At 61.9% G+C, this 57,387-nt stretch carries 53 protein-coding genes (1 of these 53 running past the window's edge); 26 read left to right on the forward strand and 27 right to left on the reverse strand.

Features of this window, described 5'->3' with window-relative positions:
* Positions 1 to 635, forward strand: partial view of a putative bifunctional diguanylate cyclase/phosphodiesterase gene (locus tag V6617_RS06445; RefSeq protein ID WP_338609822.1) — the 3' portion only. It extends 1,657 nt beyond the left edge of the window; 635 of the gene's 2,292 nt are visible here — the last part of the coding sequence; its start codon lies off the left edge, out of view; it ends in the stop codon at positions 633 to 635.
* Positions 636 to 649: 14 nt separating this feature from the next.
* On the opposite strand, the gene V6617_RS06450 is transcribed toward V6617_RS06445, so the two are convergent.
* The 15 genes from V6617_RS06450 to V6617_RS06520 form a co-directional block, all read right to left on the reverse strand.
* The gene (locus tag V6617_RS06450; protein WP_338607403.1) at positions 650 to 1,585 is read right to left on the reverse strand and encodes an IS110 family transposase; all 936 of its coding nucleotides are present in this window, start codon (positions 1,583 to 1,585) and stop codon (positions 650 to 652) included.
* A gap of 396 nt (positions 1,586 to 1,981) precedes the next feature.
* Positions 1,982 to 2,827: a substrate-binding periplasmic protein gene (locus V6617_RS06455; protein ID WP_338609824.1), complete on the reverse strand. Its 846-nt coding sequence runs from the start codon at positions 2,825 to 2,827 to the stop codon at positions 1,982 to 1,984.
* Positions 2,827 to 3,639 (reverse strand): ABC transporter permease, encoded by an 813-nt coding sequence (locus V6617_RS06460; protein WP_338609825.1) that lies wholly within the window; start codon positions 3,637 to 3,639, stop codon positions 2,827 to 2,829. Before V6617_RS06460 ends, V6617_RS06455 begins: the two co-directional genes overlap by 1 nt.
* 9 nt (positions 3,640 to 3,648) lie before the next feature.
* Positions 3,649 to 4,473 (reverse strand): ABC transporter ATP-binding protein, encoded by an 825-nt coding sequence (locus tag V6617_RS06465; RefSeq protein ID WP_338609827.1) that lies wholly within the window; start codon positions 4,471 to 4,473, stop codon positions 3,649 to 3,651.
* Between the two features lie 29 nt (positions 4,474 to 4,502).
* On the reverse strand, positions 4,503 to 5,537 hold the full coding sequence (locus V6617_RS06470; protein WP_338609829.1) for an ABC transporter substrate-binding protein: 1,035 nt from the start codon (positions 5,535 to 5,537) through the stop codon (positions 4,503 to 4,505).
* Between the two features lie 21 nt (positions 5,538 to 5,558).
* Entirely contained in the window at positions 5,559 to 6,353 is a 795-nt protein-coding gene (locus tag V6617_RS06475; RefSeq protein WP_338609831.1) for an ABC transporter permease, read from the reverse strand.
* Complete coding sequence (locus V6617_RS06480; RefSeq protein ID WP_338609832.1) at positions 6,350 to 7,318, reverse strand: ABC transporter ATP-binding protein; 969 nt, start codon at positions 7,316 to 7,318, stop codon at positions 6,350 to 6,352. Before V6617_RS06480 ends, V6617_RS06475 begins: the two co-directional genes overlap by 4 nt.
* Complete coding sequence (locus V6617_RS06485; protein ID WP_338609833.1) at positions 7,315 to 8,190, reverse strand: DUF58 domain-containing protein; 876 nt, start codon at positions 8,188 to 8,190, stop codon at positions 7,315 to 7,317. The genes V6617_RS06480 and V6617_RS06485 overlap by 4 nt, the downstream gene beginning before the upstream one ends.
* A complete protein-coding gene (locus V6617_RS06490; protein ID WP_338609834.1) occupies positions 8,190 to 9,206 on the reverse strand; it encodes a MoxR family ATPase in 1,017 nt (338 codons plus the stop codon). Before V6617_RS06490 ends, V6617_RS06485 begins: the two co-directional genes overlap by 1 nt.
* The gene (locus tag V6617_RS06495; RefSeq protein WP_338609835.1) at positions 9,203 to 13,420 is read right to left on the reverse strand and encodes a VWA domain-containing protein; all 4,218 of its coding nucleotides are present in this window, start codon (positions 13,418 to 13,420) and stop codon (positions 9,203 to 9,205) included. The genes V6617_RS06490 and V6617_RS06495 overlap by 4 nt, the downstream gene beginning before the upstream one ends.
* A gap of 16 nt (positions 13,421 to 13,436) precedes the next feature.
* On the reverse strand, positions 13,437 to 14,837 hold the full coding sequence (locus V6617_RS06500; RefSeq protein WP_338609837.1) for a hypothetical protein: 1,401 nt from the start codon (positions 14,835 to 14,837) through the stop codon (positions 13,437 to 13,439).
* A 3-nt stretch (positions 14,838 to 14,840) separates the two neighbouring features.
* Entirely contained in the window at positions 14,841 to 15,449 is a 609-nt protein-coding gene (locus V6617_RS06505; RefSeq protein ID WP_338609839.1) for a hypothetical protein, read from the reverse strand.
* 50 nt (positions 15,450 to 15,499) lie between these two features.
* Positions 15,500 to 16,354 (reverse strand): transporter substrate-binding domain-containing protein, encoded by an 855-nt coding sequence (locus tag V6617_RS06510; RefSeq protein ID WP_338609841.1) that lies wholly within the window; start codon positions 16,352 to 16,354, stop codon positions 15,500 to 15,502.
* A gap of 110 nt (positions 16,355 to 16,464) precedes the next feature.
* Positions 16,465 to 18,231 carry a pyrroloquinoline quinone-dependent dehydrogenase gene (locus V6617_RS06515; protein WP_338609843.1) on the reverse strand — a complete coding sequence of 589 codons (1,767 nt, stop codon included), beginning with the start codon at positions 18,229 to 18,231 and terminating at the stop codon, positions 16,465 to 16,467.
* A gap of 87 nt (positions 18,232 to 18,318) precedes the next feature.
* Positions 18,319 to 18,855: a c-type cytochrome gene (locus V6617_RS06520; protein WP_338609845.1), complete on the reverse strand. Its 537-nt coding sequence runs from the start codon at positions 18,853 to 18,855 to the stop codon at positions 18,319 to 18,321.
* A 396-nt stretch (positions 18,856 to 19,251) separates the two neighbouring features.
* Between V6617_RS06520 and V6617_RS06525 the strand changes: the two genes are divergently transcribed.
* The 7 genes from V6617_RS06525 to V6617_RS06555 all read left to right on the forward strand — a co-directional run bounded on the left by V6617_RS06525 (position 19,252) and on the right by V6617_RS06555 (position 26,516).
* The gene (locus tag V6617_RS06525; RefSeq protein WP_338609846.1) at positions 19,252 to 20,025 is read left to right on the forward strand and encodes a helix-turn-helix domain-containing protein; all 774 of its coding nucleotides are present in this window, start codon (positions 19,252 to 19,254) and stop codon (positions 20,023 to 20,025) included.
* 17 nt (positions 20,026 to 20,042) lie between these two features.
* Positions 20,043 to 20,981 (forward strand): Kelch repeat-containing protein, encoded by a 939-nt coding sequence (locus V6617_RS06530; RefSeq protein ID WP_338609847.1) that lies wholly within the window; start codon positions 20,043 to 20,045, stop codon positions 20,979 to 20,981.
* Positions 20,982 to 21,026: 45 nt separating this feature from the next.
* Complete coding sequence (locus tag V6617_RS06535) at positions 21,027 to 21,629, forward strand: 5'-methylthioadenosine/S-adenosylhomocysteine nucleosidase (protein WP_338609848.1); 603 nt, start codon at positions 21,027 to 21,029, stop codon at positions 21,627 to 21,629.
* A 57-nt stretch (positions 21,630 to 21,686) separates the two neighbouring features.
* Entirely contained in the window at positions 21,687 to 22,412 is a 726-nt protein-coding gene (locus V6617_RS06540) for an endonuclease/exonuclease/phosphatase family protein (RefSeq protein ID WP_338609850.1), read from the forward strand.
* Positions 22,413 to 22,492: 80 nt separating this feature from the next.
* Positions 22,493 to 24,298, forward strand: a complete 1,806-nt coding sequence (locus tag V6617_RS06545) for an ABC-F family ATP-binding cassette domain-containing protein (RefSeq protein WP_338609852.1) — start codon at positions 22,493 to 22,495, stop codon at positions 24,296 to 24,298.
* Positions 24,299 to 24,591: 293 nt separating this feature from the next.
* On the forward strand, positions 24,592 to 25,266 hold the full coding sequence (locus V6617_RS06550) for a L,D-transpeptidase (protein ID WP_338609854.1): 675 nt from the start codon (positions 24,592 to 24,594) through the stop codon (positions 25,264 to 25,266).
* Positions 25,267 to 25,337: 71 nt separating this feature from the next.
* Positions 25,338 to 26,516 (forward strand): NAD(P)/FAD-dependent oxidoreductase, encoded by a 1,179-nt coding sequence (locus V6617_RS06555; RefSeq protein WP_338609856.1) that lies wholly within the window; start codon positions 25,338 to 25,340, stop codon positions 26,514 to 26,516.
* Here the strand turns inward: V6617_RS06555 and V6617_RS06560 are convergent.
* Positions 26,513 to 26,731 (reverse strand): hypothetical protein, encoded by a 219-nt coding sequence (locus tag V6617_RS06560; RefSeq protein ID WP_338609858.1) that lies wholly within the window; start codon positions 26,729 to 26,731, stop codon positions 26,513 to 26,515. The genes V6617_RS06555 and V6617_RS06560 overlap by 4 nt on opposite strands.
* Positions 26,732 to 27,051: 320 nt before the next feature.
* On the opposite strand from V6617_RS06560, the gene V6617_RS06565 reads away from it, so the two are divergent.
* Complete coding sequence (locus V6617_RS06565) at positions 27,052 to 28,206, forward strand: PRC-barrel domain-containing protein (protein ID WP_338609859.1); 1,155 nt, start codon at positions 27,052 to 27,054, stop codon at positions 28,204 to 28,206.
* A 431-nt stretch (positions 28,207 to 28,637) separates the two neighbouring features.
* Here the strand turns inward: V6617_RS06565 and V6617_RS06570 are convergent, their stop codons facing one another.
* The 4 genes from V6617_RS06570 to V6617_RS06585 all read right to left on the reverse strand — a co-directional run bounded on the left by V6617_RS06570 (position 28,638) and on the right by V6617_RS06585 (position 30,280).
* Positions 28,638 to 29,069: a phage holin family protein gene (locus V6617_RS06570; protein ID WP_338609861.1), complete on the reverse strand. Its 432-nt coding sequence runs from the start codon at positions 29,067 to 29,069 to the stop codon at positions 28,638 to 28,640.
* Positions 29,070 to 29,080: 11 nt separating this feature from the next.
* Positions 29,081 to 29,413 (reverse strand): hypothetical protein, encoded by a 333-nt coding sequence (locus tag V6617_RS06575; protein ID WP_338609862.1) that lies wholly within the window; start codon positions 29,411 to 29,413, stop codon positions 29,081 to 29,083.
* 108 nt (positions 29,414 to 29,521) lie between these two features.
* Entirely contained in the window at positions 29,522 to 30,079 is a 558-nt protein-coding gene (locus V6617_RS06580; RefSeq protein WP_338609864.1) for a sigma-70 family RNA polymerase sigma factor, read from the reverse strand.
* Between the two features lie 9 nt (positions 30,080 to 30,088).
* Complete coding sequence (locus V6617_RS06585; protein WP_338609865.1) at positions 30,089 to 30,280, reverse strand: NepR family anti-sigma factor; 192 nt, start codon at positions 30,278 to 30,280, stop codon at positions 30,089 to 30,091.
* Positions 30,281 to 30,458: 178 nt separating this feature from the next.
* Here V6617_RS06585 and V6617_RS06590 point away from each other — a divergent pair, with 178 nt between their 5' ends.
* The 11 genes from V6617_RS06590 (at position 30,459) to V6617_RS06640 (ending at position 45,836) form a co-directional block, all read left to right on the forward strand.
* Positions 30,459 to 31,256, forward strand: a complete 798-nt coding sequence (locus tag V6617_RS06590) for a response regulator (RefSeq protein ID WP_338609866.1) — start codon at positions 30,459 to 30,461, stop codon at positions 31,254 to 31,256.
* A 74-nt stretch (positions 31,257 to 31,330) separates the two neighbouring features.
* A complete protein-coding gene (locus tag V6617_RS06595) occupies positions 31,331 to 31,498 on the forward strand; it encodes a DUF1328 domain-containing protein (RefSeq protein ID WP_338609868.1) in 168 nt (55 codons plus the stop codon).
* Positions 31,499 to 31,657: 159 nt separating this feature from the next.
* Complete coding sequence (locus V6617_RS06600) at positions 31,658 to 32,596, forward strand: sensor histidine kinase (protein ID WP_338609869.1); 939 nt, start codon at positions 31,658 to 31,660, stop codon at positions 32,594 to 32,596.
* Positions 32,597 to 32,995: 399 nt separating this feature from the next.
* Complete coding sequence (locus V6617_RS06605; RefSeq protein WP_338609871.1) at positions 32,996 to 35,464, forward strand: glycogen/starch/alpha-glucan phosphorylase; 2,469 nt, start codon at positions 32,996 to 32,998, stop codon at positions 35,462 to 35,464.
* 92 nt (positions 35,465 to 35,556) lie between these two features.
* Positions 35,557 to 37,758 carry a 1,4-alpha-glucan branching protein GlgB gene (glgB, locus tag V6617_RS06610; RefSeq protein ID WP_338609873.1) on the forward strand — a complete coding sequence of 734 codons (2,202 nt, stop codon included), beginning with the start codon at positions 35,557 to 35,559 and terminating at the stop codon, positions 37,756 to 37,758.
* A 61-nt stretch (positions 37,759 to 37,819) separates the two neighbouring features.
* Positions 37,820 to 39,091, forward strand: a complete 1,272-nt coding sequence (glgC, locus tag V6617_RS06615; protein ID WP_338609875.1) for a glucose-1-phosphate adenylyltransferase — start codon at positions 37,820 to 37,822, stop codon at positions 39,089 to 39,091.
* The gene (gene glgA, locus V6617_RS06620) at positions 39,091 to 40,533 is read left to right on the forward strand and encodes a glycogen synthase GlgA (RefSeq protein WP_338610647.1); all 1,443 of its coding nucleotides are present in this window, start codon (positions 39,091 to 39,093) and stop codon (positions 40,531 to 40,533) included. Before glgC ends, glgA begins: the two co-directional genes overlap by 1 nt.
* Entirely contained in the window at positions 40,530 to 42,161 is a 1,632-nt protein-coding gene (locus V6617_RS06625) for an alpha-D-glucose phosphate-specific phosphoglucomutase (protein WP_338609876.1), read from the forward strand. The genes glgA and V6617_RS06625 overlap by 4 nt, the downstream gene beginning before the upstream one ends.
* 14 nt (positions 42,162 to 42,175) lie before the next feature.
* Positions 42,176 to 44,194 (forward strand): glycogen debranching protein GlgX, encoded by a 2,019-nt coding sequence (gene glgX / locus V6617_RS06630; RefSeq protein ID WP_338609878.1) that lies wholly within the window; start codon positions 42,176 to 42,178, stop codon positions 44,192 to 44,194.
* Positions 44,195 to 44,533: 339 nt separating this feature from the next.
* The gene (locus tag V6617_RS06635) at positions 44,534 to 45,133 is read left to right on the forward strand and encodes a hypothetical protein (protein ID WP_338609879.1); all 600 of its coding nucleotides are present in this window, start codon (positions 44,534 to 44,536) and stop codon (positions 45,131 to 45,133) included.
* A 73-nt stretch (positions 45,134 to 45,206) separates the two neighbouring features.
* Positions 45,207 to 45,836 (forward strand): hypothetical protein, encoded by a 630-nt coding sequence (locus V6617_RS06640; protein ID WP_338609881.1) that lies wholly within the window; start codon positions 45,207 to 45,209, stop codon positions 45,834 to 45,836.
* Between the two features lie 13 nt (positions 45,837 to 45,849).
* Here V6617_RS06640 and ald read toward each other — a convergent pair whose 3' ends face one another.
* Positions 45,850 to 46,968 (reverse strand): alanine dehydrogenase, encoded by a 1,119-nt coding sequence (gene ald, locus V6617_RS06645; protein ID WP_338609882.1) that lies wholly within the window; start codon positions 46,966 to 46,968, stop codon positions 45,850 to 45,852.
* Positions 46,969 to 47,091: 123 nt separating this feature from the next.
* On the opposite strand from ald, the gene V6617_RS06650 reads away from it, so the two are divergent.
* From V6617_RS06650 to V6617_RS06665, 4 genes are all read left to right on the forward strand, one after another.
* Positions 47,092 to 47,556, forward strand: a complete 465-nt coding sequence (locus V6617_RS06650; protein WP_338609884.1) for an Lrp/AsnC family transcriptional regulator — start codon at positions 47,092 to 47,094, stop codon at positions 47,554 to 47,556.
* A 156-nt stretch (positions 47,557 to 47,712) separates the two neighbouring features.
* Entirely contained in the window at positions 47,713 to 48,744 is a 1,032-nt protein-coding gene (locus V6617_RS06655; protein WP_338609886.1) for an ABC transporter substrate-binding protein, read from the forward strand.
* 51 nt (positions 48,745 to 48,795) lie between these two features.
* Positions 48,796 to 49,587, forward strand: a complete 792-nt coding sequence (locus V6617_RS06660) for an ABC transporter ATP-binding protein (protein WP_338609887.1) — start codon at positions 48,796 to 48,798, stop codon at positions 49,585 to 49,587.
* 71 nt (positions 49,588 to 49,658) lie between these two features.
* The gene (locus tag V6617_RS06665) at positions 49,659 to 50,402 is read left to right on the forward strand and encodes an ABC transporter permease (RefSeq protein WP_422394824.1); all 744 of its coding nucleotides are present in this window, start codon (positions 49,659 to 49,661) and stop codon (positions 50,400 to 50,402) included.
* A gap of 3 nt (positions 50,403 to 50,405) precedes the next feature.
* On the opposite strand, the gene V6617_RS06670 is transcribed toward V6617_RS06665, so the two are convergent.
* From V6617_RS06670 to V6617_RS06680, 3 genes are read right to left on the reverse strand one after another with little or no spacing between them, the layout of a single operon-like run.
* On the reverse strand, positions 50,406 to 51,410 hold the full coding sequence (locus tag V6617_RS06670) for an NAD(P)-dependent alcohol dehydrogenase (RefSeq protein WP_338609889.1): 1,005 nt from the start codon (positions 51,408 to 51,410) through the stop codon (positions 50,406 to 50,408).
* Positions 51,407 to 51,634, reverse strand: coding sequence for a helix-turn-helix transcriptional regulator (locus V6617_RS06675; protein ID WP_422394812.1), 228 nt, complete (start codon positions 51,632 to 51,634; stop codon positions 51,407 to 51,409). The genes V6617_RS06670 and V6617_RS06675 overlap by 4 nt, the downstream gene beginning before the upstream one ends.
* 5 nt (positions 51,635 to 51,639) lie before the next feature.
* On the reverse strand, positions 51,640 to 52,068 hold the full coding sequence (locus V6617_RS06680) for a hypothetical protein (protein WP_338609891.1): 429 nt from the start codon (positions 52,066 to 52,068) through the stop codon (positions 51,640 to 51,642).
* 252 nt (positions 52,069 to 52,320) lie between these two features.
* On the opposite strand from V6617_RS06680, the gene V6617_RS06685 reads away from it, so the two are divergent.
* Positions 52,321 to 52,980: a glutathione S-transferase family protein gene (locus V6617_RS06685; protein WP_338609893.1), complete on the forward strand. Its 660-nt coding sequence runs from the start codon at positions 52,321 to 52,323 to the stop codon at positions 52,978 to 52,980.
* Here the strand turns inward: V6617_RS06685 and V6617_RS06690 are convergent.
* The 3 genes from V6617_RS06690 to V6617_RS06700 all read right to left on the reverse strand — a co-directional run bounded on the left by V6617_RS06690 (position 52,961) and on the right by V6617_RS06700 (position 54,423).
* Positions 52,961 to 53,233 carry a hypothetical protein gene (locus tag V6617_RS06690; RefSeq protein WP_338609895.1) on the reverse strand — a complete coding sequence of 91 codons (273 nt, stop codon included), beginning with the start codon at positions 53,231 to 53,233 and terminating at the stop codon, positions 52,961 to 52,963. The two genes, V6617_RS06685 and V6617_RS06690, sit on opposite strands and share 20 nt — an antisense overlap.
* A 277-nt stretch (positions 53,234 to 53,510) precedes the next feature.
* Entirely contained in the window at positions 53,511 to 53,933 is a 423-nt protein-coding gene (locus V6617_RS06695; RefSeq protein ID WP_338609896.1) for a DMT family transporter, read from the reverse strand.
* Positions 53,934 to 53,937: 4 nt separating this feature from the next.
* Positions 53,938 to 54,423: a DMT family transporter gene (locus V6617_RS06700; RefSeq protein WP_338609897.1), complete on the reverse strand. Its 486-nt coding sequence runs from the start codon at positions 54,421 to 54,423 to the stop codon at positions 53,938 to 53,940.
* A 158-nt stretch (positions 54,424 to 54,581) separates the two neighbouring features.
* On the opposite strand from V6617_RS06700, the gene V6617_RS06705 reads away from it, so the two are divergent.
* On the forward strand, positions 54,582 to 56,768 hold the full coding sequence (locus V6617_RS06705; RefSeq protein ID WP_338609898.1) for an FdhF/YdeP family oxidoreductase: 2,187 nt from the start codon (positions 54,582 to 54,584) through the stop codon (positions 56,766 to 56,768).
* Positions 56,769 to 57,387 lie beyond the last annotated feature (619 nt).

Below are 57,387 nucleotides of genomic sequence, written 5' to 3' on the forward strand. Positions count from 1 at the left end.
TCTCGCCCGACGCGTTCATTCCCGTCGCCGAGGAAACCAACCTGATCATCGAACTGGGCGATTTCATCCTGCACGAGGCTTGCCGCCAGTGCGTGACCTGGCCGGGCAATGTGCATGTCGCCGTCAACATTTCGCCGGTTCAGTTCCGGCGGGGGGACGTCATCACCTCGGTGGTTTCCGCGCTCGATCGCTCCGGGCTGCCGGCCCATCGGCTCGAGATCGAGATCACTGAATCTCTCCTGCTCGAAAATACCGCCGCTATCCGCACCACACTGGAAAACCTGCGCAGCCTTGGCGTGCGCGTTTCGCTCGACGATTTCGGCACGGGCTATGCGAGCTTGAGCTATCTGCACCACTTCCCGCTCGACAAGGTCAAGATCGACCGGTCATTCCTCCAGGACGTCGAAGTCAGCAGCCGGTCGCGTCGTCTGCTGGCCGGGGTTGCAAGCCTGAGCTCCGAACTGGGCATGTCGGTGGTTGTCGAAGGGGTAGAAACTCCCAGGCAGCTTGCCCTGCTCAAGGAGTTGCCTGGCGTCGATGAAGTTCAGGGATTTCTGTTCTCACCGCCGATCCCGGCGTGTGAAATTTCCAGCTTTCTGGCCGCCGGCAGTTTCGATTTCGAAAAAGTTGCTTAGAGTATCCGTCTTGATCAAGCGCTTTTTGGCTGCCAGTTGCGGTCCTGTTTGATGAGAGCGTTTGCGAGTTCGATGAGCTTTCGCATCAGGGCAGTCAGGGCGAGTTTTGGGGGTTTTCCTGCACCGATCATGGCGTTGTATTTTTGTTTGAGGTCGGGATTGTATCGGGCTGCGACCAGAGCTGGCATATAGAGGGCGTCCCGCAGGATCTTGCGTCCACCCTGAATGAAGGCCTTTCCGCGCCATTGTCCCGACTGCCGTGTCATGGGGGCGAGACCTGCGAGGCTTGCGGCCTGTTTTGAGGTCATGGTTCCGACTTCGGGGCATTCGACCAGGATGGCAGCCGCGGTGATCGGCCCCACTCCGGGAATGGACCGCACGATATCGAAGGCCCGGGCCCGGTTGGGGCACTGGCGCACGAGCCGTAGCACCTCACCGTCCAACTCGGCGAGTTGCCGCTTGATCTGATCGAGCCTTGACTTGGTCTGGCGCCTGGTCAGGGCCAAGGTCTGTGTCTTTTGCCGGTTCAACAGGCGTGTACGGTCCTTGATAAGCGCCATGCGCGCGATCTGCAATTCTTTGAGAACGTGTTGATTTTCAGGCTGGGGTCCATTGGGGATAAGATCGAATGCGACGCCCATGGCAGCCAGCATACGCGCATCGACGGCATCGGTCTTGGCCCGGGTTCCCCGTGCCTGGGCAAATCGGCGTGCCTGCAGGGGATTGACCTTGACCAGGGGCAGGCTTGCGGCCAATGCGCGCTCGAAGACTGCGTGATAGGGACCGGACGCTTCATAGACGATCAGATCGGGGCGTTGTGCCCCAATCCAATTGCGCAGGGCGCGCAGACCGGTGGGGGAATTGGCAAACCGGGCCGTCTCACCGGTCTTGGCGCGATGGGCGTCGAGATTGGCTTTCGAGATATCAATGCCGATGCTATCCTTGGTCATCTTCGCGTGTCCTATGCTTGTCCTAGAGGGCTTTACGCCGCTCTGTATCCGTTCAGGCCTCAGGCGAAGACGGCGGTCGATCACACTCTAAAACGGTCCATCACGACCAAGCCATCACCGATCCAACCGCCGCCAGTGCGCGCCATAAAGCAGATGGCGCCCACTGGCCCTTTAATCGCACAAGAGCCGGATCTGTCATAAGACAAGCGTTTCCAGCAAAAGTGGAAACGGTTCTGCGGTTCGGACACGCGACAAAGCAAGGGTTTAGGGCGTGTCCAGCAAAAGCATGTCCTCGACGCGATCGGGGATGGAAACGGTTTTGCAGTTCGGACGCGCAAAAAAAAGGACTTGATCCAGGCTCGGTCGGTCACGCAAGCGGTATTGGCGGGGGAAAGTTCAGCACGCGCCGGTTGCCGAGGGGCACAGGATGCTCGCGTCCAAATCGTAGCGTTCGGCCAGTTGGGCCAGTGTTCCATCGGCGCGGATGTCGGCAAGGGTGGATTCGACGGCACGCTTGAGCGTGAGGTCGCCCTTCCAGAACCCCATTCCCAGCGGAATGCGCTCGAGCGGCGCCCCGAGCACCGTGATCTCGAGATCGGTGTCGGAAAAAATGGTGCTGGCGAGCAGGGCCTCGGTGATCGCCGCGTCGTAATCTCCTGCCTCCAGGCGCGCGCGCAGGGTTGCGGCGTCGTTGACAATGGTCGCGGTAATTCCGCGCTGGCGGATATATTGGCCAAGACCGATCCGGTCGAGGCCGGTGAGCCCTGCCATGAACCCCACGGGGCTTTGCACGGTCTCGATGGTGGTGCCCTGTGGCGCGATCAGGGCCCAGCCCGTCACCAGATGCGGTTCGGTGGTGTCCAGGAAAGAGCTTGTCGTCGAATTGATCGCGATGCCACCGGCCAGCACCTGGCATTGGGCGCGGTTGATGCGCCAGTTGCGCGGGTTGAAGTCGCGTCCCATCGAGGCGTTTGAAACAATGTTGAGCCGCCAGCCGAGCCGCTCTGTGATGTTCTGGAGCAACTCGACTTCGAACCCGGGCCGGTCGGCATTGTCGGTCACCAGCGGCGGGTACAGGTCGGGCATGCAGACGCTCAGCCGGCCAAGTCTGTCGACCTCGTATCGCGAATTGTCGGGCGGCAAAAAGCTCACGGCAAACAGTAGCGCAAAGCACAGCGCCAGCGGGATCATGTCGAACAGCCAGTGCCGCTTGCGCGGCCTTGCGGGGGCGGGAGCGGACATCAGACTTTCCTGAACTCCCACATGGCCAGAAGGAACAATCCAACGGCCATGATGCCCACCACCTGAAAGCCCAGAGCAGGATCGAACTGGTTGAACTTGATGAGGATGCCGCGCATGGCGTCGACGGCGTAGGTCAGGGGGTTGTGCTCGACGATGATGACCAGCCATTCGGGATAGGTGACCAGCGTCTGGGCACGGGTGAGGGCCGGATCGAGCGGGAAGACCGAACTGGCGGTGAAATAGAGCGGCAGGATCACCGCGTTGGAAAACACCCCGAAGCTCTCGAAACCGCGCACGTAATTGGCAATCACGATGCCGAAGGCGGTCAGCCCGAATGCAAGGGCAAACATCAGGCCAATGGCCGCAAGGATCGTCTCCCATGTCAGAACGACCCCCACAAAGCGCGCAACGACCAGCACCATGCAGCCATGGATAACGGCCGTGGTCGCGCCCCCGAGCACCTTGCCCAGAAGGATCATGTTGCGCGACATGGGCGAGACCAGCACCTCGCGCAGGAACCCGAATTCGCGGTCCCAGATCAACGAAACGGCCGACTGGATGGAGGTATAGAGAATGTTGAGGACGATGACGGCGGGGAAGATGAACTGGAGATAGGTGTAGGGCACCACAAACCGCACTTCACCATAGACTTCACCGCGAAAATAGGGATTGAGCCCGATGCCCAGGATCAGCACCCACAGCAATGGCCGGCTGATGCCGCCGATCAACTGGCCCTTGTCGCGCAACGAGCGTTTGACCTCGCGCAGCCAGATGGCATAGACGCCGACCAGTTGTCCCCATATGGCGGTCATCGGGAGCTCCTATTCATTGAGATTGCGGCCGAAGAATTCGGACGCCGGGTCGGTGAGAACGAGTTCGCGGATGCGGTTCCACAGATAGGACCGCAGCTCGAGAAAGCGCGGGTCCGCGCGCATTTCGACGGTGAGCCGGGGGCGTGGCAGATCGATCTTTATGGTCTCGAGCACCTTGCCCGCTCCCATCACGACGATCGTGTCGGCCAGCACCAGCGCTTCATCGACGCTGTGGGTGACAAACATCACGGTGGGGGTCAGCCGCCGCCAGATGGAGAGCAACTCGCCCTGCATCAGTTCGCGCGTTTGGGCATCGAGGCTTGCGAACGGCTCGTCCATCAAAAGGACGCGCGGCTCCCCGGCGAGTGCACGCGCCAGCGCCACGCGCTGTTTCATCCCGCCGGAAAGCTGAGCGGGGTAAGCCCTGGCCGAGCGCGACAGCCCGACCAGATCGAGATATTGCCGGGCCCGCTCGGCGCGTTCGGCTCTGGAAAGCTCCAGGCTTTCGAGCGCGAACTCGATATTGGCCTGCACATTGGCCCAGGGGATCAGGCGGAACGCCTGAAAGACGAACCCCATGTCAGGACCGGGTCTGGGCGGCTGGCCATCGATCCTGACCGCTCCCGCATCGGGAACGATCAGGCCATTGGCCAGCCGCAGGACAGTGGTCTTGCCACATCCCGAAGGGCCGATCAGGGCAACAAATTCGCGTTCGGGAATGTCGAGCGACACGCCGTCGATGGCCGTGTTGACGGCACCGTCCGGCTGTACGAAGCGTTTCTGGACATCTGTGAACGTGAGCAGGGCTTTTGACGCCTGCGGTTCTGCTGCCACGCGGTTTCCTCCCGGGAAATGGACGACGCTCATCTATCGGCGGGGTCCATGGATTCGTCGGTGCCCAGTTCGCCAAGCACGGCATCGACCGGTCCAAAGTCGACCCAGTCTTCGAGCGCCAGCTGTTCGAAATCGGCGAAGTCTTCGGTTTCGTAGAGCCAGTCGCTGGTATAGCTCAGCTCCTCAACGCTCATGCCGCCGTTGACACTCCAGCTTCCAGCGAATGATTGTGCAAGCATTTCAAGCACTTCGGTGCTGACGTCGGGGCGGGCCTCGACCATAGCGTCGACCCACATCTGGGGGTTCTCGGCAAAGTCGCGCGAGAGTTTGGTCAGCGCCCGGATGACCGCCTGGACGTCTTCGGGCCGTTCGGCCAGAACGTCGCCGGTGACTGCGTTGACCTTGTTGACCACCGGAGCACCCTCGTAATAGGCGTCCTGATCGATCAGTACATGCAGTCCTTGTGTATCGGGCAGCTCGCTCCAGACGCCGATCGACATGGTCGTGGCATCGACCTGTCCGGCCAGAAGCGCCTGGGCGCGAATGTCGGGCTGTCCGAGCGAGATGATTTCGGAATCATCGATCGAGACGCCCTGGCTGGACAGAACCAGTGTGGACAGCGAGTGGTCGAGACTGCCGACCCGTCCCACGCCGAAGCTGCGGCCGGCCAGATCGGCCGGGGTTGCGATATCGTCCTTGGAGGCGATGAGGAACGGCAGCGATTTGTTGGGCGATGTCACGGCGCGGAAATCGGTGGCGCCGTTGTGGATCACCTGCAAAAGCGCGTCGACACCGATATTGGCCATTTCGCCATCGCCCGACTGCAATGCGGCAATGGCCGATGGGGTCTGCTGAACGCGAACGAGCTCGACATCGACGCCCTCGGCTTCGAAATAGCCCAGCTCGGCGGCCAGATCCATTACCGAGTTTGGCACAAGCGGTGCCTCGAGATGGGTGACGATCAGGCGGAAAGGCTCACTCGATTGCGCGAGACCCGCGCCGGTCATCAGGGCCAGACTGGCGACCGATCCGGCCAGAGCCAGCATCATTGATTTGGTGGTCATTTTCTCTCTCCCTTGGGGTTTTCAGCGCCGCCATTTGGCTAGGCGCATTTCGACGAAACGCAGTCCCTCGGTCACGATGACTCCGATGACTGCCAGCGAAAGGACGATGACGAAATATTCCGCCATCCTGAAGGTGTTGCCATAGATGGCCAGAAGCCCGCCGAGCCCGCGTACTGCCGTATAGAGTTCGGCAACGACCGTATTGATGAGACCGATCGTAGCCCCGAGGCGCAGACCGACGATGACGTAAGGCACAGCGCCGGGCAGGACAATGCGGGTGAATATCCGAAAGCGCCCCGCACCGACCGAGCGCGCCATTTCGATCAGTTCGGGATCGGACTGGCGCACACCGGCATAGGTGTTGATGAGAATGGGCATTACGGCGCCCAGAAACACAATGAACACCTTGGCCTCGCTCCCCAGCCCGAGCAGCACGATAATGAGTGGGATGAACGCCACGCGCGGGGTGGCCGAGAGCGCATAGACATAGATTTCGAGCGTGCGGCCAAAAAGGTTGAAGGCGCCCATCGCGACACCCAGCGGGATGGCGCACAGGATGGCGAGCCCATAGCCCGAAAGATAGATCGAAACGGAATCGACAAAAGCCGTCTGCAGCCGCCCCTCCTGCAACAGGCCCCCGGCCGCCTGCAGGGTTGCCCAGGGCGAGGGGACGATGTTGCGCGCCACGTTGACCGAGGCGATCCACCACAGAACGATCAGAAGCGCGAGAAACCCGACCCGGGTTGCCGCCACGAGCCATGGACCGGGCTCTCCGCCGTCCTGGACAGTCATGGCTTTGGGTGGGGACTGGGTCATCCACGCCCCCGCTTTTTGGCGTTGGCCGGAGGCGCTTCGCGCAGATCGCGGCCGGTAAGGGACAGGAATACGCTTTCAAGGCTGGGCTGGTCGACCGACACCTGACGCAACTGGGTTCCGAACTCTGCCAGCAGCGCATCGGCGCTGCCGGCATTTTCGGCCTTGATAAGCAATTGACCCTCGGCGCCTTCGACCGTTCCTGGGTAGCGCGCAACAAGGGCAGCATGGGCGTCGGCGGTGCGCGGGGTGACGCGGAACAGGCTGGTGCCGTGGGCCGCCTTGAGCGATTCCGGTGTGCCGCGCGCCAGGATCTTGCCGTGGTCGATAATGCAGATCGTGTCGCAGGTATCGACTTCTTCGATATAGTGAGTGGTCACGACAATGGTGATGTTCTGGCTGGCCCGGAGCTGTTCGAGATAGGACCAGATCTTGGCCCGCGATTGTGCATCGAGCCCCACGGTGGGTTCGTCGAGAAACAGGATCTTGGGTTCGTGCATCAGGCCGCGGGCGATTTCCAGCCGCCGCCGCATGCCTGCCGAGAGCGTTCGCGTTACAGCGTCGCGCCAGTCGGACAACTCCACAAGAGCGAGCATTTCATCGATGCGCCGGCGGCGGTCGGCGCGGCTCATCTGATAGACCATGCCATGAAAATCGAGGTTCTCGAAAACCGAGAGGCGGGTATCGAGCGTTGCTTCCTGAAAGACCACGCCCAATTGCCGCCGTGCACGAAGCGGTTGTTTCATCACATCGATGCCGGCGATTTCGGCCCGCCCGCCGTCGGGTCTGCTGATGGTGCACAAGATATCGAGCAGGCTGGTTTTTCCCGCACCGTTGGGGCCGAGCAGGGCGAATGTTTCCCCCTGCTGTACCGACAGCGACACATCGTCGAGCGCCAGCACACGGCCAAAGCGCTTGGATACGCCCTCAACCACGATTGCAGGTGTGCCGCCGGCATCATCGCTCATGAAAGAACTCCCTGTGCCCGTAGCGTACGGGTGAACAATTGGCTGATATCATCGTCGGTCGAAACGGTCACGAAATGCCAGTGTTTCGAATTGAAAAGCCCGCGCATTTCTTCCTGCCGCGCGGCAAAAAGCTTGCGATAGCGGCTGAGCAGGCCCGCGTCGATGGCCAGTTCCAGTTCCTCCCCGGTTTCGGCATCTTCCATGGTGACGATGCCGGTTTCCGTGCCGGCCGGATCGATTTCCTGCGGTGTCAGGATCTGGACGGCCAGGATTTCATGCCCGGCGGAAAACAGGATGTCGAGGACCGGGCTGACATCACCGTCCCACCAATCGCTGATGGCGATGACCAGGCCGTGAGACGGCAAATCCCGGCGCAGCGTCCGCAGCGCATCCTGAAAATCGCTTCGGCCAGCATCTGCCTCCTTGGCGATCCAGTCAAACATCAGATCGGCCCGCGCCGCACCATGCCATCGCGGCGAGAATTTGTTGCCCGCCTGCTCCGGTACCACGACCTGAATCCGGTCGCCTCCGGCCAGCGCGGCAAAGCCGAGCAATTGGGCAACCAGTTTGGCGCGCTCGCGCTTTTCGCCCTGTCCCGCCGCCATCGATCCGGAAAGATCGAGAACGATGGTCACCGGCAATTGCTGGTTGAGGGAATATTCGCGCACGACGAATTCGCCGGTGCGCGCGTAAAGATGCGGATCGAGGTGCCGTGTGTCATCGCCCGTCTGGTAGGGGCGGTGGTCGATAAATTCCATGCCCGGTCCCTTGCGGCGCGAACGGCGCTCGCCGGTGCCCACCGATGGCTGGGCAAATGCCGGCAGCAGGCGGCTCGTTGTCAGGCGTTCGAGAAGGGCGGACGGTGGACGCATCAGAGTTTGCCCATGGTCTGGTCGAAAAGGCGGAGCAGCAATTTGTCGATATCGATATTGGCGGCGCGGCCTTCGAAGTTCACCTGTACGCGATGGCGCATGACCGGCAGCAGCACGGCGCGCAGATCGGCGACCGAGACATGATTGCGGTCGGCCATGAAAGCATGGGCCTTGGCCGAAACGACAAGCGCCTGGGCGCCGCGCGGGCTCACCCCGAACCGGACGTAGCGCGAAACGTCCTTGTCCGCCGTTTCGCCACCGGGCTGGGTTGCGAGACAGAACCGGGCCACGGCCTGCTGAATGGCGGTCGCGATGGGGACCGAGCGGACATGGCCCTGAAGGGCAATGATATCGGATGCCGTCATCGCCTGGGTCAGTTTGTCCTGCCCGGTGCCGGTCGTTGCCGACAGGATGCCCGTCAGCACGTCCTGATCTGGGTAGGGCACATCGATGCGGAACAGGAATCGGTCGATCTGGGCTTCGGGCAAGGTGTAGGTGCCCTCCATCTCGATGGGGTTTTGCGTGGCCAGAACGAAGAAGGGTTTTGGCAGATCCATTGTGGTGCCGCCCGCCGAAACCGTACCCTCCTGCATGGCTTCGAGCAGGGCGGATTGGGTGCGCGGGGTTGCCCGGTTTATCTCGTCGGCCAGAAGCAACTGGGCAAAGATCGGGCCTTTTCGAAACTCGAGCTGGGTGCGCCCATCGGCACCCGGCACCAGCACCGAGGCGCCGGTGATGTCGGCCGGCATCAGGTCCGGCGTGAACTGCACGCGCGAGAAGGTCAGGCCGGCGGCCCGCGCCAGCGAGCGCACCATCAGCGTCTTGCCGACACCGGGAGGGCCTTCGAGCAGAACGTGCCCGCCGGCCATGAGCGAGATCAACATGAGATCGACAACGCCTTGCTGACCGATCACCGTCGTCGCGATGGAGGCACGCGTGCGGCTGAGGGCCTCGCGCAGCGCGGCCAGTTCGGGCGCGCCGTCTTCGAGAGGTGTCTGTGGCGAGATCGCAGTCATGAGATTGGTGCTCCTTGGCGCGAGGTCTGAGAGTATTGAGGTGTCGTCTTCGATTTCCGCCGCGCCGAAAACCGGCGATAGCGCAGGCCGAGATCGATGAGAAAGGCGGCAAACGCCAGAAGCGCCCATGCCGGCCAGTTGTGCAGCCATGTCAGCGTCAGGCCGGCGCCCAGCGTTGAAATCTCCTGCGGTGTTATTGCCGTTCCTCCCGTCGCGCGGGCCAGCCCCTGGGCTCCACCCCTGCGCGAGAAATCATAGCGCGTATCGTAAGAATGGTAATAGGACGTCTGGATAGGGTCGGCATCATCGCCCTGGTCGATGCTGAGGCCGTAGCGGCCGACGGCGTCGAGCACGCGGCGACCCTCATAGAGCCCGGGCCGCACCTCGGTCAGCGTCGTCGTCTCGCTGGCCCCATCCTGGGGCGGTGTGACGGTTGCAACCAGCGAGCGCCCCGTCAGCGGCAACCCGTCCTCATCGAGCGCGCTGACCCGCAGATCGAGATAATCGCCGTCGCTTGCCGTGGTCAGGGTCAGGCCTGGACGCGGCGTGGTTGGCTGGAACTGAAGCAAAATATCGTTCCAGAGGGCCCCGTATTGGGGCAGGCGCTGCCAGGCGTCAGACCATGGTCCCGTGGCATCGGTGGTCAGGGCCATCACCATGCCGTTGCCATAGCGCCAATAGGCGAGGACGGGCATGTCGCGCCCCTCGTCATCGGTGGTTGTCGCGACCAGTTCGGCATCGGGCTTGGCGGTGGTGCCGACAAATCCGGTCAGCGGCGGCAATTGCGCCGGAAGGGCCCCAAGGAAACTGGCGCTGCGATCCTGCCAGACCGGTTGGGTCGCCCCTTCCTTGACCGGAGAGGCAAGCAGCATTGCTTCTTGCGAAAGGATCGAGGGCAGCGCTTCGAAATCGGCGGTGATGTGGGCAGCGCCGCCGCCCAGGTCGGCGATGGTGCGGGCAACGGAGGTGTCGGCACCCTCGCCGATCGCCACTGCGGAAACCGTTACGCCCTGGGCGCGCAACTGGCCGACAACGCCTGGAAAATCGCCCGGCTGGCTCAAGCCATCGGTCATCACCACGATATGCTTGGCCGCGGCATCGATGCCGTCCAGCATTTCAAGGGCTTCGACAAGGCCGGGGTAGATCGCGGTGCCGCCACCCGGATCGAAACCTTCGAGCGACGCCTGCACCGCGCCGGGCGCATCGGCGAGCCGGGTGAGCGGGAGCAATGTTCGCGCTTCGGCGTCAAAAGCGATGATGCCGATCTGGCTCTGGGGATTGAGCAGTTCGGTGGCCGCCATGGTCGCGCTTTTGGCAACGTCGAGCCGATTGCCCTCGCCGACCGGCTGCTGCATCGAACCGGACCGGTCGAGAATAAACACCATCACCACTTCCGGCGCATCCTGGGGCACGCGGCTCGACAGTGGAGAGACAGCTTCAAGCGGCGTGCCGAAATACCCGCCGGGACCGAAACTGTCTGGCCCGCCAAGGATCAACAGCCCCATGCCGTAGTCTTCCACGGCGGTTTCGATCAGCGATTGCTGCAACGTCGTGAGCGAAAGGGCGGGGGTGTTCAAAAGCACGATGTCACCGAACCCCAGCCAATCCTTGAGATAGTAGGGTGCCCGACGCGGCTCGAACATTTCGGCCTCGAGCCCCTGGTCCTCGAGAAGACGCTGGAAGGCTTCGCCATGAGCGGGGTCGGCGGCAATGATCGCAATGGGTCGGACCGGGGCCGTCGAGAGCATCTGGCCGATGGCATCGTTTTGCGGAAAAGGGTCAGTGCCCGCCAGCCGGATTTCGACGAGGTTTTCGCCGCTTTCGATTTCCGGCAGCACGGCCTGAATTCTGTTCTGCCCGGTGTCGAGCTCGACGTCCTGACTGGCAATTGCTTCGCCGTTTGACACGATCTCCATGTTGACGGTCTGGGTATCGCTGCTTTGAACGAGCGCGGTCAAAGGAACGGCTTCGCCCGAAAGCACCTGCTGGGGCACATCGAGCCGTCCCACAAAGACCTCCCCGTCCTCAAGCGGTGGCGTTTCGAGATAATTGACTGTGACGCCCCGCGCGGCCAATGCCCGTCCGAGCTCCGGCTCGGGGGCCGCATCGCCGGCCATAACCAGATATCGGTCCCGTTCTGGAGGGATCATGGCCGCGGCCAGTTCGAGCGCCCGCGATGTATGGGTGACGCGCAGAACGGTCGATGACGTCGGCCCCGAGGTTCCAAGATCGGCAACGATCTGGGCCGACGGGCCGGCGACAAGACCGCCAACCCCGGAGCCGCCTCCCGTCGGGTCGGCCTGCAGGCTGTCGGGCTGTGCGGCGATCACCACAACGCCGGCATTCGAGCCGGGCCATGGCCATGCAAGATTGGCGATTGCGGCGACGAGCAGGGCCAGCGTGACCAGCCGAAGGGCCGAAAAACGGGGCAGCCAGCCGTGTTTGCGGGCTGTGAGGACACCTTCGACAATCAGCACCAGCAGGCCCGCCCCGAGGAGCCAGGGTGCCAGGCCCTGCGGCCAGCCAGCGGCGCGTGACGCCTCAAGGCTTTCGGCGGCATCGGCTTGTTCGGCCGGGTTGACGGCCAGCAAACGAGTCAGGGCCCCTTGCCCAACGCGGAACAGCCCGACCTCCTGGGGGATGAAATCGCCCTCGGGGACACGGGCCGATTGCCGTCCTGGAAATTCGAGATTGCTGATCGGCTGGCCCAGCAGGCGGGCGTCGATCCGGCAGGGCATGCCCACGGTGCAGCTTGCCGCCGGCGCCGCGCCCGGCTGGCGACCGATCCAATCGATGAGATTGGCGACAAAGATCGGCATACCGCTGGTTTGGGGCCAGTTGGAGCGCCGGGGATCGAATCCGATGCGGATATGACGGCCGGTTTGTGTTGCTGCCGCGGTGATGAGGGGCGCCCCGTCGGCGGACAGCAGCGTGGTTTCGCCGTCACCCGGCGTTAGCCCCGTGGCCGTTTCGATGGCAAGCGCGGCCCAGTCCATGTCCTGGGACAATGGATGCTCGTTCGTCCAATCGTCGGGATCGCCATCTGCCAGCGGGCTGCCACCGGTTTCGATAATGATCGAATTGGTCGCCGGTGCCGCTGTGGATTGTTGGGTTTCGACGATGACCAGCCCGAAGTCGTCTGCTGCATCCCCGAGCGTGGAATCCTCAAATATCCGGACACCGGGAACGGCATTGAGTGCGCGGAGCAGGGGTTGTTCGCCATCGCCGACATAAAGGATATCGAGCGTCTGGGCGGTCGGTTCGGCCACAAAGCGCAGCCGGTTGTCGCGTGCGTTGGCATCGGAGGGAATAGAGGCGGTGACGATTCCCGGGCCGGGCAGTTCGAGGTCCTGAGAAAATGCAACGGGGCCGCTCTCGCCTTCGGGTCGCTCGAGGGTGATCGTCGTCCAGTCGAGCGGTGTCCGGCTGCTGTCGGCGGCGTATTGCACGGTGATCGACAGCGCGTCGCGCTCGCCCAGCAGCGCTTGACCGTCCAGCGTCCACGCATTGGTCGCCGCATCGACCAATAACAGGGTTCCGCTGATGGCGGAATTGTCTTGCCCCCCCGCAACGATATGGTGGGAAAGCGCCAGATTATCCGTGGCTTGGACAAAATCGAGGGGCGCGGGCTGGTTTGAGACGAACAGGATTTCCGTGGTCTCGTCGTCGCGCGCGATACCGGGAATGAGCCTGGCCGTTTCGGTCCAGTCGCTTGCGCCATCGGTCGGAGACACATCGGCAAGCGCGGCGTTCAGATTGTCGCCCGACCATGTCCAGCGGGCGGCGATATAGGTCGGCCGCGGGCCCGCTGCGATCACCGACAGCCGCTCGGGCGCCGGCTGCAGATCGCCCGAGAAATCGGCGAGGACCGCGCTTCTGGCGGTATCGAACGCCGTCTGGCCGTCGGTGCTTGCACGCATTCCAGCTGAGGTGTCGATGACAATGATCATGTGATCGGGGACAGTGCGATTGCCCCAGAAAGGCTGGGTAAGCGCCAGCGTGAAAAGCGCAACGGCCAGAAGCTGGAGGAGCAGCGGCACCGTGATCGGCGGGATCAGCCGGGCCTTGGGCTTTAGCCCCGCATGGGTCTGGAGCTGCCGCCACAGCGCCAGGCTGGGCACAATCTGGCGGTATTCCCGGCGGCTGTGCAGAAACCACACGAAACCGGCAGCGAGCAGCAAAGTCGCAAAAAAGGGCGCAGCAAATCCCATCATGGTTTGGGCCACACCCTCATTGCGCCAGGCGCTCGAAATAGCGGGCGGTGATGTCGCGGGCCGGGAGGGGAATGAAATCGCGCGCCACGGGCTCTAACGAGCCCGATCCGGTCTGGCCGCCGATCGCATTGGCGGCTCCCGCACCGCCGCTCTCGGCGGTCTGGGGAACGATCTCGATGCGGATGCGGCTTCCGCCGGTTTGCGGCTCGGCGCTTACGACCATGTCCTGATCCGGCGCGGCGTCCAGTTGGGTAAAGGCGTCGTCGGCCTGCATGTCCTGTTCGCCCAGACCGGCGGCGTTGGAGAGGCCGCGGCCCGATTCGAGCGCTGCGCCAACCGGAATACTGCCGATGGACTGAAGCTGCTGGGGTTCCATCAATTGCGGCCCTTCTCCTGACGATGCGCCGCCAAGGTCGGTTGGCGGTTCGCCATTGGAGACGATTTCGGCGTTGGCCAGCCGCTCGTCATCGGACCGATCCCCATACTGCTCGGCAAGCTCGGGCCGCGCCTCATACATGCCGGGGCCCTCGGGCGTTGCCTGAACGGCATCGCCGCGCCCCTGCGGCGGCTCCAATGGCTGGGCCGCTGGCGGCGTCTGGCTCTCGTTCGCCATGGCCTCGAGGCCGGCCTCGAGCTGATCGAGCCGCGTGCCATCGGCATTGCCGAGCCAGTCGGGGGGATTGCCACCATAGGCCGCCGCCGCCTGATCGAGAAGGTCGTTGATCTCGCGGGCAAGCGCGTCGGACAACCCTTCCGCACCGGCCGTTTCGGCGCGCTCCGCGAGCGTTCTGGCGATGGCGCCGAGCAGGACGTCATCACGCGCTTCGGCGTCTTCGGTGATCATTTGCGCGACCGTCGAGATCGTTTCGGTATCGGCTGGCTGGTTTTGAATGGCCGGCTCTTGAGGCACGGCCGGAGCGGGCATCTGCATCAGCCAGATTGCGGCCAGCGCGACGATACCCGTCAGCACAAGCGCGAACACAAATCCCGGCGTAAAGATGCGCAACAGCCGGGCGGGCACCACGGCATCGAGGCGACCGCGGACCGATCCAACAAGCTCCTTGGGTACCGGGTTGGCCAAAGTACCGGGGCTTTGCACCAGTTCGACAGCGGTGCCGTATGCCTGTTCAAACCCCGTCGCATGGTCGATGAAAAAGGCTTCTTCCGCCTCTGACCTGCGCCGCATCCAAGCGACAAACCCCGCCGTCAGCACCGTTGCCAGACCCGCCGCGAAAGCGATTGGTACGGCCTCAAGCGATGCAAGCCCGAGACGGTCCAGAGCGAGCGTCACCAGCAGCGCGGCCAGGATCGCCAGCGTGCAGGCCAGCGCGATCCGCGCCAGCGTCCGGGCGCGGCGGCGCGCGATGACCCGGTAAAGGGGTGACAGAATGGGGTCACTCAGCGTCGCGTTGGTCATGGATCACCGCGCTCCAAGAAGGCGGGCCAACTCACCAAAAGGTGTTGCCGGAAGGCTCTGGTAGGCAAGGACCACAAGCACCGCCAGGACGATGGAAACGTAGAGATGGCGCCTGACGAGCCATCCATGGGCATCGGGTGCGAGCGATAACAGCAGATAACCGCCCAGCAGCGGTGGAATGGGGATGATGTTTATTGCCAGGGTCCACGCCGCAATGTCGGCTGTCATCCTGATCGTCGCATCGACAAACGCGGCACTGCTCGCCGGCCAATAGGCCGCCACCCAGGGCAGGGCCAGCAACACAAGGCGGCCAAAGAGAAATATTGCCGCCATGGTCAGCAGCGCAACGATCACCGGCGTTGCGCGCCCCATCCGGCCCGCCGCCGGATCGATTGCGATGGGCCGCGTCCACCCCCCACGTCCGATCGTGCCGCCGAACAGGCCGAAAATATCGACGTGAACGAACGGGTTGAGGGTGAGCTTGCCGTCATAGGCGGTGCCCTTGTCACCCAGAAGACGGGCAAAACCGGCAACCGAAAATCCCATCAGGGTTACAACGACGACCGTACCGATTGCACGCATCACAAGCTGGATGAAGCTCAGATCGAACATCGGCGAGCCTCCCTGGCGACGCTATCGGTGGGCCAGCAAACCATCATCGCTCAATTGCCGCTTTTGTCGGTCAGCCCGTTTTCGGCCAGAAGCGCATCGATGGTGCCGTCGGCCCTGAGCGCTGCGATGGAATCGGACAGCAAATTGTTCAGATAGCTATCCTCGGCCCGCGTGGCGATGCCGATTTCGATGGGGTCGACCGGAAAGGGCAGGTCATAGGAATAGCTGAACCCGGCGGCCTCTGGATCTCCTTCGGTCGCGCCGAACAGCCCGTACTCCCAGATCATGCCGGCGCCGATCGTGCCGTCGACCAGGCGTTCGAGCATCAATTGATTGTCGGGGTAGGGCGTGCGGCCCCAACTGCGGTCTTCGGGTTGCGCGCCAAGATACTGGATCAGCCTGTTGTCGCCGGCTGCCATCATGCGCACGCCAATGCGCTCGCCAAACGGCACTTCGGCCAGCTCGGCGGCGTCCGAACGCGTCACCAGCACGGTGCGGGCGCTGAGATAGGGCTGGCTGATTGTCATCCAGTCGGGATTGGATGGGGACAAAAGGAACCCCATGAAACCGTCGCATTCCTGCGCCAGCATGATGAACATCTGCTGCTCGGTGAGAACAATCCGATAATCGAGCGGCAATGGCCGTGTCGGCCAGTCGCGGGCGCCCACTTCATAAAATTCGACCTCCGCCAGAACGCTCTGTCCGATTGCCTGGGCGAGATCGCGCTCGAACGGGGCCAGAACGCCTTCTGGGTTGATGCAGAAGACGAGCTTGCTGCCCTCTTGCCGCATGCGTTCGGTGTAAAGGTCTCGGGGTACGATATCGAAGGACTGAGCGAACGCCGATCCCGCAATCAGCGTCAGCGCGGCACCCAATGTTGCGACATGGAAAGCAGTTTTGCTCAAGAGCGGCATCCATCCTCCCTGAAGGGTCCGCAGATGCCGGAAATCCGGCATGTAAAGGCAGGAAGGGGTCCAGCGGCTGACCGCTGAACCCCCGATTTGGTGATCAGATCTTATTCTTCGGGCAGTGCGAAGACATAGACTGCAGAGTTGCTGCCGCCCTGGTCCACATTGCCGTCGGCAATCATCAGAGCCGACGAGAAGCCGGCCGGTCCTGCCGGGATCGCGACGTACTGACGTCCATCGACCTCATAGGTGATCGCGTGACCCGAAGCATCCGACGCAAGGCGCGAGCGCCACAGCATGTCGCCGGTTTCGGCGTTGAAGGCCTTGAGGTAGCGATCGCCACCACCGGTGAACAGCAGGTTGCCTGCGGTTGTCATCACCGGCGAGTACTGCGAAGCGGGCTGTTCCCAGCTCCAGACGGTTTCGCCGGTCGAGATGTCGATGGCGTCGATACGGCCAACATTGGTCTCTTCAGGCGGCAGCGTGTACTCGGAATCGGTGTTGTACACGTCGAGGGCCGTCGGCTCGTTGTCACGTGCCGTGGAAATCTGGCAGGTGTTGTTGAGCGGGATGTAGTAGATGCCCGTGTTCGGGTTGAACGCAGAGGGCGGCCAATCGCGACCACCGAGGTAGGCCGGGCAATGTTCCACCGGAACGCCGATTTCGTCGAGGACGACATCTTCGTTGACGGTGACCAGACCGGTTTCGTCGATGCTTTCGATCATGTTGGTGTAGGCGGTATCGCGCGCCCACAGGAACTCGCCGGTTTCGGCGTCGAACTGCCACATCGTTCCGGTCTTGCACGGCACGCCGGTCAGAACGCGACGACCTTCACCCGATGCGTCCGAACCGATGGCGCGCAGGCCATCCATGGATTCGCTGGGGTTCACGTCGGTGTCGGCGACGATCATTTCGAACGTGCATTCCTGATCCCAGTTGTCGCGGGGCAGGGTCTGGTGACGCCAGACGATTTCGCCGGTTTCGGGGCGGACCGCAAAGCGGGTGTTGGTGCCGTAAAGCGTGCCGCCGGGCGTGCCGCGCTGAACTTCCGAAGCCGGGCCAACCGCGCTCGAACCGTAGAAGACCAGGTCGAGTTCGGGATCATAGGTGATCTGACCCCAAACGCCGGTCATCCAGCGCGATTCGTAATCGTTGCCCCAGGTTTCGTCGCCTTCTTCACCCGGCTGGGGGATGAAGGTGTTGCGCCAGAGTTCTTCACCTGTTTCGGCGTCATGGCCGGAGATGAAACAGCCGAACGCCGAATACTGGCAGGTCGAGCCGGCCACGATCACGCCGTTTGCCACGATTGGGCCCGACGTGTTGGAAACCAGATCGGTGCCCTGGCCACGATCGACTTCCCAGGCCAGCTGGCCGGTCTTCATGTCGAGGGCGACAAGGAAGTTGTCCCAGCTCATGAAGTAGAGGTGATCGCCATAAACCGAGATGCCACGCTTGCGATCGCCAAGCGAATGCAGGGTGGTGGTATCGGGCAGACGGCGGCGGTACTGCCAGATCAGATCGCCGGTGACGGCGTCGATGGCCTGGATGGTGTCGCCGGGGTTGGCGATGAACATGATGCCATCGTAAACGATCGGCGAGGTCTGCATCGGGCCGGTTTCAAGACCGCGTGCCCAGACCATCTGGAGCTGACCGACATTGTCGGTGTTGATCTGATCGAGCGGGCTGAAACGATAGTTGTCGACAGCGCGACCGTAGGCGAGCCAGTCGCCATCATCGGGGTTTGCGAGCATTTCGTCGGTCACCGGCGCCAGATCGCTTATCGCGCTCTGGGCAAACGCCGGTACGGCGAGCAGCCCGAAAGCCGTGGTCCCCGCAAGGACCATTTTCAACAGTTTGGAAGACAATTGCCTCACTCCCTTTCTCTTTTGGTACGAGTTTGTTGTTGAGCACGGGAACGCTGGAGCTCCGCGTTCCCGTTGGTTTTGATCGCAATCCCCGCCCTAGGGCGTGGGTACGATCGTGATTGTCGAAAGCGCTTCCTCGGTGCCTTCGAGTTCGGTGTCGCCGGCCGGGGCGCCATGCAACTCGAGCAGGTAGGCGACGATGTCGGCATATTCCTGATCGGTGAACCAGCCTGCATTGCCCGGAGGCATGTTCGAGCGCATGTAATCGAAATAGGTGAAAAGCGACTCGTCGGCGTATTTGTTGTCCAGCGTGTAGCCAATCAGACCCGGAGCGGCAGAAGAGCCGCGCGCGGTATTGGAATGGCAGGTCGCGCAGTCGGTGCCGAAAAAGCCCATACCGCGGTCGGCCTGTTCTGCCGTGTAAACGCCGTCAAAAATGGTGCGCTCACCGCCTTCAGCGGCGGCGGTTTCACCGTCGGTTGCCGCAACATCTATCGCCTTGGCTTCAAGCGCGGCGCGTTGCTCGGGTGACATGTTGTCGAACGCAAATGCCGATGTCGCGGCAAGAGCGGCTATCGCGGCCGCCATAAGCGCCGTCCGGCCGACAGGGCCCAGACCGGTGGGTCTCCACATACTCAAATCCTTCATTTTCAGAACTGAATTTCCTCCTCCTTACCGACCACCGGTTTTCCGGTTGTGTCGGTTGCGATCGCCTGTTGTGGCAATTTGCCGGGCGACGAGGCGCCGCATTGTGAAACGCCATTTCACAAAATTGCGCTTTCGGAGCGCGTCGAGTCAAGCTGATATGTCAGCGATGCTGCGCAAAGTTATTTCGGTTTCCGATGATTTTCGGAAAAGAAAGTGCCCGTCCGGTCCAATTTGCCCAAAATTCGGCCCAAAAACACTCATGCACCTGGGGTGCCGACCTGAATCACGGGTTTGAACAATGGTGAATTAGACGAAAGTCTAATTCCATGCATTATGCTGTATTACTGATGCGAGAAGGGCGGGCGAGCCACGAGGGAAAGCATGGTTTCGTACAGGAAGGTTGAGGCGCTGAGCCGGGGGCTGACCATATTGCGCTATGTCAACGAAGAGCAGGGAGCCACCGTGGGCAGCCTGCATGCCAAGTCCGGGCTCGACAAGGCGACCATCGTGCGCATGCTCGAAACACTCGAGCATGATGGCTATGTCACCCGGTGCGACGGCGCCCATTGGCGGGCGGCGGGAAAGACCCTTTTGCTCTCGGGCGGTTATTCGGCGGTGCGGGAAATGGGGCGGCTGGCCAGCCCTGTGCTCAGCGAGAGCCGGGAAATTCTCAAATGGCCTGCGAGCTTTGGAATTTTCGACCGCGATGCCATGATCATCGCCGATACGACCCATGACTGGCGCGGCATGATGGTCACCCGCCAGCCCAACCATCGCCCGCCAATGCTCACGACATCGCTTGGGCGGGCTTATCTCGCGTTCATGGAGGACAAGGAGCGCGAGGTGCTGCTCAGCTTGCTGCGCCGCGATCCGACCGGCTGGAACGCCCTGGCCAACAAGCCGGGCAAGATTTCGGAATTGATCGCCGATATCCGCCAAAAGGGCTATGCGTTGGCCGACAGCAACTACATGGCGCATACCTTTGGCGGCGATATCTGGGGGATGAGTGTGCCCGTGAGGGGCAAGACCCGGCTTTACGGATCGTTGGTCATCATGGTTTTGCGCCGCGTGATCGGGGAAGAGGAGGGGGTATTGGACCTTGCGCCGCGCATGCAGGAGGTTGCTCCTCGAATAGCGGAGGCGCTGGGCGGGTAGGACAGGGAGGAAGAAGGATGACGACCGGATTGCGCTGGGTGCTTGCGCCTGCATTTGCACTGTTGGCCTGTGCCGCCATGGGACATGAGCCCGGCCAGTGGCAGGGCGGGGTTCAAGGGCCCCAGCCGCGCTCGGAAATGGCCGTGGTGCAGGACGGCGACCTGGCCTATCTGATCGGCGATTATGTTGGAGCCACCGAAGTGCTGATCTACGACCTCGAAGCGCAAAGCTGGAGTGTCGGACCCGATTTCCCCTATCGCGTACATCACCCCATGGCCGCCGCGCTGGACGGGGACATCTATGTGTTCGGTGGTTACGTCAATGGCTGGGAGGCGATCGACGCGGTTTGGGTTCTCGATGGGGAGACGCTTGCCTGGAGCGCGGCGGCCCCCATGCCCTCGCCGCTGGCAGCGGGCGGCGCGGCGATTGTCGATGGCAAAATCCATGTGATCGGCGGTTCGCGCTCGGGTGCAGTCAATACCGATGCCCACATGATCTACGATCCACAGGCCGACACCTGGAAGATCGCATCCCCAATCCCCACGCCGCGCGATCATCTCGGTGTCGTTGCGATTGCCGGCGAGATCCTCGCTATTGGCGGCCGGGTCGATGGCGATCCGGCATTCAATCTCGACACCGTCGAGATCTACGATCCACAAACCGATGCCTGGCGCAGCGGCGCGCCTATGCCGACCGCGCGCAGTGGGGTTGCCGCCACCGTGCTGGACGGCAAGGCGTTCATTTTCGGCGGGGAAACGCGCCAGGTAACCTTCGCCGAAGCGGAAGCCTACGATCCGCTCACCGATAACTGGACCGAGCTTGCACCGCTCCCCACCCCGCGGCACGGGTTTGGGGCGGTGGTCCATGAGGGGCAGATACTGACCCTGATGGGGGCGCCGACAGCGGGCGGGGATCGCTCCAATCTGGTGGAAGTCTTCGTGCCCTCGATGCCATAGATCGATTTTTGTTGCGGGCAATCGGGCGGCGGCTTAGGCACGGTGATGGCTTCAATTTTCTATGTCATGGCTGCCGATCCCGAATATGGCCCGCATTTGCGAGCCCGGATCGCGCCGCTCATGTGCGGTGTCGGCCCGGTCGAGGCGGCGATTTCTGTCACCCGCGCCCTGGCGGCGGCGCAAACCGGTCGTGGCCTGCCCGATCTTGTCGTTTCGCTCGGATCGGCCGGTTCGGCAACGCTCGCGCACACCGGGGTTTATCAGGCCGCTTCGGTTTCCTATCGCGACATGGATGCGACGGCGCTGGGGTTCGCGCGCGGCGCCACGCCGTTTCTCGATCTGCCGGTCGTGTTGCCGCTTGAGCCGGAAATTCCGGGTCTGGCACCGGCGCGGCTGTCGACCGGTGCCAATGTGGTTTCGGGGGCGGGCTATGAGGCAATCGACGCCGATATGGTCGATATGGAATCCTTTGCGGTGCTGCGCGCCTGCCAGGCCTTTGGCGTCCCGCTGGTTGTGGTGCGTGGGATTTCCGACGGGGTGAGCGAACTCACCGGCATGTCCGACTGGACGCGCGACCTTGCCATCATCGATGAAAAGCTGGCTGGTGCCGTCGATCTCATCGAGGCCCATGCCAACAGCATTTTCTAGCAACCAAGTGCGGCCAGCTTCATTGACCTGCCACATCGCCATGACAATTATGCACCCATGATTTCCGTCGCTTCCTACAACATCCGCAAAAGCGTGGGCACAGACTGGCGGCGCGATCCGGGCCGCATCCTCGATATCATTTCCGAAATCGATGCCGATATCATCGCGCTTCAGGAAGTCGACAGGCGGTTCGGCAGTCGGGCCGCCTCGTTGTCTCCCGAAATGGTTGCCGAACGGTCCGACTATTTTGCCATCAGCTTCGGGGTGCGTGAGCAAAGCCTTGGCTGGCATGGGAACACGATTCTTTATCGCCAGGGCATCGAAGTGCTCGACACCAAGACCCTGACGCTGCCCGCGCTGGAACCGCGCGGTGCCGTGCTTGGCGATTTCCAGGTCGGCAATGAGCGTCTTCGCGTCATCGGGCTGCATCTGGGGCTGGTCGATCTTTGGCGCCGCCGTCAGGCGCAGTCGGTGCTCAACCAACTCGATATTCTCGATGAAACGCTCCCCACGATCATCATGGGCGATCTCAACCAGTGGACGACGGAAGGCGGGTGCCTTGCCCATTTTGCCGAGAACCATCAGGTGATCGCACCGGGCCCGAGCTTTCATTCTTCCCGTCCGGTGCTCAATTTCGATCGCATCATCACCACCATGGACATCGATGTGGCCGCGTCAGGCGTCCACATGTCGGATCTGGCCCGCAAGGGCTCGGACCATCTCCCGGTCTGGGCGCGGATCAGGATAAACGCCGAGGCGCGCGAGATCGCGCAGTCCGCATAACGGCAGGGGCTTGCATTGGCCAGTGATATTGGCCATCTGTCACCCACGACAGCCTTCCCCCGAAATGACCCGAGTTTTTTATGGCCGCGCCACTCCTTGCCTTGCAATCGATCCGCCTCGTCATGGGGTCGACACCCCTGCTGGAAGGGGCCGACCTTTCGGTGGGGCCGGGCGAAAAGATCGCGCTGGTCGGGCGCAACGGGTCGGGCAAGTCGACCCTGCTCAAGATTGCTGCCGGAACCATCGAACCCGATGGGGGAGAGCGGTTCTTTCAGCCCGGCGCCACCGTGCGCTATCTGCCCCAGGAGCCCGATCTGTCGGGCTTTGAAACCACGCTTGCCTATGTGGAAGGGGGCCTGGAAGGCGCCGACGATAATTATCGGGCGCAATATCTGCTCGAGCAGCTTGGTCTGACGGGCACCGAAAATCCCGCCTCGCTATCGGGCGGAGAGGCCCGTCGCGCCGCGCTGGCCCGCGTGCTTGCGCCGGAACCCGACATTTTGCTGCTGGACGAGCCAACCAACCATCTCGATTTGCCGGCCATCGAATGGCTGGAAGGCGAACTCAAATCGCTGCGCTCGGCCCTGGTGCTCATCAGCCACGACCGCCGGTTTCTCTCCGATCTCACGCGCAGCACTGTGTGGATCGACCGGGGGCAGACCCGGCGCATCGATCAGGGCTTTGGCATGTTTGAAGCCTGGCGCGACGATTTCCTCGAGCAGGAGGAAAAGGAGCAGCACAAGCTGGCGCGCAAGATCGCTGCCGAGGAGCACTGGGTTCGCTATGGCGTCACCGCCCGCCGCAAGCGCAATGTGCGGCGCATGGATCTGCTGGGCGGCCTGCGCCAGCAGGTCAAGGATTATCGCGGCCCGCAGGGCACCGTAAAAATGACGGTGGCCGAGGGGCGCAGTTCGGGCGCCATGGTCGTCGAGGCCGAAAATATCCACAAGGCGTTCGGCGAGCGGGTGGTGGTCGACGATTTTTCGACGCGCGTCATGCGCGGCAGCCGGGTCGGCATCGTCGGTCCCAATGGCGCGGGCAAAACGACGCTGATCCGCATGTTGACCGGCGAGATTGAGCCCGATAGGGGCACTGTGCGGCTCGGCACGCGGCTTGAGCTCGCCGTGCTCGATCAGCGCCGCGCTTCGCTCGATCCCGAAGCCACCCTCAAGGACGTGCTGACCGGTGGGGGCAGCGATACGCTGACCATCAATGGCCAGCCCAAGCATGTCATCGGCTACATGAAGGAATTTCTGTTCACCCCCGAGCAGGCCCGAACCGTGGTCGGCAAGCTTTCGGGCGGCGAGCGCAACCGCGTCACGCTGGCCCGCGCCCTGGCGCTGCCCTCCAATGTGCTGGTGTTGGACGAGCCGACCAACGATCTCGATCTCGAAACCCTCGACCTGCTCGAGGAAATGATCGCCGACTATCAGGGCACCGTGATCGTGGTCAGCCACGATCGCGATTTTCTCGACAAGGTTGCCACCTCGATCATCGTTGCCGAGGGCGACGGGGACTGGAACGAATATGCCGGTGGCTATGCCGACATGGTCGTCCAACGCGGGGCAGGGGTTTCGGCCCGTCGCGTCGAAAAAGCGCCGGCCGCGCCCAAAGGCAAATCGGCTCCCGCCGCACCGCCGCAGCAAAAGCGCAAATTGTCGTTCAAGGACAAACACGCGCTTGAGACGCTGCCGAAAGAAATGGATGGCGTGCGCAAGCAGATGGCCGCGCTCCAGTCGACGCTGGACGATGCCGGGCTTTACAATCGTGACCCGGACAAATTCGAAAAGGTCACCGCCGATCTCGCCGCGGCGCAGCAAAAGCTGGCCGAGATGGAAGATCGCTGGCTGGAGCTGGAATTGATGCGGGAAGACATCGAAGGATGATCCCTCGCGATTCTCACAAATGTGCGATCACATTTATCCTTTCCCGATTGTAAACCAATCTGCTGCTAAGTCGGCTATGAAGATCCGCGCATGAAATATGCCGGTTTTTCGGGCCGACAGGCCGCTTTTCAAGGATGTGCGGTGATCCGCGGGGGACCATCCGTATGCCAATGGGGTGTGGTGCCGAAAGGCAACACAGCTTCTGCCGGCATGAGGGAGGGCGGAACAATGTCGCGCCAGCCATATTTCATATCGCGCCGTGCAAGCCATCCGGATAACAAAAAGCAGACAAGATGACCTCATTGACCACCCCACTCCCCCGCCGCCGATTTCTCGCCGGAGCCGCCAGTCTTTCGGCCCTGACACTCGCCGGTTGCTCGAGCATGAGCACCCCGGCGCCCCAGACTCCGGCCCTTCCGCAACTGGATCCGTTTTACGTCAACATGTATCGCGGCGTGCAGGACGGTGAGTTCTATGTTCCGGCCGTCGATCTGCGGTTTGTCGATTCCACCTATTATCGTCGGGTCGTTCCCGACCCCACGGGAGAACGTCCGGGCACGATTTACGTCGATACCGCCAATTATTATCTCTACCTGGTTCAGGAAGATGGCCAGGCCATGCGCTATGGCGTGGGTCTTGGCCGCGAAGGGTTCGGCTGGTCGGGTCGCGGCACGATCCAGTTCAAGCGCAAATGGCCGACCTGGACCCCGCCCTCCGCGATGATCGAGCGCCAGCCCGAACTCGAGGAGTGGCGTAATGGCCAGCCGGGCGGTCTCGACAATCCGCTTGGCGCGCGCGCGCTCTACATCTTCCAGAACGGCCGCGATACGCTTTATCGGATTCACGGCACGCCGGAACCCTGGACGATCGGCACCAATGTCTCTTCGGGCTGCGTGCGCCTGATGAACCAGGACATCATGGATCTTTATTCCCGCGTTGCGACGGGCAACACGCTTATCGTGGCCTGATCGCTTTCAGCGTTTGCGCCAGACCCGCCCGTCCGGTACCAACCGGGCGGGTGTTTTTTTGGCAGGATGTCATGGGTTTTTTCGACGTTGTCGTTATCGGAGCCGGGGCGGCGGGCATGATGTGCGCGGCAACCGCCGGCCAGCGTGGCCGGTCGGTCCTCATTGTCGATCACGCCGAGGCGCCGGGCAAGAAGATCCGCATTTCGGGCGGCGGGCGGTGCAACTTCACCAACATCCACACGAGCTCGCAATCGTTCCTCTCGCAAAACCCAAAATTCGCAATTTCAGCTCTGAGGCGCTATCGCCCCGCGGACTTCATTGCGCTGGTGGAACGCTACGGCATCGCCTATCACGAAAAAACGCTCGGTCAGCTCTTTTGCGACGGGTCGGCCCAGCAGGTCATCGACATGCTGCTCGATGAAATGAAAGCCGCCGGCGTGCGGCTCGAACTGGGTGTCGGTGTCGAGGCGATCGAGCCTTCGGCCAATGGCTACGCCCTGCGGCTGCCCGACGGCCCGGTTACCTGCACATCGCTGGTCATAGCGACAGGTGGCAAGTCGATACCGAAAATGGGCGCCACCGGCTTTGCCTATCAGGTCGCGGCCCAGTTCGGTGTGCCGGTCGTCGAACCGCGCCCAGGTCTTGTGCCGCTCACCTTCGAGCCGGGCATGCTTGAGCGCCTTCGGCCACTTGCCGGGGTTTCGCTCGACGCAACGGTAAGCCACGGCAAAACCGCATTCCAAGAGGGCCTGCTGTTCACCCATCGCGGGTTGAGTGGTCCCTCGATCCTGCAAATTTCTTCCTATTGGCGCGAGGGCAATGCCGTTGCCATCGATCTGGCACCGCAGGCCGATATCGCCCAATGGCTAGTCGAGGCGCGCGCGCGCAACGGCAAGCAGTCCGTGCTCAACGCAATTGCCGAGCTGCTGCCACGCCGGGTGGCCGAACTGGTTGTGGCGCAGGCTGGCGTTTCGGGCAATCTTGCCGATCTGGGGCGCAAGGGCATGGACGCCATCGTCGCCGCGATTTCGGACTGGCGGGTCAAACCGGTCGGCACGGAAGGGTATCGCACGGCCGAAGTGACTTTGGGCGGCATCGATACCGCGGCGCTCAGTTCCACCGACATGCAGGTCAAGGCCGTGCCCGGGCTCTATTTCATCGGCGAGGCGGTCGACGTGACCGGCTGGCTCGGAGGTTACAACTTCCAATGGGCCTGGGCTTCGGGCAAGGCGAGCGGGTTGGCCGCTTAACCGGGACTGATCACGGTGTGGACCGTTCCGGCGATGTTGGCGAGCCGGAGGTGGGCGCTCGAGGGCGAAAGATAACTCGAGGCGAACACAAATCCCCCGACCCCCAGACAGATGATCGCCAGCCAACCGATGATGAACCCTCGGCGGCTGTAGCCCTTGATGGGAGCCGATGATGCCGATTGGGCGGGATTACGTGCAAAGCCTGGAAAACTCATAAATCACAAATCCGGGAGCATGGATGATCGCTCCCTTTGTCGCTTGTGAATGTGCTGGGCCAATGGCGCAATAACGCCAAGACAAAGGCATTAGCGACACATTTGCGGCCGGAGTCGGTGGTGGCTGATTCAAAGGAAACGGACAGACCGCGCATTGTGTTCCAAAGCCCGCATTTGTTGGGGATTCTCGTTGCATTGGGGAACCAAGCGGGGAAGGCGACGTTCATTTGCCATGACGGCTGGGGTGCCGATCGGGGCATGAGTTGAGCCTCGCGGTTCCAGCCTGAAAACTTGAAACAAGCGATTTCAGGAGAAAACTAATGTATCGCAAGCTTCTTGCCTCGACCGCGCTGGCTCTGGTTGTTACCGGCGGCGCCTATGCTCAGGAAATGGCCCCGGCTGATCCCGCCATGGCCCCTGCAGAACCCATGATGGAGACGCCCGCGGAACCCGAAACTCCGCAGGAGCCTCTTGTTAGCGCCGAAGAAACCGGCATCAATGCCGACGGTTGGCTGGCCACCGAAATCATCGGTGAAACCATTTATAATTCCACGGGCGACGACGCCGAAGCCATCGGCGACGTCAATGACTTCGTGCTCGACCAGAACGGCGAAATCGGTGCCGTTGTCGTCGGTGTCGGCGGTTTCCTTGGCATCGGCCAGAAGAGCGTCGCCATCAACTGGTCCGACCTTGAACTGTCCGAGGATATGGACGGCAATAACCGTCTCGTTGCCAGCATGACCCGCGAACAGCTTGAAAATGCTGCCGAATTCGACCGCCAGGAATGGCTGGCAAGTGAATCGGCTGCCGCCGCCGAAATGGATTCGATGGGTGCCGGCGATGCCATGGCTCCCGCTCCCGCCGGTGATGCTATGGCGCCCGCCGCCCCCGCTGACGACGCGATGGCAACTGAAGAAGCTGCCCCTGCCGATGACGCCATGGCAAGCGAAGAAGCTGCCCCGGCTGATGACGCGATGGCATCTGAAGAAGCTGCTCCGGCCGATGATGCCATGGCAAGCGAAGAAGCTGCCCCGGCCGATGATGCCATGGCAAGCGAAGAAGCCGCTCCGGCTGAAGACGCGATGGCAGCCGAGGAAGCCCCGGCTGAAGCCGACGCTGCCGCTGCTGCCGATTTCGACAGCATGGAATCGGTCGCTACCGCCGATATTTCGGCAGATGAGTTGACCGGTACGGCGGTTTACGGCGCGGGCGATGAGGAAATCGGCTCGATTGGCGACATCCTGCTTTCGGAAGACGGCACGGTTGATGCCGTTGTCATCGACTTCGGCGGCTTCCTGGGTATTGCCACCAAGCCTGTTGCCGTTGCCTTCGACAATCTGACTTTCGTCCGTGACGAAAATGGCGGCCTGATCCTGCGCACTCCGCTTACCGCAGAGGAACTGGAAGCCGCTCCCGAGTATGACGAGGAAGCCTATCTCTCGGCTCCCGAAGACAACTCGCTGATCGTCGAGTAACCAACGCCTACCACACTTGACGGGAAAGGGCCGGCCTCCAAGCCGGCCCTTTTGCCATGTCAGCCGCCCGGGCGAGGAGCGGATGGTGGATTTTCACAACGGCACTGGTGGGCCATCCCCAACCCGCATTTCTCCCTGAAAAGGAGGGATGCCATGGCTGACAAGACCATACCTGCCTGTTTCGATGCTGGCGCCATGACTGTAGCCCAGCCGAAATTGCCAGGGACCCCACACTGTCCCATGCACGCAAGATCGAACTGCTTGAAACTCTCAGGGACCATCACGCCGCTCCGGCGAACAAAGGCGTGCTGCGCGGTGCCGATCTCGACAAGCTCTTCAAGCTCAATTCGCTGGCCAAGGACCACGCGTAATCCCGGCCACAAAAAAAGGCCGGTCACATTGACCGGCCTTTTTCCCGTGTGTTGCTAGGCTCAATCGTCGTCATCGCCGCCGGACGTGCCGAAATACCAGCCAAGCGCGATGGCGGCCACGGCGGGCCAGAACAACCGTCCCCGGGCTCGAGAGGCGATGCGCAGGCCGGTCGATGCCAGCGAAACAGTGGACGCCATCATCGCCGTATTGGCGGAATTGCGGCGCTTCTGTTCTTTCTTGTGTTTGTGCCGGGCGATGACGATACCCAGCGAAATGCCCGCGAGAACAAGAAAGCCCGCGCCCATAATCAGGGCGGCTTCCAACGGGCCGGTTTCCTGAGCCAGCCAGATATAGAGCGCGGCGATAAGGAAGCCGAGCCCGACCAGGCCGATCAGGCCGATGATTGCGTAAACGGCAACCGACAGCCCCATCGACCGGACAGCCGATGTTGCGCGGTCGGTCACCGCCGTGAAAGGTGCGGTCAGCGCCATGGCGCCGCTCCTTAAAGAATTTTGGAAAGAACGAAACCGACGCCGGCCGCGATAAGCACTGACGAGATCGGCTTTTCGCGGATCATCGACTTGAGTTCGCCTTCCGCGGCCTCGAAACTGTCCTGGACCTGCTCCAGTGTCTCTTCGCCCTTTTGTTCCGCGGTCTTGCGGAGGCGGCGGGCTTCGGTTTTGGCTCCGTCGGTGCGATATTTGACGACATCGCCCAGCGTTGCCGTGATGGCGGCGACGTCTTCACGCAGCGCCGCGATTTCGGCATCGAGATCTTTTGCCGGATCGTCAGTGTTGGCTTTTGCTGTACGGGCTGTTGTTGCGGCTCGGGCCATGATTGGCCTCCCATGTTTGAGTTATACCCGCAACTCTAACGCCGAAACGAAAGAGAGGTTCCGGGCGCAATGCCCGAAACCCCTTAATTTTCCGCGTTTTTTGATGTGTCAGGCCGCGCTGGAGGAGGAAAGGTTCATAACCCCGACCGCCACGGCGTCGGGACCGAACTCGCCATCGCCCTCGAGCTTGAGGATGGTCGCCAGCTGCGTGCGGGCACGGCTGACACGGCTCTTGATCGTGCCGACTGCGCAATCGCAGATTTCAGCCGCTTCCTCGTAGGAAAATCCCGAGGCGCCCACCAGGATGAGCGCTTCGCGCTGATCTTCGGGGAGCTGGTTTACGGCCTTCTTGAAATCTTCCATATCGAGGCGGCCGACCTGTTCGGGATGGCTCGAGAGCTTTTCGGCCATTGCCCCTTCGGGATCGGACACTTCGCGCTTGCGCTTGCGCATCTGACTATAGAATTCATTGCGCAGAATGGTGAAGAGCCAGCCCTTGAGATTGGTGCCGGGCGTGAACGAGGACCGCTTGTCCCAGGCGCGCACAAGCGTCTCCTGCACCAGATCGTCGGCCTTGTCGGCTGCACCGACAAGCGACATGGCAAAGGCACGAAGATTGGGAATTACGGCGAGCAGTTCGGCGCGGAAATCATATGTGTCTGACATGGCCGCCTCCTATTCGGACTTGGACTTGTCATCGTCTCCGAGCTTGCCAAGCAGCTCAAGCAGACGATCGGGAACCGGCTCTGCGACGACGTCGTCGTAGAGTTCGCGTAGCTTGAGCCCAATGAAGGCCTGTGAATCTGCTCCCAGGCTTGGCTTTTCTTCGCCCTCACGGACCTTTTCGTCCTGATCGTCACTGGTCATGTTTTTGCTGCTGAGTTGCGTCACGTTTACCCCACAAAGCGACTTGTTGTTGGCTCCGGAAACGTCAAGAGTCAAAAAAAGTTCCATCGTTGCGGAACTTTTCGTCAAAGGTGCCGTTATCGGTCCATTGTCGCCGCCTGCGCGTAAGGCGAGGCGACTATCCGAGGGAGCTATATTTATGAATCTTGCTGAGTTGATTGCGCCGCACATTCCTTATCTGAGGCGTTTTGCGCGGTCGTTGACCGGTAGCCAGTCGAGTGGCGACGCCTATGTTTCTGCAACGCTCGAGGCGCTTGTTGCCGACAGGTCGATCTTTCCGACCGACCTCGATCCCAAGGTGGCCCTTTACAAGGTCTTTTCCCAGCTCTGGAAGTCGGTCGATATCAATCTGGCCGAGCTGCCTCCCGCGGCACACGCATGGGAAGAGCAGGCTCGCCGCAGTTTGCGTGCGATTGCGCCGCTGCCGCGTCAGGCTTTTCTTCTCATGGCCGTCGAACGGTTTTCCAACGCCGAGGGTGCCGAAATTCTTGGCGTCAGCGACGTGGAATTCGCCGAGCTCATCGAATCCGCTTCCACGGAGATGGCGCGTCAGGTTGCAACCACCGTTCTGATTATCGAGGACGAGCCCCTGATCGCCATGGACATCGAGCAGATGGTTGAGTCGCTGGGCCATTCGGTGACCGGCGTTGCGCGGACTCACAAGGAAGCTGTCGAGCTTTTCAATCAGCGCCGGCCCGGCCTCGTTCTCGCCGATATCCAGCTTGCCGATGGCAGCTCGGGCATCGACGCGGTCAACGACATGTTGCGCTCGGCCAGCGTGCCGGTCATCTTCATCACCGCGTTCCCTGAACGTCTTCTGACCGGTGAACGGCCCGAGCCTGCCTTTCTGGTCACCAAGCCCTTCCAGCCCGACATGGTCAAGGCGCTGGTCAGTCAGGTGCTGTTCTTTTCCGAACAGATGGAACAGGCCGCATAAATCGGCGCGGCGCCGGAACAACCCGGCGCCCGGTTCGTTCTCCCACACGTTCAGAATTTTACGGGAGTACGATCATGCTCGGTTGGGCTCTGGCATTTCTCATAATTGCCATTATCGCCGGCGTTCTCGGATTTGGCGGGATCGCCGGGGCAGCATCCTCGATTGCACAGATTCTATTCTTTGTATTTCTCGTCGCAATGGTTATTGGTCTCATCTTCGGGTTGGCTCGGCGCGCACGCTAGCAGCCCCATGGTGCTGAGACGAAAAACGAGCCGCCCATCGGGGCGGTTTAAGTGGGGCTTGTGGAACACTCGGACAAACATGCGTCGCCTATGAAGGGTCAGGACAACGGAAAGTCAGGCGGGGGTACCCTCGAGAGTTCTCGCCGCTTTGCGTTTGCCATGAGGGCCCTGAGTCGAACGCCGGTCTCCCTGAGTTATCAGAACCGCGATCTGCTTTATGAATGGGCGGAAAACCTTCCCTCCGGCATAGAGCTCACCGATGTTCTGGGAAACACCGATTCCGATTTCCTGCCCCGGCTGGCCGCTGAGCGGCTCCGTGCCACCAAACTTCATGTCCTCCAAACCCGTGAGCCCCAACGCTTCGAGTTGCCGGTCAATATTTCCGGGGAGGTCCGCTGGTTCGATATCTGGATCGACCCCGATCTCGATCCGGTCGGCTCGGCGATCGGGGTCTATTCCACGATCATCGATATCAGTGCCCAGAAGCGCCGCGAGGTTCAACTCAAGAACCTGCTGCGTGAGGTCAGCCATCGTTCGCGCAATCTTATGGCCATCGTGCTTTCGCTTGCGTCCCAGACCGCGCGCAGCGCCACCAGCGTTCCAGGCTTCGTTACGGCTTTCTCGGGGCGCCTGCAAGCGATCGCCCGCGCCCAGGATCTGGTGACCGATCGGGATTGGCAGGGCGCTTTGCTCAGCGATCTGATCTCGCGCCAGATTGCCCTTTTTCACCGCGACAACGCGCTGCCGGTCGACCTCAAGGGCGACGACCTGGTCGTCTCGCCCAACGCAGCGCTCTATGTGGGGCTCGCCATCCACGAGTTGGCATCCAACTCTGTTCGCAACGGCCAGTTGTATCCCGGCGACGGGGCCATCAACGTGGCGTTCAGCGTCGAATCGCGGTCGGATGGTGGGCGCAATCTGATCATCAAATGGACCGAACGGCTGGGCGCCGGATCGACGGCCCACGAGATCGAGCCGCTGACCCGCAAATTTCTCGAAAGCGTCGTGCCGCTGGCGGTGGATGGAATGGGCGAGCTTGCGGTCAATGGCAGCCGCGTGGACTATGCCCTGCGCATCGACGGCAGCCACATCACCTGATCCGAGCGATCCTGAAATCCCGCCCCGAACGAGGAAAGACCGGGAAGCCTTTGGGGCTCCCGGCCTTTCTGATAGCGAAAGCGCTTGGGGGAAACGCATCCGCGTTTCCAATAAATGCCGGACGGCGATGATGGTTCCGCCATCGCACAAAAAAAGAGGATCGCCGGGCAGCAATCCTCTTTAGGGTCAGGGCTTGGCACGATGAAGGTAGGGGCGCCTCCATCGGCTGCCCCTAAAACGCGCCTGTGGCCCGCCGGTTCCGTGTCCGATGCATTTTTTGTTCAACCATGTTGGAAGCGCATGAGCGCCATGACGCTAAAGGTGCTGGAATGCGGCCAGAACTCGTGCAACACTCGTGGTCTCTGAGGGGAGGAACAGACATGAACCATGGGTTGCGATATGCCGCAAAAGCCGATCGTTTACGATGCCCCCACCCCTCAGCCACGGGCCAGCGACGCTGAAACGCTTCGCAACGAAATCCTCGAAAAGCTGACCTATGCCGTTGGCAAGGACCCGATTGTCGCGCGCCGCACGGACTGGCTGACCGCGACCATCCTGACCATACGCGACCGGATCATCGACCAGTGGATGGAGTCGACGCGCGATACCTGGCGGACATCGCAAAAGCGCGTCTACTACCTCAGCCTCGAATTTCTGATCGGGCGGCTGATGCGTGACGCCGTGTCCAATCTCGGCATGATGGAGCCGATACGCGAGGCGCTGGCCTCGTTCAATGTCGATCTGGACGAATTGATCGAGCGCGAGCCCGACGCGGCGCTCGGCAATGGCGGTCTTGGCCGTCTGGCCGCCTGTTTTCTTGAATCGATGTCGACGATCAAGGTGCCCGCCTATGGCTATGGCATCCGCTATGTCCACGGGCTTTTCCGCCAGGAAATGAGCGATGGCTGGCAGGTCGAATTGCCCGAAGACTGGCTTGCACACGGCAATCCATGGGAATTCGAGCGTCGCGAAAGCGCTTACGAGATCGGGTTCGGCGGATCGGTCGAGCCGGTCACCCAGCCCGATGGCAGCGTGCGGCAGGTCTGGCATCCGGCCGAACATCTCAATGCGGTGGCCTTCGATACACCGGTCGTGGGGTGGCGCGGCGCGCGGGTGAATACCCTGCGCCTTTGGAGCGCCCAGCCGATCGATCCGCTGCTGCTCGACCGCTTCAATTCGGGCGACCATATCGGGGCGCTGGAAGAAAGCGCCAAGGCTGTCTCGATCACCCGCGTGCTCTATCCCGCCGACTCCACGCCGGCCGGTCAGGAATTGCGGCTGCGGCAGGAGTTTTTCTTTTCCTCGGCCTCGCTGCAGGACATCGTACGCCGCCATCTCCAGCAATATGGAGATCTGGGCTCGCTGCCCGACAAGGTGGCCATCCAGCTCAACGACACCCATCCGGCGATTTCGATTGCCGAAATGATGCGTATCCTGATGGACGTGCAGGGGCTGAGCTGGAACGAAGCCTGGAAGCTGACCAAGGGCATTTTCTCCTACACCAACCACACGCTGTTGCCCGAGGCTCTGGAAACATGGCCCGTGGCGCTGCTCGAGCGGCTCTTGCCGCGCCAGATGCAGATTGCCTATGCCATAAACGCCATGGTGCTCGAGGAAGCGCGCGAAAAAGGGCTCGATGACTCCCGGATCGCGGCGATTTCCCTGATCGACGAGAATGGTGGCCGTCGGTTGCGTATGGGGCAGCTGGCGTTTGTGGGGTCCCATTCGATCAACGGGGTTTCCGCCCTGCATACCGAATTGATGAAGCAGACGGTGTTTGCCGATCTGCACAAACTCTACCCCGACCGCATCAACAACAAGACCAATGGTGTCACGCCACGCCGCTGGCTGATGCAGTGCAATCCGGCGCTGACCCGGCTGATTTCCGAGCGCATCGGCCCCGATTTCAAGGACGATATCGAACAGCTCATCAAGCTCGACGTGCATGCCGAGGACAAGTCGTTCCAGGACCAGTTCGCAGCCGTCAAGCGTGGCAACAAGGAACGCCTTGCGGCGCTCATCAAGGAGCGGGCAGGGGTCACGGTCTCGCCCGATGCGCTGTTTGATATCCAGATCAAGCGCATCCATGAATACAAGCGCCAATTGCTCAACATCATGGAAGCGGTGGCGCAGTACAACATGATCCGCGCCCATCCCGAAAAGCGCTGGGTGCCGCGGGTCAAGGTCTTCGCGGGCAAGGCGGCGCCCAGTTACTGGAACGCCAAGCTCATCATCAAGCTCATCAACGACGTTGCCAAGGTCATCAACAACGACCCCGCCGTGCGTGGGCTCTTGAAGGTGGTGTTCCTGCCCAATTACAACGTGTCGCTGGCCGAAACCATTATCCCGGCCGCCGATCTGTCCGAACAGATTTCCACCGCCGGCATGGAAGCCTCGGGGACCGGGAACATGAAGTTTGCGCTCAACGGGGCCTTGACCATCGGCACCATGGATGGGGCCAATGTCGAGATGCGCGAGCGGTTGGGGCCGGAAAACATTGTTATTTTCGGAATGACCTCGGACGAGGTCGATGACGTCCGGGCTCAGAACCGGCCGCCGCGCGAATTGATCGAAGCCAGTCAATCGTTGCGCGAGGTCATCGAAGCGATCGGGTCGGGAGTGTTTTCGCCCGACGACCGGGCGCGCTATCGCGCCCTGATGGATGGGCTTTACGACCATGACTGGTTCATGGTGGCGCGCGATTTCGACGCCTATTGCGCCGCGCAGCGCAAGGTCGATACGTTCTGGAACGACCGCACGGTCTGGAACGCCATGGCGATCCGCAATACAGCGAGAATGGCCTGGTTTTCCTCGGATCGCACGATCCGTGAATATGCCGACGATATCTGGGGAGCGCCGCACATCTGACGATTTGACTGCGGGACGCCGGAACTTGGGGGTCTCCGGCGGGTTCATAACAAACAGACTGATGCACCGACATCAGAGGGGGAGTAGAGCACTTGGCAAAAAAGCAGTCCGGATGGCAGGCCGATCCCAAACAGATCGCTCGGGTGGTGAGTGGACAACACGACGACCCTTTCGCGATTTTGGGCCTGCACGAGAGTGAGGGCCAATGGGTCGCCCGTGCACTCGTGCCTCACGCCCAATGGGCCGAGGTGCGCACACTCGATGGCAAGCCCCTGGGAAAGCTTGAAAAACGGGACGATGCGGGCTTTTTTGAAGGTCCGGTGACCATAGACCGTTTTCAACCCGTACTGTACCATGCCGGCAATGACGGGGGCGAGTGGGATGTGATCGATCCCTATTCGTTTGGCCCGGTGCTCGGCCCGATGGACGACTATTACATCGGCGAGGGATCCCATCTGCGCCTGTTCGACAAGATGGGCGCCCACTTCATGACATTCGAGGGCGTGGAGGGCACCCATTTTGCCGTCTGGGCACCCAATGCGCGGCGCGTTTCGGTTGTCGGCTCGTTCAACGATTGGGACGGGCGACGCCACGCCATGCGGCTGCGCAACCAGATCGGCATCTGGGAAATTTTCGTGCCCGGCGTCACGCCAGGCGCGCAATACAAATACGAGATCATCGGCAAGGAGGGCAATCTCCTGCCGCTCAAGGCCGATCCGTATGCGCAGCAATCGGAGATGCGGCCAAAAACCGCTTCGGTGGTGGCTGACCCGACCCCGTTTGCCTGGACCGACCAGGCGTATATGGAAGCGCGCAAATCGCGCGACTACCGCCACGAACCGATGAGCGTTTACGAGGTGCATCTGGGCTCCTGGCGCAAGCGGCCCGATGGCGGGTTCTTGAGCTATGAGCAGCTTGCCGAGCAATTGGTGCCCTATGCCGCCGATATGGGCTTTACCCATATCGAGTTGCTGCCGATTTCCGAGCACCCTTACGATCCGAGCTGGGGCTATCAGCCGACGGGGCTTTATGCGCCCACCGCACGGTTCGGGGATCCGGCCGGGTTTGCCCGGTTTGTCGATGCAGCGCACAATGCGGGGCTGGGGATCATTCTCGATTGGGTGCCCGCCCATTTCCCGACCGACGAGCACGGGCTGGCCAAGTTCGATGGCACCGCGCTCTACGAGCACGCCGATCCGCGTCAGGGCTATCACCCGGACTGGAACACGGCGATCTACAATTTCGGGCGCAAGGAAGTCTCGAGCTTTCTCACCAACAATGCGCTCTACTGGCTGGAAAGGTTCCACATCGACGGGCTGCGGGTCGATGCGGTGGCCTCCATGCTCTATCTCGATTATTCGCGCCAGCCGGGCCAGTGGGTGCCCAACAGTCAGGGCGGCAACGAGAATATCGAAGCGATCGCCTTTCTCCAGCGCGTCAACGCCGAAACCTACGGCCACCACCCCGGCACCTTCACCGTGGCCGAGGAATCGACGAGCTGGCCGGGGGTGACCGCGCCGACCTATGCCAAGGGTCTGGGGTTCGGGTTCAAGTGGAATATGGGCTTCATGAACGACACGCTGCGCTACATGCAGCGCGAGCCGATCCACCGCCGCTTCCACCACCATGACCTGACCTTCGGGCTGCTCTACGCCTTTTCGGAAAATTTCACGCTGCCGCTGAGCCATGACGAAGTGGTGCATGGCAAGGGGTCGCTGCTCTCCAAGATGCCGGGCGACGACTGGCAGAAGTTTGCCAACCTTCGCGCCTATTATGCCTTCATGTGGGGGTATCCGGGCAAGAAGCTGTTGTTCATGGGCCAGGAATTTGCCCAGCGCGAAGAGTGGAGCGAGGCCCATGCGCTCGACTGGTGGCTGCTCGATGCGCCATCTCACGAAGGCATAAGGCGGCTGATTTCCGACCTCAATACCGTCTATCGCGAACTGCCGGCGCTGCATGGACGCGATTGCGAGCCCGAAGGGTTCGAGTGGATCATTGCCAACGATCAGGCCAATTCGGTGCTGGCCTGGGTGCGCAAAGCTCCCGATGCGGCCCCTGTGGTGGTCATCACCAATCTGACCCCCGTGCCGCGCGAAAAATACCGGCTGCCCATGCCTGCCGCCGGGCGGTGGGTCGAGCGCATCAATACCGACGCGGGCTGGTATGCGGGGTCCAACACGGGCAATCAGGGTGTGGTCAGCGCAACCAAAGGCAATGAATTCGGTTATCCGGCAACGGCAGAGATCGTTCTGCCGCCGCTGTCGACCCTCATCCTGCAATTTGAGCCGGGATAGGCAAAAAAAGGAAAACGCCACCGGAGAGGGACCAGCCGGAGGTGCAACAAAGGAGAGGATCATGGTCGACAAGAAGAACCCGGCGCCCCTTGCCCGTGATGCCATGGCCTATGTGCTGGCCGGTGGGCGCGGCACGCGGCTCATGGAACTGACCGACCGGCGCGCCAAGCCGGCGGTCTATTTCGGGGGAAAGTCGCGCATCATCGATTTTGCGCTGTCCAATGCCATCAATTCGGGCATCCGCCGCATTTCGGTGGCCACGCAATATCAGGCGCACAGCCTGATCCGGCACCTGCAACGCGGCTGGAACTTTTTGCGTACCGAACGCAACGAGAGCTTCGACATCCTGCCGGCCAGCCAGCGGGTGGCCGAGGACATGTGGTATGCGGGAACGGCGGACGCGGTCTATCAGAACATCGACATCATCGACGACTACAACACCAAATACATCGTTATCCTGGCCGGCGACCACGTCTACAAGATGGATTACGAGCTCATGCTGCGCCAGCACGTGGACACGGGGGCGGATGTGACGGTGGGGTGTCTCGAAGTGCCCTCGCGGGAAGCTTCGGCCTTCGGGGTGATGCATGTGGACGGGCGCGACCGGATCGTCGAGTTCATGGAAAAGCCCAAGGATCCGCCCTCGATCCCCGACAAGCCCGGTATCTCGCTCGCCTCGATGGGCATTTACGTGTTCGAGACCAAATTCCTGATGGACCAGTTGCGCCGCGACGCGGCAACCGAGGGGTCCAGTCGCGATTTCGGCAAGGACATCATCCCCCATATCGTTGCCAATGGCACCGCCTGGGCGCACCGGTTTCCGCGCTCCTGCGTGCGCTCGGAACACGAACAGGTATCCTACTGGAAGGATGTGGGGACGATCGATGCTTATTGGGAAGCCAATATCGATCTCACCGATATCACCCCCCAGCTCGATCTCTACGACCGGGAATGGCCGATCTGGACGCACGCGGAAATCACCCCGCCGGCCAAGTTCGTCCACGATATCGACGGGCGGCGCGGGCAGGCCATTTCCTCGCTCGTTTCGGGCGATTGTATCGTTTCGGGCGCGCAGTTGCGGCGCACGCTGCTGGCGACGGGGGCGCGGGTCAATTCCTATTCCGAGCTCAACGAAGCTGTTGTCCTGCCCCAATGCACCATCGGGCGCGGCGTGCGCCTCAACAAGGTGGTGGTCGATGCGCGGGTGGAAATTCCCGAAGGGCTCGTGGTCGGCGAAGACCCCGAGTTCGACGCGAAATGGTTCCGCCGCACCGAAAGCGGTGTCACCCTGATTACCCAGCCCATGATCAACAGACTCGTTGCCTCGAAATGATGGATGTCCTTTCGGTCACTTCCGAAATCTACCCGCTGGTCAAGACCGGGGGACTGGCCGATGTGGCCGGGGCGCTGCCTGAGGCGCTGGCCGAGTACGATATTGCCATGCGCACGCTTGTGCCCGGCTATCCGCAGGTCAAGGCGGCCCTCAAGCGGGGGCGTACGGTTGCAACGTTTGACGATCTGTTCGGAGGGCCCGCCGAATTGATCGCGGCGCGGGTGGCCGGGCTCGATCTGGTCGTGCTCGATGCCAAACATCTGTTTGACCGGCCGGGCGGGATCTATGTCGACCAGACCGGCGCCGACTGGCCCGACAACTGGCAGCGGTATGCGGCGCTGTCCTGGGTGGCGGCGGAGTTGGCCAAGGGACTGGTGGAGGGTTACCGTCCGGCCATCATCCACGCCCATGACTGGCAGGCCGCCATGGCTGCGGCCTATGTGGCGTTTGGCGGGGATACACAAACGCGGGTAATCCTTACCATCCACAATATCGCCTTTCAGGGCCAGTTCGGCGCCGACATCTTTCCCCATCTGCGATTGCCCGCCCAGGCCTTCGATATGTCGGGGGTCGAATATTATGGCGGGGTGGGATTCTTGAAGGGCGGGCTGCGCTGTGCTCATGCCATAACCACCGTCAGCCCCACCTATGCGCGCGAAATCCGCACGCCCGAATATGGCATGGGGCTCGAGGGCCTGCTCAACGAGCGCGGGCACGATCTTTACGGTATCCTCAACGGTATCGACGCGACGGCCTGGAACCCCCAGACCGACCCCGAACTGGCTGCCCATTACGGTGCGGCCAACACCAAGGCGCGGACCACCAACCGCGCGGCGCTGGCCGAACGGTTCGGGATAGAAGCGGACACGGGGCCGCTGTTCGGACTGGTCTCGCGGCTAACCTGGCAGAAGGGCATCGACATCGTTGCGGAAAATGTCGACTGGCTGGTCTCGTTGGGCGGCTCGCTTGCGGTGCTCGGGTCGGGCGACATCCAGCTCGAGGCGGCCATGAGCGATGCGGCGGAGCGCCACCCGGGGAGGGTGGGGTTCGTGCGCGGCTATGACGAGGCGCTGTCCCACCTCATGCAGGGGGGCGCCGATGTGCTCATGGTGCCCTCGCGGTTCGAGCCGTGCGGGCTGACCCAGCTTTATGGTCTGCGCTATGGCGCGGTGCCGCTGGTCAGCCGTGTGGGTGGGCTGGCCGATACGGTGATCGACGCCAATGAGGCGGCGGTGGAAGCCGGGGTTGCAACAGGCGTCCAGTTCTCCCCGGTCGATGGGCCGGCGCTGGGCGAAGCGATTTCGCGCTCCGTCTCGCTCTATCAACGTCCCGACATCTGGTCGCGCATGCAGCGCAAGGGCATGAAGACCGATGTTTCCTGGACCAACAGCGCCGGCAAATATGCCGGGCTCTATCAGAAGATTTTGGGGGAAGCCCAGTGAGCATCCGGACTGTCGCCACAACGCCATTTTCCGATCAGAAGCCGGGAACGTCGGGACTGCGCAAGCGGGTCACGCATTTCCAGCAGCCCAATTACGTGGAAAATTTCATCCAGTCGCTGTTCGACAGCCTGCCGGGCCGCCAGGGCCAGACACTGGTGATCGGGGGCGACGGCCGCTATTTCAACGACAGTGTCATCCAGATTGCCATCCGCATGGCGGCGGCCAACGGGTTCGGCAAGGTGATGGTCGGCCAGGGGGGCATCTTGTCGACCCCGGCGGCCTCCCACATCATCCGCCATTACGGGGCGTTTGGCGGGATCGTTCTGTCGGCCAGCCACAATCCGGGCGGCCCGGATGGCGATTTCGGCATAAAGTACAATGCGTCCAATGGCGGCCCGGCGGCTGAAAAGATCACCGATGCGGTCTTTGCGCGGTCCATGGAGATCACCCAGTACAAGAGCGTCGACACGCCCGATGTCGATCTGGGCCAGATCGGGGTGCACGATGTGGCGGGCATGAGCGTGGAGGTCATCGATCCGGTGGCCGACTATGCGGCGCTGATGGAAACCCTGTTCGATTTCGACGCCATCGCGGCGATGTTTGCGCAAGGGTTCACCATGCGGTTCGACGCCATGCACGCGGTGACCGGCCCGTATGCCAGGGCGATCATCGAAGGACGCCTTGGTGCTCCCGAAGGCACCGTGGTCAATGGAAACCCGCTGCCCGATTTCGGCGGCGGGCATCCCGATCCCAATCTGGTTCATGCCAAAGATCTCTACGATCTGATGATGAGCCCGGACGCACCCGATTTCGGCGCGGCGTCGGATGGCGATGGCGACCGAAACCTGATCATCGGGAAAAACCGGTTCGTCACCCCCTCGGATTCGCTGGCGCTGCTGGCCGCCAACGCCCATCTGGCGCCCGGTTATGCCAAGGGGCTGGCCGGGATTGCCCGCTCGATGCCGACCAGCGCGGCGGCGGATCGGGTGGCCCAGCGGTTGGGGATCGCGCTCTACGAGACGCCCACGGGCTGGAAGTTCTTCGGCAATCTGCTGGATTCGGGGCAGGTCACGATCTGTGGCGAGGAAAGCGCGGGGACCGGATCGGACCATGTGCGCGAAAAGGACGGGCTGTGGGCCGTCCTGCTGTGGCTCAACATTTTGGCGGCGCGCAAGCAGAGCGTCGATGAAATCGTTCGCGAGCATTGGACCACATACGGGCGCAATTATTATTCGCGGCACGATTACGAAGAGGTCGATGCCGATGACGCCAGGGCGTTGATAACCGATCTGCGCACCAAGCTTCCGGGTCTGCTCGCCAACGGGCTGGACGGGCGCAAGGTGATCCTTGCCGATGATTTTTCCTACAACGATCCGGTGGATGGCTCGACCGCCACGGGGCAGGGGTTGCGCATCGGGTTCGATGACGGTTCGCGCATGGTGTTCCGGCTCTCGGGAACCGGAACGGTCGGCGCGACTTTACGGGTTTACATCGAGCGGTTCGAGCCCGGCGACGGCATGCATGACAGGGATACCCAGGAGGCACTTGCCGACCTGATCGCACTGGCCGATGCTGTCGCCGAGATCAAGGCCCGGACCGGCCGCGATGCTCCAACGGTCATAACCTGACGGAAAGTCCCTCAATGTCATCAGACAAGCAGCCTGCTTCACCCGCCCCTCTCGGTGCGACGGTGACCGATACCGGTGTGGATTTCGGGGTTTATTCGGAGACCGCCGAAGCGATCTGGGTGTGCCTGTTCGACGATCAGGACGAGGAGACCGACCGGGTCGAGATGAGCCGGGGCGATGGCAATCGCTGGTCGGTTCATATCGATGGGATCGGGGCAAACGCCAGCTACGGCCTGCGGGCCGATGGAAAATACGATCCGGCGCAGGGCTATTATTTCGATCCCAACAAGCTCTTGGTCGACCCTTACGCACGGCGCATCGACAGGACGTTCGTGCGCAGCCCGAAACTGCGGCTGGCGCGCGATGAATCGGTCGATACCGCGCCCCTGGTGCCCAAGGCGCTGGTGCAGGGGCCGGTTGTCGAAACCGATTTCGAGCCCGATCCCGCACGGCCCAATTTCATTTACGAACTCAACGTTCGCCCCTTCACCATGCGCCATCCTTCGGTGCAGGGACCGCTGCGGGGAACGCTGGCGGGGATGACGACGGGCTATGTCATCGACCATCTCAAGCATCTCGGCGTCGATGTTGTCGAGTTGATGCCGATTGCCGGGTGGATCGATGACGGGCATCTGCCCTCGCTGGGCCTGACCAACGTGTGGGGCTACAACCCCATCACCTATTTCGCCACCGATCCGCGGATCATTCCGCGCGGGCCGCAATCGCTGCGCCATATGGTCGAGACCTATCGCGAGGCGGGGATCAGGGTGGTGCTCGATGTGGTTTACAACCACACCGGCGAAGGGGATTCCCAGGGGCCGGTCATTTCGATGAAGGGGCTCGATGCGCTGACCTATTACCGCCATGTGGAGGCGGATGGCGCAATGGCACTGGTCAATGATGCGGGCACCGGCAACACGCTGCGCTGCGATCATCCGGCGGTGCAGGATCTGGTGATCGACAGTTTGCGCTATTGGGTGACCGAATTCGGGATCGCCGGCTTCCGGTTCGATCTGGCGACGGTTCTGGGGCGCTCGCTGGACGGGTTCTCGCGCGATGCCGAACTGCTCGAGCGCATCAGGACCGACGACATCCTCAAAGACTGCTTGTTGATCGCCGAGCCGTGGGATCCGGGGCCGGGCGGCTATCACGTCGGCCAGTTCGGCGAACCGTTCATTGAATGGAACGACCAGTACCGCGACACGGTGCGGAAATTCTGGCGCGGCGAGGACCATATGATCGGAGCGCTCGCCGGCAAGGTCGCCGGATCGGCCGACCAGTTCAACCATGACGGGCGCAAGCCTTCGGCCAGCGTCAATTTCCTTGCCGCCCATGACGGGTTCACGCTTGGCGATCTGGTTTCGTATGAAAACAAGCACAATGACGCCAATGGCGAGGACAACCGCGACGGGCACAACGCCAACTACTCATGGAACAACGGCGCCGAGGGCGAGACCGATGACGAGGCGATAAATACCGCCCGCCGCAATGACGTAAGGGCTCTGCTGGCCACGCTTTTCGTCTCCCATGGCTCACTCATGCTAACGGCCGGCGACGAGTTCGGCCGCACCCAGGGCGGCAACAACAACGCCTACGCACAGGACAACGAGATCACCTGGCTGGACTGGGAAAATGCCGATGGAGACCTTGTCAACTTCGTTGCCAGCCTGTCCGAAATGCGTCGCAACCATCCGGCCTTCAGGAGCGACAAATTCCTGACCGGGGAAAAAACCGACGGGTTCAAGGATGTCATGTGGGTTCGCCCCGACGGTGCTGAAATGACCGACAAGGATTGGAACCGCGCCGATTCCGGGGTCCTGGGCATGTTCCTGCACGAGGAGGGCGAGGTCCTTCTCGTCTGGTTCAACAGGCTGCGCGAGGAAATCGAGGTCGCTCTGCCACCCGAGCAGGGGCTCCGTTTCGAAGTGGCGCTGGTCTCGGCCATCGATAACCGGATTACGATCGAGAATGCCAGTCTCAAACTGCCGCCGCGCAGCGTGGTCATTCTGGCGCACACCAACGGGCAATCGTGATCACCTCATTCAGTGTTTCCCCGGCCGATTGCCGGCGCCGATCGTGATGGAACAATAAACCCGGCGCGGGGTTGTGAATGGGCGACGAGTTCCACGATTCACCCCCGCGTCTCCGACGCATTTGCGATCTTTTTCAATAGAGCTTGTCATCAACTGCCAGGACGCGATTGCCCGAACGGCGATCGCGCAAATGGCGTTTAACCAATTTAACGCATTGAAAAATATAATAAAAATCGGAAACTTTAGTTGAGCGGCCTCCGTTACTTCTCCCGATCGCTACAGACGGTCATGGAGCGCCGGCCAAATGGCTGTGCTCTTTTTGAAAAAGGAGACTGAACAATGAATGCTCTTGCCAAGACCCTTCTCGCCGGTGTTGCCGGTGCGGCCCTTCTGACTTCGGCTGCCGTTGCGCAGAATTCGGAGTCCGATGACTCCAACACCTCGATCCTCGACGGCGTGACCGATACCGTCGATTCCAGCGTCGACAGCACGGTTGATGCCGTGGACGATGTCACGGGCAATGTGACCAATGATCTGGGTGTGTCCGATACGGTCGACGATGTAACCGGTTCGGTGACCGGCGGCGATGTCGACGGTGGCGATGTGACCGGCGGTGACACCTCGGTTGGCAGCATCGGGACGTTCTCGGATCTGTTGAACGCGATCTCCGCGGGCAATGGCGATGTTTCCGATTTTGCCGATGTCAGCGAAGTCTCGTTCGTCGATGTCGGCGAGGCGTTCAACGATTTCGACCTCACCGCGCTTAACGACGCCCTTTCGGGCAACGACACCAACATCTCCGATCTCCAGAACGAGATCAGCGGAAATTCGGCTCTGTCGGATGCGCTGTCGAACAACGACATCGATGTGTCAGATGTCGTCGCTCTCGAGAACCACAATGATGGCTCTTTGACCATCTACACCTACCAGCAGGACTGATACCTGCCGTTAGGGCCAGTCGGGGCGCAGCGTTTCGGCGCTGCGCCCCTTTTTCTTTTCCGGGGAATCAAAGATGGAACGAACCATTGTCCTGGCCGTCGCTGTGCTGATCTTCACCGCTCCGGCCTTCGGGCAGAGGATCGAGTCGGACGGCGGCAATTCAGGGTCGACCGGCTCGGGATTGCTCGGCATCGAAACCGAGCGCGACGTTGATGGCGGCCTTACGATCGAGGTGGGCCCCGACGGCGTCGGGATCGAGGCAGACGGTGAGGCGACACTGGGGCCGGACGACAGCACACCCACCATTGGCGGTGGTGTGTCGCTCGGTTCGGATGGTCAGACACAAGAAACCGTCGAGAAAGCCGCGGTGAAGGACGAGGTTGCCGCTACGCCCGGCGCTGCGGTGTTGCCTGAAGCCGATGCCAATGGCGAAAACTGCACCGATAGCGCAGCCTTTGCAGCACAGCTGGAGGCCTTTTTGGAGGAGGAGTCCAGCGAAACACTGGCCTATATTCAAAGGGTCGATGTCAATGTCTGCGGCTATGACGGTTCGGACGCGCTGCTGGCCCGCCTCAACACGATAGAAGGGGTGTGGGACGGGCTCGATCACATGGAAATCGAGCCCGAAAGCATCGTTTCGGCCCGCTGGACGGACGATCAGGGGCTTGTGGTCTATATCGAAACGCCCGAAATCGCCGACTGATCTTTCAGGCCGATTACATGGCCAGTGCCTTTTCGGCCGGCAGATAATCATAGCCGAGGACTTCGGCCACCGGCTCGCATGTTATGGCGCCATGGGCCACATTCAGCCCATTGCGCAAATGGCCATCCTCGGCCAGCGCTCTTTTCCAGCCCTTGTTGGCCAGCGCCAGAGCGAAGGGCAGGGTGACGTTGTTGAGCGCGTAGGTCGATGTCCGGGCCACCCCGCCGGGCATGTTGGCCACGCAATAGTGGACGATGTCGTCGACGACATAGGTCGGGGCGGCGTGGGTTGTGGGCTTTGAGGTCTCAAAACACCCGCCCTGATCGATGGCGACATCGACCAGCACCGCGCCGGGCTGCATGGTGGCCAGCATGTCGCGTGTCACCAGTTTGGGTGCAGCGGCGCCGGGCACCAGCACGGCCCCGATCACCAGATCGGCCTCGGCAATGGCGGTGGCGACCGCGGCGCGGTTGGAATAGAGCACGCGGGCCGAGGCGCCGAAATGGTTGGACAGCCGCTCGAGCGCTGCGGGGCTCTTGTCCAAAATTGTCACGTCGGCGTGCATGCCGACGGCCATCTGCGCCGCATGAAAGCCCACGACGCCGCCGCCGAGCACGGCCACCTTGGCTGGATGGACGCCGGGCACGCCGCCCAAAAGAACGCCGCGTCCGCCATGGGATTTTTCCAGCGCCGTTGCGCCGGCCTGAATGGACATGCGGCCGGCCACCTGGCTCATGGGCCGCAGCAGCGGCAGCCCGCCGGTCGGGTCGGTCACCGTTTCATAGGCGATGCAGATGGCGCCCGATTTCACCAGATCGGCGGTCTGTTCGGGGTCGGGGGCAAGGTGGAGATAGGTGAAAAGGATCTGGCCGTCCGAGAGCATGGCGCGCTCTGCGGCCTGTGGCTCCTTGACCTTGACGATCATTTCGCTTTTGGCAAAGACCGCGCCCGCATCGGGGGCGATTTTGGCGCCGGCGGCCTCATAGGCGGCGTCGGCCGCGCCGATCCCGGCGCCGGCACCGGTTTCGATCAGGATGTCATGGCCTGCAGCGACAAGTTCGGCAGCGCTTTCAGGGGTCAGGCCGACCCGATATTCATGGTTCTTGATTTCTCTCGGCACGCCGATACGCATGTCGATCTCCCTCTCCTTGTGAAGACAACAGTGTAACGCGGCTAAAGCACAGTGACATTGCAGATTGATCTGCAATTCTTTAAACGGGCGGGATGCTGTTGCGCCATGTAGGGGAAACGCGTGATGAAATTGCCCATCGATGAGATCGATCGCAAGATCCTGCGCGCCATCCAGAAGGATTCAGCGCTGTCGATGAGCGAACTCGGCGACCGGATCGGGCTTTCCGCATCGGCCTGTCATCGACGCCTCAAGGCGCTTGAGGAGCGTGGATTTATCGCTGGCTATCGCGCCGTCCTGAACCGGGGAAAGCTCGGGCTTTCGATGCAGTTTTTCATCGAGTTGTCGCTCACCAGCCAGTCGGAAAAGACTTTCGAAGCGTTCGAAAAGGCGGTGAGCGACATTCCCGAAATCCTCGAATGCCATCTGATGGCCGGCCAGTCCGACTACATCCTGCGCGTGGTCTGCGAGGATGCCGCCGCCTTCGAGCGATTGCACCGCGATCTCGTGGCCCGACTGCCCGGGGTTGCGCGGATTCATTCGAATTTGAGCATCAGGGAAGTCAAGGCGCCGGCCGGGCTTCCGCTTTGATCGCCCTGTTGCATACGGAATGTGCGAGAGCCGGGTGCAGGGCGCACATTGAATAGGCAATAGCGGCCGATGGCTGCGAAATCGGCATTTTTTACTTTACAGTCAAAAATCGCCGCGCTTGTATCAACCCCGGCAAAACCAAGGGGTAATATCATCATGCTTGATCGCAGACTGTTCACGCTGGCTGCAGGGTCGCTCGTTCTGGGCGCAGGCCTTGCCGTGCCGGCCATGGGCCAGGACCTGACGCCGGTCCGCTTTACGCTCGACTGGCGCATCGAAGGTCCCGCCGCCGGCTTTATGCTGGCCCGCGACAATGGCTATTTCGAAGAAGAAGGGCTCGATGTGACCTTCGATGTCGGCAATGGCTCGGTCGAAGTCATCCCGCGCGTCGCAACGGGTGCCTATGACATGGGCTTTGGCGATATCAATTCGCTCATCAAGTTCCTCGACGAGGACGCCAGCCAGCCGATCAAGGCGGTGATGATGGTCTATGAAACCCCGACCTTCTCGGTCGTGGGGCGCTCTTCGCTCGGCATCACCGAAGATCCTGCATCGCTCGAAGGCAAGACGCTGGGCGCACCGCCGCCCGATGGGGCGTTCGCCCAGTGGCCGGCCTTCGTTGAGGCCTCGGGGATCGACACGTCCGACATCACCATCGAATCCATCGGCTTCCCGGTGCGTGAGCCGATGCTGGCGCAGGGTGACGTCGATGCGGTGTTCGGGTTCGCTTTCTCGGTGATCCTCAATCTCAAGGCGCAAGGGGTGTCCGACGAGGACATCGTTCCGATCATGATGGCCGATCACGGGCTCGAGCTGTACGGCAACGCCATTCTGGTCAACACCGATTTCGCCGCCGAAAATCCCGAAGTGGTCGAAGCCATGCTGCGCGCCCTTGCCAAGGGCTTTGCCGATGCGGTGGCCGATCCTGCCGCCGGCGCGGCTGCGGTGGTTGCAGCCAACGACATTCTCGATGTCGATATCGAGACCGAGCGGCTGGAAATGGCCAATGAGATGAACATCAATACGCCCTACGTTCAGGAGAACGGGTTCGGCGGCGTGGATATGGACCGTCTTGATGCGTCAATCGAACAGCTCGGCACTTCGATCGGCATCTCGTCCGACATCTCGGCAGCGGACGTCTTCGACGACAGCTTCCTGCCGCCCGCCGAAGAGCGCATGTTCGACTGATCACGCTTTGGCCGGGCTTGTTGTGAGCCCGGCCAGCAGAGGGGGCAGACCATGAGCAAACCGCTCGTTGAAATCGAAAATGTCGACATGCGCTATGGCGGGCCGGAGGGCACGCTGGCCGTCTCGGGGCTCGACATGAGCGTCGCCAAGGGCGAGTTCGCGGCCGTGGTCGGGCCGTCGGGGTGCGGGAAATCGACACTGATGAAGCTGGTCACGGGCCTGCATATCCCGCAGACCGGAGTGGTGACGGTGGCGGGCAGCTACGTCACCAAGCCGGTCTCCATTGTCGGCATGGCGTTCCAGAACCCAACGATGCTGCCCTGGCGCACCACGCTCGATAACATTCTGCTGCCCCTCGAGATCGTCGAAAAGCACCGCCATCGCCTGCGCCGGCACAAGGCCGAATATGTCGCCAAGGCCGAGGCGCTGCTCGAAACGGTGGGGCTGAAAGGCTTCGGCTCGAAATTTCCCTGGCAGCTTTCGGGCGGCATGCAGCAGCGGGCCAATCTGTGCCGCGCGCTGATCCATGAACCCGATCTGTTGATGCTGGACGAGCCGTTCGGTGCGCTTGACGCGTTCACCCGCGAGGAACTCTGGCAGGTGATCCGCGATTTGCACGCCGCGCAGGGCGTCACCATTGTCCTTGTCACCCACGATTTGCGCGAAGCGGCGTTTCTGGCCGATACCATCCATGTGATGAGTGCGCGCCCGGGGCGGGTGGTCAACGTGCACACCGTGCCGTTCCCCCGCCCGCGCGAACTGGATGTGATGTACGAACCGGACTTCAACGACATGGTCCATGCGCTGCGGGCCGAAATCGCCGAAGCGAGGGCCGTGGCATGACCGATACACCCGCACCCGCCGTCACCGTCAGCAAACCGATCGCCAAAAAGCCGTTCAACTGGCTGCCCTGGATGCCGTGGATCTATACGGTCGCCCTGTTTGTCATCTGGGAAATCGGTGTGCGGCTTTCAGGGTTGCCTCATACCGTGTTCCCGGCGCCAACGCGGATTTTCGAGGCGATTGTCCAGTATTGGCCGGCCATCCAGCGCCATTCGATCCAGACGCTCTATACCACAACGCTGGGCTTCATCCTTGCTGTGGTCGGCGGGCTGGCGCTGGGGCTGTTGATCGGCTGGTCGCGGACCATCTATGCCGGGCTCTACCCGATCATGGTGGGATTTAACGCCATTCCCAAGGTGGCGCTGGTGCCCATTCTGGTCATCTGGTTCGGCATCGGCACCGTACCGGCCGTTTTGACGGCCTTCCTCATCGCCTTTTTCCCCATCGTCGTGAACGTTGCGACGGGGCTCGCCACCATCGAGCCGGAAACCGAGGACGTGCTGCGCGCGCTGGGCGCCAAAAAGATGGACATCATGCTCAAGGTCGGCATCCCGCGCTCGATGCCCTATTTCTTCGGCTCGCTCAAAGTGGCGATCACGCTGGCCTTTGTGGGTTCGGTGATTTCCGAAACCGTTGCAGCCAATTCCGGGCTTGGGTTCATGATGAGTTCGGCCCAATCCCAGTTCAACGTGCCGCTGGTCTTTGCCGGGCTGGTCATGCTGGCTGTCGAGGGCATCATCATGTACGCGCTGATGGCGTGGATCGAAAAGCGCACGACGGGATGGGCCCACCGGTCGACCACAATGGCGGGGTGAGTGCTATCGCGGCATCTCGATAATCACGTCCCCCGCCTTGGTTTCCTTCTCGACGTAGCGGTGCGCCTCGGCGATGGCCTCGAGCGGCATGACGCGGTCGATGATGCCGCGAAGTTTGCCCTCTGCCACCATCTCGCTCAGCACAAGCATGTCCTTTGTCTTGTCGGGCAGGGGCCGCAGGCCCGTGGTTGCCAGCTTGCCGCGTCTGCCCTGTGCGTCCTTGCCGCGTATCATGGCCCACAGGATGGCAAATGACGGCGTGGTCGTGAGATAGATGCCGTGCGGTTTCAGGGCCTTCTTGCATGCCAAATAGCTGCTTTTGCCCACCACATCGAAGATCACGTCATAGGCGGCGCTGACGCTGGTGAAATCGGATGTGTGACGGTCGATGATTGTATCGGCGCCGAGGCTCGAGACCAGATCGGCGTTGCGTGCGCTGCACACGGCGGTGATCCGCGCCCCCATATGGCGGGCCAGTTGCACGGCCACGGTGCCGATGCTGCTCGCCGCCCCATTGATCAGGATCGATTGGCCCGGCCGCAGCTTTGCCTCGTCGCGCAGAAACGGCATGGCGGTCAAAAAGCTGTAGGTGAGGCCAGCCGCCTCGCCGAAATCGAGCGCGTCAGGCATCAACGCAAGAGGGGCGTCTTCGGACAGCGCCACATATTGGGCCATGGCGGAGGGCAGCGGATCGGTTGTGCCGAACACGCGGTCTCCGGGTGCAAACCGGGTGACGTTTTCGCCCACCGCCGCAATTTCGCCGGCCACGGCGCCGCCCGGAATGGGCGCCTTAGGGCGCAGCAAGCCTGCGAAAAACCGCACGATAAAAGGGTCGGCGGCCCGAAAGGCGCAATCGGGCAGGGTGACTGTCGAGGCGCGCATGCGGATCAGGACGTCATGGGGTCCCATCACCGGCATTGCGGTTTCGCGCACGGTGATGACTTCGGGCGGGCCGTAGCGCTCGATCCAGGCGGCTTTCATTGTTGCTGCGGGTACAGGCTGGGTCACTTTGTATCCTCGTCATATTGAAACGCTTCTTCAAGCGGCACGCCAAAGGCACGCGCGATGCGAAAGGCGACTTCGAGAGAGGGCGAATAGCGCCCCTGTTCGATGGCCACCACGGTCTGGCGGGTCACGCCGACTTTTTCGGCCAGCGCGGCCTGGGTCATCTCCCCGGCGTGGAAACGCAGGGTGCGGATGGTGTTGGAGATTTTTGGTTTTCCCTTGCCCACCCGGTTTATCCGATCCGGTAGTAAACGAGCTGGGATGCGGCGAAAACGCCGCCGGCCAGCATGGAAATACCAAACAGCACATGAGGCACCAACACAGTGTCCAGGCCCAGCGCCAGCGCGGCGATGACACCGGCGGTCGCCACCGAGAGCACCGTGTAGCCATTGCGCATGGAGCGGGAATTGACCGCCAGATCGCGCTCGTCCCCGGCTTCGTCGACCAGCTCTTCGCGCTGGACGATGCTGACCACGATGGTGACCACGATAGAGGCCACGACGTTGAAGACGATCACGTAAAGAATGGCCCAGAGCATCTGCCAGGCACCTGCCGAGGCATCGGCCGGAGGCCCCTCACTTGCCAGTCCCCAGCCCACCCATGCCGAGATGACAAGGGCACTCGTCACCATGATCAGTGCATTCCATTGCTTGTAGCTCATCGCGTTTCCCCGCGTTTCGATGTGTGCGGACACCGATAGGACCGGATCTTGTTTGAGTCAAGTTTTTTTGACACAAAGTCGGAAAAATATGATTTAAGGTCATCTTTATCAGACCTCGACACATCGATGATTGCCTGGAAGCCGCGCTTGGCGTCCGGCGCATTTGGGACTGACGGCAGGGATGAAATTGGGCATGGTTGTCGGACGCTCGCCCGGTGGGTCGTCTTGAAGACAGAGCCAGGGAGAATTGCGATGACCATTACGATTACAGCTTTTGAGAGCTCACCCGATCGCGGACGGGGGCTTGCGCGCGACATGCGGGTGCGCTGGGCGTTGGAGGAGGTGGGGCGGCCCTATGCGGTAGAACTCGTTTCGTTCAAGGCGATGAAAGAGCCGGCCTATCTGGCGCTGCAGCCTTTCGGGCAGATACCGGTCTATCGCGAAGGCGATCTGACCCTGTTTGAAACCGGAGCCATCGTCTTTCACCTTGCCCGGCACAACAAAGGGCTGTTGCCGGACGAACCCAACGCCCGCGCGCGTGCCATCACCTGGATGTTTGCCGCGCTCAATACGGTGGAGCCGCCGATCATCGAACGCGAGCAATCCCATTATACAGTGGGCGAAAAGCCGTGGTTTCCCGAGTTGCTGGCGGTCCTGGATGAGCGCGCCCGTGCCCGGCTGCAACAGCTTTCAGATCATCTGGGCAATGCGGACTGGCTCGATGGCGATTTCAGCGCCGCCGACCTGCTCATGGTGCTGGTGCTGCGCCGGATCGAGGGGGATGGGATCCTGGAGAAATTTCCCAATCTTTGCGCCTATGTCGCGCGCGGAGAGGCGCGGCCGGCCTACCAACGTGCGTATGCGGCCCAGCGTCAGGTGTTTGTGGGCAGGACTAGCGCTCGCCAATCATGATCGAGGCGCCAAACACGCCAAGCGCCAACAGCCCGAAGCCGAAGATCATGACGATGTTGGGATTGTGAACCCAGCCCATGGGCGCAAAACGCCCTAGCCAGACCGGATGATAGATCGCCACGCCGAAACCGGACCAGCCCCCGGCAAACACCGAATAGAACCGCTCGCGCCATTTCGCCTTGGGCAGCAGCCCCTTTATGGCGGCGACAAGGATCATCAGGCCGGCGACAGGGACGAGCAGGGTCTGGAGCATGGCGGACGGTTTCCGGTTGAACGGGGTCGATATACGCCCATCCTTGCCGCTGCGCCAGAGCGGCGATGTCACATGGTGGTGGTTGATTCGGTATTTGCCTAGTTGCCCCGTTCCTCCAAAACCCCCTCCGTCACCCCGGCTCCCCGCTTTCGCGGGGACAGGCCCGAGCCGGGGCCCAGTACACTCCACACCGGTGACGGAACCGCCAGCGCTGCCGGTTACTGGATCCCGGATCAAGTCCGGGATGACGGCGGTGGAGAGGGAGGCGTCGGTTGACCTAATCCCGCTTTTGCGTCAGTGCCATGCCGGCAATGATCATCGTCACGCCGATAGCGCTGGCCGCGAGATTCTCGGTGTTGCCGCGTGCCAGATCGAGCAGCACGCCGGAAATCATCTGGCCGCCAATGACCAGCATGGCGGTGTTGATGGCCCCGATGCGGGCGATGAGCCAGCTGCCCGAGGCAACGAAAACCACCCCGATGGTGCCGCCCAGATAGGCGTACCATGGCGCATTCAGGGCGCCTTGGGGCCAAAGGCCGCCAATGATCAGGCCGAATACCGTAAGCACCGCAAAGCCGACGATGTGGTTCCAGTACGAGGCGATCAGCGCCGTGGTCGACAGCGCCAGCCGACCGTTCAGTTGGCGCGAGAGCGAAACCAGAATACCCGCCAGCAGGGCGAACAGGATTGCCGTGGTCATCGTCCTACCCCTGTCCGAAAATGATGATCATCGAGCCGGCAAAGATCAATGCAAGGGCTGCGAAATCCTTGAGCCGGGGGATACGTCTGGGCAGGCCGAACAGACCCCAGCGGTCGGCGGCCAGCGAAAACAGCACCTGTCCGGCAAGGCCGAGCGCGAGAGTTCCCGACAGCGCCAGCGGCGTGTTGACGGTCGTCGAGGTCAACGTCACGGTCAACGCGCCCGAGACGCCGCCCAGATAGGCCCACAGGGGGGCATGGGGCTTTTCGGTCGTCGTGCCCGATCGAGGGGCAAGGCGCAACAGCGCCAGAAAGATCAGCGCGGCCACCGTGCCGGTGCCGTGGGCGACCCATGACGAATACATCGCCCCGCCATGCAACCCGACCAGCCCGTTGAAATCGACCATCAGGGTCAAAAGCCCGCCACTGGCGAAGGCCAAAAGCAGATGAAGCGGGGCGGGGCGACGGGCGGATAACGGGGTGGATGACATGGCGAATCGTCCGGTGGGCGGTACACTCGCTATAAGCGCATTTGCCCGACCGCCAAAGCCGGCTTTGATAGCCGGTCGCAGATTGCAGGAAACAGCTTTGCTGGTCTGTTGCCAGCCCCACCTGCCGTGCCATACTCGCCGTGAGGAGATTTGCCGTCATGCCACATTCGCACCAGACCGTTGGGGGAGGGCCCAAGAAGGTTCTCTATACGCTCCAGACCGTGGCCCGCATGGGTGTGGGCAAGGCGGCCAAGGCGCTGACCGCCAAGAACACCTGCAAGGCCTGTGCCTATGGCATGGGCGGGCAGATGGGCGGCATGACCAACGAGCTGGGCGAGTTTCCCTCGGTGTGCAACAAGTCGGTGCAGGCCCAATCGACAGATATCCAGCCGGCCATTCCGCACGCCATCTTTACCCACGAGCTTGCCGACCTCAAGGAATTGACCGGCAAGGAGATGGAGCATCTGGGCCGGTTGGGCGACCCGGTTTACAAGCCCGCCAGGTCCGATCACTACACTGTGGTCGATTGGGACTGGGCGCTCGATCACGCCGCCAAGCGGCTGCTGGCCACTGCGGCTGACCGGACGTTCTTTTATTCTTCGGGGCGCTCATCGAACGAGGCGGGGTTCATCTTCCAGCTTCTGGCCCGCGCCTTTGGCACCAACAACGTCAACAACTGTTCCTATTTCTGCCATCAGGCGACCAGCGAGGGGCTGGCCACCACCATCGGCAAGGGTACTGCGACGGTGGAACTGGCCGACCTTACGGGCGCTGACATGATCTTTGTGATCGGGGCCAATCCCTCGTCCAACCACCCGCGCTTCATTCACATGCTCAAGCACTGCCGCGACCGGGGCGGGGAGGTGATCGTCATCAATCCGGCGCGCGAGCCGGGACTGGTCAAATTCGCCGTGCCCAAATCTCCCTCGTCGATGCTCAGGGGCGGCGACGACATCGCGTCCGATTATCTCCAGCCGCGCATCGGGTCCGATATCGCGCTGATGATCGGCATCGCCAAGGCGGTGATCGAGGCCGGGATGGAAGACGCGGACTTTATTGAAAAACATACCGGCAATGTTGCGGCCTATAGAGCACAAGTCCACGCAACATCGTGGGTAAATATCGAAACATCGACGGGCCTCTCGCGGGCTGAAATCGAGCGCGTCGCGCACCGCTATGGACAGGCGAAAAACGTGGTTTTCGCCTGGGGGATGGGGATGACGCACCACGTTCACGGCGTTGAAAACGTTGAATCAATTGCCAATCTCGCCTTGTTGCGCGGCATGATCGGGCGGCCCAATGCGGGGCTGTTGCCCCTGCGCGGGCACTCCAATGTGCAGGGCATCGGCACCATCGGCGTCAAACCGCTGCTGGCCGAGGACGTGATGGCCGAAATGGAGCGCCAGTTTTCGATTTCTCTCAGTCGGTCCAAGGGCCTGGATACCATGGCCTGCCTGCACGCCGCCCATCGCGGCGAGATGGATGCCGCGGTCATCATGGGCGGCAATCTTTATGGTGCATCTCCCGATACCGCATGGGCCGAGAAGGCGCTTAACACCATAGGATTCAAGCTCTTTTTGACCACGACCCTCAATCTGGGGCACGTCCACGGGCACGATCAATCCGAAAGCCTGATCCTGCCGGTGACGGCGCGCGACGAGGAATGGGAGCCGACCACCCAGGAATCGATGTTCAATTTCATACGCTTATCAGACGGCGGGATCGACCGGCTGGCCAATGTGCGCCCCGAAAGCGTCATCCTCACCGACCTCGCCACCCGCATCCTGCCCGATAGCCCCATCGATTTTCAGGCGTTCAAGAAGCACGCCGAGGTGCGGCGCGCGATTTCTGAAATCGTCCCCGGTCTCAAGGACTTGGCCGAGATCGATGTTGCAAAGCGTGAGTTCCACATCGCCAATCGCGTCATGCACGAACCGCGCTTTTCCACGGACGACGGCAAGGGGCATTTTCAGGTGATACCGCTGCCGCAATCCCCGAAAGCGCCAGAGGGTCGCAAGGCGCTGACGCTGGCAACGATCCGCTCGGAAGGCCAGTTCAACACCATCGTTTACGAAGAGACCGACAGCTATCGCAACAGGGCGCCGCGCTGGTCGGTGCTGCTCAACGGCAAGGACATGGAGGAGATGGGCATCGCGGAAGGCGATCTCATCGATCTGGCGTCCGAACAGGGAAAGATGAGCAAGCTCAAGGCGCTCAGTTTCGACATCCCCCGCGGATCGGCGCTGGCCTATTATCCGGAAGCCAATGTTCTGGTCGGGACGGCAATCGATCCGCGCTCGAAAACCCCGGCTTTCAAGTCGGTGCCGGTATGGATAGAGCGCTGAGTGGGCAGGCGGTCTTTCCTCACAGCGTCCCTACTCCTTCGTCATCCTCGGGCTTGTCACCACTCTCGGCTCTATCACCACCGCTCCCCAACCCTTCACCGGCTGCCCGATTCAGCGGATCCCCGGGTCAAGCCCGAGGATGACGCGGGGAGGAAAGGAAAGCTGCGACAAAACTTATCCCCGCCCGGTATCGAGCCCCTAATCTCTATCTCACGGCCGCACCAGAGACGAGGATGCATACGAGCTTCCGGTGAGGGCAGGATGGAGAGAGGGGAAGCGTGCGACCGAGCCCAGGCCGCATCGGTCCCCAGGCACTCCGGAGTGTCCGTTGGCCGGTCCGGGTTCCATGCGGGTCGCCGCAGGGAAGGCCCAAAGCGGACGGATGGCCGGGCGAGGATGGGAGTCCACGTCGTACTCCCGAAAGGGAGAGGGGCACCGCGGAAGGCACCAGCGATGGTGCAATCCCGACAAACCCCAGCCCGAGACGCCGCCATAAGCCAAAAACCCCGGATGCATGGGGCGATGATCGCTTCATATACTAAAAACTACATGCGGAGCGCTCATCGCCCCATGCCGTCTATCCAATCATAGCCCGAGGCGATATCGCCGTCGGAGGTTT

The sequence above is a fragment of the Pelagibacterium nitratireducens genome (genome assembly GCF_037044555.1).
Classification (GTDB): Bacteria; Pseudomonadota; Alphaproteobacteria; order Rhizobiales; family Devosiaceae; genus Pelagibacterium; species Pelagibacterium nitratireducens.

Excerpts from the sequence above, each read along its gene's own strand:
- V6617_RS06470 (WP_338609829.1), bottom strand. The coding sequence starts at position 5,537 with ATGACCACCAAATCAATGATGCTGGCTCTGGCCGGATCGGTCGCCAGT.
- V6617_RS06570 (WP_338609861.1), bottom strand. The coding sequence starts at position 29,069 with ATGGCGCTGACCGCACCTTTCACGGCGGTGACCGACCGCGCAACATCG.
- V6617_RS06500 (WP_338609837.1), bottom strand. The coding sequence starts at position 14,837 with ATGACCAACGCGACGCTGAGTGACCCCATTCTGTCACCCCTTTACCGG.
- V6617_RS06685 (WP_338609893.1), top strand. The coding sequence starts at position 52,321 with ATGACCATTACGATTACAGCTTTTGAGAGCTCACCCGATCGCGGACGG.
- glgX (WP_338609878.1), top strand. The coding sequence starts at position 42,176 with ATGTCATCAGACAAGCAGCCTGCTTCACCCGCCCCTCTCGGTGCGACG.
- ald (WP_338609882.1), bottom strand. The coding sequence starts at position 46,968 with ATGCGTATCGGCGTGCCGAGAGAAATCAAGAACCATGAATATCGGGTC.
- V6617_RS06580 (WP_338609864.1), bottom strand. The coding sequence starts at position 30,079 with ATGTCAGACACATATGATTTCCGCGCCGAACTGCTCGCCGTAATTCCC.
- V6617_RS06585 (WP_338609865.1), bottom strand. The coding sequence starts at position 30,280 with ATGACCAGTGACGATCAGGACGAAAAGGTCCGTGAGGGCGAAGAAAAG.
- V6617_RS06460 (WP_338609825.1), bottom strand. The coding sequence starts at position 3,639 with ATGACCGCCATATGGGGACAACTGGTCGGCGTCTATGCCATCTGGCTG.
- V6617_RS06505 (WP_338609839.1), bottom strand. The coding sequence starts at position 15,449 with ATGTTCGATCTGAGCTTCATCCAGCTTGTGATGCGTGCAATCGGTACG.
- V6617_RS06680 (WP_338609891.1), bottom strand. The coding sequence starts at position 52,068 with ATGAGCTACAAGCAATGGAATGCACTGATCATGGTGACGAGTGCCCTT.
- V6617_RS06660 (WP_338609887.1), top strand. The coding sequence starts at position 48,796 with ATGAGCAAACCGCTCGTTGAAATCGAAAATGTCGACATGCGCTATGGC.
- V6617_RS06640 (WP_338609881.1), top strand. The coding sequence starts at position 45,207 with ATGGAACGAACCATTGTCCTGGCCGTCGCTGTGCTGATCTTCACCGCT.
- V6617_RS06590 (WP_338609866.1), top strand. The coding sequence starts at position 30,459 with ATGAATCTTGCTGAGTTGATTGCGCCGCACATTCCTTATCTGAGGCGT.
- V6617_RS06475 (WP_338609831.1), bottom strand. The coding sequence starts at position 6,353 with ATGACCCAGTCCCCACCCAAAGCCATGACTGTCCAGGACGGCGGAGAG.
- V6617_RS06575 (WP_338609862.1), bottom strand. The coding sequence starts at position 29,413 with ATGGCCCGAGCCGCAACAACAGCCCGTACAGCAAAAGCCAACACTGAC.
- V6617_RS06520 (WP_338609845.1), bottom strand. The coding sequence starts at position 18,855 with ATGTGGAGACCCACCGGTCTGGGCCCTGTCGGCCGGACGGCGCTTATG.
- V6617_RS06490 (WP_338609834.1), bottom strand. The coding sequence starts at position 9,206 with ATGACTGCGATCTCGCCACAGACACCTCTCGAAGACGGCGCGCCCGAA.
- glgC (WP_338609875.1), top strand. The coding sequence starts at position 37,820 with ATGGTCGACAAGAAGAACCCGGCGCCCCTTGCCCGTGATGCCATGGCC.
- V6617_RS06690 (WP_338609895.1), bottom strand. The coding sequence starts at position 53,233 with ATGCTCCAGACCCTGCTCGTCCCTGTCGCCGGCCTGATGATCCTTGTC.
- V6617_RS06485 (WP_338609833.1), bottom strand. The coding sequence starts at position 8,190 with ATGCGTCCACCGTCCGCCCTTCTCGAACGCCTGACAACGAGCCGCCTG.
- V6617_RS06535 (WP_338609848.1), top strand. The coding sequence starts at position 21,027 with ATGGCTTCAATTTTCTATGTCATGGCTGCCGATCCCGAATATGGCCCG.
- V6617_RS06555 (WP_338609856.1), top strand. The coding sequence starts at position 25,338 with ATGGGTTTTTTCGACGTTGTCGTTATCGGAGCCGGGGCGGCGGGCATG.
- V6617_RS06595 (WP_338609868.1), top strand. The coding sequence starts at position 31,331 with ATGCTCGGTTGGGCTCTGGCATTTCTCATAATTGCCATTATCGCCGGC.
- V6617_RS06545 (WP_338609852.1), top strand. The coding sequence starts at position 22,493 with ATGGCCGCGCCACTCCTTGCCTTGCAATCGATCCGCCTCGTCATGGGG.
- V6617_RS06495 (WP_338609835.1), bottom strand. The coding sequence starts at position 13,420 with ATGATGGGATTTGCTGCGCCCTTTTTTGCGACTTTGCTGCTCGCTGCC.
- V6617_RS06550 (WP_338609854.1), top strand. The coding sequence starts at position 24,592 with ATGACCTCATTGACCACCCCACTCCCCCGCCGCCGATTTCTCGCCGGA.
- V6617_RS06700 (WP_338609897.1), bottom strand. The coding sequence starts at position 54,423 with ATGTCATCCACCCCGTTATCCGCCCGTCGCCCCGCCCCGCTTCATCTG.
- glgA (WP_338610647.1), top strand. The coding sequence starts at position 39,091 with ATGGATGTCCTTTCGGTCACTTCCGAAATCTACCCGCTGGTCAAGACC.
- V6617_RS06450 (WP_338607403.1), bottom strand. The coding sequence starts at position 1,585 with ATGACCAAGGATAGCATCGGCATTGATATCTCGAAAGCCAATCTCGAC.
- V6617_RS06635 (WP_338609879.1), top strand. The coding sequence starts at position 44,534 with ATGAATGCTCTTGCCAAGACCCTTCTCGCCGGTGTTGCCGGTGCGGCC.
- V6617_RS06655 (WP_338609886.1), top strand. The coding sequence starts at position 47,713 with ATGCTTGATCGCAGACTGTTCACGCTGGCTGCAGGGTCGCTCGTTCTG.
- V6617_RS06665 (WP_422394824.1), top strand. The coding sequence starts at position 49,659 with ATGCCGTGGATCTATACGGTCGCCCTGTTTGTCATCTGGGAAATCGGT.
- V6617_RS06565 (WP_338609859.1), top strand. The coding sequence starts at position 27,052 with ATGTATCGCAAGCTTCTTGCCTCGACCGCGCTGGCTCTGGTTGTTACC.
- V6617_RS06605 (WP_338609871.1), top strand. The coding sequence starts at position 32,996 with ATGCCGCAAAAGCCGATCGTTTACGATGCCCCCACCCCTCAGCCACGG.
- V6617_RS06650 (WP_338609884.1), top strand. The coding sequence starts at position 47,092 with ATGAAATTGCCCATCGATGAGATCGATCGCAAGATCCTGCGCGCCATC.
- V6617_RS06560 (WP_338609858.1), bottom strand. The coding sequence starts at position 26,731 with ATGAGTTTTCCAGGCTTTGCACGTAATCCCGCCCAATCGGCATCATCG.
- V6617_RS06480 (WP_338609832.1), bottom strand. The coding sequence starts at position 7,318 with ATGAGCGATGATGCCGGCGGCACACCTGCAATCGTGGTTGAGGGCGTA.
- V6617_RS06525 (WP_338609846.1), top strand. The coding sequence starts at position 19,252 with ATGGTTTCGTACAGGAAGGTTGAGGCGCTGAGCCGGGGGCTGACCATA.
- V6617_RS06455 (WP_338609824.1), bottom strand. The coding sequence starts at position 2,827 with ATGTCCGCTCCCGCCCCCGCAAGGCCGCGCAAGCGGCACTGGCTGTTC.
- V6617_RS06705 (WP_338609898.1), top strand. The coding sequence starts at position 54,582 with ATGCCACATTCGCACCAGACCGTTGGGGGAGGGCCCAAGAAGGTTCTC.
- V6617_RS06530 (WP_338609847.1), top strand. The coding sequence starts at position 20,043 with ATGACGACCGGATTGCGCTGGGTGCTTGCGCCTGCATTTGCACTGTTG.
- V6617_RS06600 (WP_338609869.1), top strand. The coding sequence starts at position 31,658 with ATGAGGGCCCTGAGTCGAACGCCGGTCTCCCTGAGTTATCAGAACCGC.
- V6617_RS06540 (WP_338609850.1), top strand. The coding sequence starts at position 21,687 with ATGATTTCCGTCGCTTCCTACAACATCCGCAAAAGCGTGGGCACAGAC.
- V6617_RS06695 (WP_338609896.1), bottom strand. The coding sequence starts at position 53,933 with ATGACCACGGCAATCCTGTTCGCCCTGCTGGCGGGTATTCTGGTTTCG.